The 42612-nt window shown below is 60.1% G+C and carries 37 protein-coding genes (1 of these 37 only partly in view); 7 read left to right on the forward strand and 30 right to left on the reverse strand.

The genetic code is table 11. The annotated features are described in order from the left end of the window. Positions 1-783: the 5' portion of an Hsp33 family molecular chaperone HslO gene (gene hslO / locus ACODRW_RS14480; protein ID WP_107798746.1), read on the reverse strand. 99 nt of this gene lie to the left of the window's left edge; only the first 783 of its 882 coding nucleotides appear in the window; it begins with the start codon at positions 781-783; the stop codon falls past the left edge of the window. Next, positions 780-1376, reverse strand: coding sequence for an Ntn hydrolase family protein (locus ACODRW_RS14485; RefSeq protein ID WP_107798745.1), 597 nt, complete (start codon positions 1374-1376; stop codon positions 780-782). Before ACODRW_RS14485 ends, hslO begins: the two co-directional genes overlap by 4 nt. Before the next feature lie 222 nt (positions 1377-1598). On the opposite strand from ACODRW_RS14485, the gene ACODRW_RS14490 reads away from it, so the two are divergent. Further along, entirely contained in the window at positions 1599-2036 is a 438-nt protein-coding gene (locus tag ACODRW_RS14490; RefSeq protein WP_146176588.1) for a hypothetical protein, read from the forward strand. Here the strand turns inward: ACODRW_RS14490 and ACODRW_RS14495 are convergent. Further along, positions 2005-2421 (reverse strand): OsmC family protein, encoded by a 417-nt coding sequence (locus tag ACODRW_RS14495; protein ID WP_107798743.1) that lies wholly within the window; start codon positions 2419-2421, stop codon positions 2005-2007. The genes ACODRW_RS14490 and ACODRW_RS14495 overlap by 32 nt on opposite strands. Positions 2422-2542: 121 nt before the next feature. Between ACODRW_RS14495 and tsaD the strand changes: the two genes are divergently transcribed. From tsaD to ACODRW_RS14510, 3 genes are all read left to right on the forward strand, one after another. Beyond that, a complete protein-coding gene (gene tsaD, locus ACODRW_RS14500) occupies positions 2543-3568 on the forward strand; it encodes a tRNA (adenosine(37)-N6)-threonylcarbamoyltransferase complex transferase subunit TsaD (protein WP_488906040.1) in 1026 nt (341 codons plus the stop codon). A 55-nt stretch (positions 3569-3623) separates the two neighbouring features. Continuing rightward, positions 3624-5528, forward strand: a complete 1905-nt coding sequence (locus ACODRW_RS14505; RefSeq protein ID WP_488906041.1) for an ATP-binding cassette domain-containing protein — start codon at positions 3624-3626, stop codon at positions 5526-5528. A 208-nt stretch (positions 5529-5736) separates the two neighbouring features. Then, entirely contained in the window at positions 5737-6495 is a 759-nt protein-coding gene (locus tag ACODRW_RS14510; RefSeq protein ID WP_107798740.1) for a substrate-binding periplasmic protein, read from the forward strand. A gap of 48 nt (positions 6496-6543) precedes the next feature. Here the strand turns inward: ACODRW_RS14510 and accD are convergent, their stop codons facing one another. The 15 genes from accD to leuC form a co-directional block, all read right to left on the reverse strand. Then, the gene (gene accD / locus ACODRW_RS14515) at positions 6544-7413 is read right to left on the reverse strand and encodes an acetyl-CoA carboxylase, carboxyltransferase subunit beta (RefSeq protein WP_107798739.1); all 870 of its coding nucleotides are present in this window, start codon (positions 7411-7413) and stop codon (positions 6544-6546) included. A 74-nt stretch (positions 7414-7487) separates the two neighbouring features. Further along, a complete protein-coding gene (gene trpA, locus ACODRW_RS14520) occupies positions 7488-8276 on the reverse strand; it encodes a tryptophan synthase subunit alpha (RefSeq protein ID WP_107798738.1) in 789 nt (262 codons plus the stop codon). 9 nt (positions 8277-8285) lie between these two features. Continuing rightward, positions 8286-9488, reverse strand: coding sequence for a tryptophan synthase subunit beta (trpB, locus tag ACODRW_RS14525; protein ID WP_107798737.1), 1203 nt, complete (start codon positions 9486-9488; stop codon positions 8286-8288). Next, positions 9475-10104: a phosphoribosylanthranilate isomerase gene (locus ACODRW_RS14530; RefSeq protein ID WP_488906042.1), complete on the reverse strand. Its 630-nt coding sequence runs from the start codon at positions 10102-10104 to the stop codon at positions 9475-9477. Before ACODRW_RS14530 ends, trpB begins: the two co-directional genes overlap by 14 nt. A 2-nt stretch (positions 10105-10106) precedes the next feature. Beyond that, a complete protein-coding gene (truA, locus tag ACODRW_RS14535; RefSeq protein WP_107798735.1) occupies positions 10107-10898 on the reverse strand; it encodes a tRNA pseudouridine(38-40) synthase TruA in 792 nt (263 codons plus the stop codon). A 232-nt stretch (positions 10899-11130) separates the two neighbouring features. Next, positions 11131-13659, reverse strand: a complete 2529-nt coding sequence (locus tag ACODRW_RS14540) for a type IV pilus assembly protein FimV (protein WP_488906043.1) — start codon at positions 13657-13659, stop codon at positions 11131-11133. 435 nt (positions 13660-14094) lie between these two features. After that, positions 14095-16386, reverse strand: a complete 2292-nt coding sequence (locus ACODRW_RS14545; protein WP_488906044.1) for a motility hub landmark protein FimV — start codon at positions 16384-16386, stop codon at positions 14095-14097. 218 nt (positions 16387-16604) lie between these two features. Further along, positions 16605-17615: an aspartate-semialdehyde dehydrogenase gene (locus tag ACODRW_RS14550; protein ID WP_488906045.1), complete on the reverse strand. Its 1011-nt coding sequence runs from the start codon at positions 17613-17615 to the stop codon at positions 16605-16607. A gap of 152 nt (positions 17616-17767) precedes the next feature. Then, positions 17768-18880, reverse strand: a complete 1113-nt coding sequence (asd, locus tag ACODRW_RS14555) for an aspartate-semialdehyde dehydrogenase (RefSeq protein WP_227103618.1) — start codon at positions 18878-18880, stop codon at positions 17768-17770. Between the two features lie 180 nt (positions 18881-19060). Beyond that, positions 19061-20125, reverse strand: a complete 1065-nt coding sequence (gene leuB, locus ACODRW_RS14560) for a 3-isopropylmalate dehydrogenase (RefSeq protein ID WP_043592101.1) — start codon at positions 20123-20125, stop codon at positions 19061-19063. A 13-nt stretch (positions 20126-20138) separates the two neighbouring features. Continuing rightward, positions 20139-20450, reverse strand: coding sequence for a hypothetical protein (locus ACODRW_RS14565; RefSeq protein ID WP_488906046.1), 312 nt, complete (start codon positions 20448-20450; stop codon positions 20139-20141). Continuing rightward, entirely contained in the window at positions 20447-21226 is a 780-nt protein-coding gene (locus tag ACODRW_RS14570; protein ID WP_488906047.1) for a class I SAM-dependent methyltransferase, read from the reverse strand. The genes ACODRW_RS14565 and ACODRW_RS14570 overlap by 4 nt, the downstream gene beginning before the upstream one ends. Positions 21227-21239: 13 nt before the next feature. Next, on the reverse strand, positions 21240-21878 hold the full coding sequence (gene leuD / locus ACODRW_RS14575; RefSeq protein ID WP_235089035.1) for a 3-isopropylmalate dehydratase small subunit: 639 nt from the start codon (positions 21876-21878) through the stop codon (positions 21240-21242). Positions 21879-21970: 92 nt separating this feature from the next. Then, positions 21971-22108 (reverse strand): entericidin A/B family lipoprotein, encoded by a 138-nt coding sequence (locus ACODRW_RS14580; protein WP_081544472.1) that lies wholly within the window; start codon positions 22106-22108, stop codon positions 21971-21973. A gap of 19 nt (positions 22109-22127) precedes the next feature. Then, positions 22128-23534, reverse strand: a complete 1407-nt coding sequence (gene leuC / locus ACODRW_RS14585) for a 3-isopropylmalate dehydratase large subunit (protein WP_235089036.1) — start codon at positions 23532-23534, stop codon at positions 22128-22130. A 170-nt stretch (positions 23535-23704) separates the two neighbouring features. Here leuC and ACODRW_RS14590 point away from each other — a divergent pair, with 170 nt between their 5' ends. The 3 genes from ACODRW_RS14590 to ACODRW_RS14600 all read left to right on the forward strand — a co-directional run bounded on the left by ACODRW_RS14590 (position 23705) and on the right by ACODRW_RS14600 (position 26315). Further along, entirely contained in the window at positions 23705-24484 is a 780-nt protein-coding gene (locus tag ACODRW_RS14590) for a helix-turn-helix transcriptional regulator (protein ID WP_107798728.1), read from the forward strand. 117 nt (positions 24485-24601) lie between these two features. Beyond that, entirely contained in the window at positions 24602-25507 is a 906-nt protein-coding gene (locus ACODRW_RS14595) for a hypothetical protein (protein ID WP_488906048.1), read from the forward strand. A 373-nt stretch (positions 25508-25880) separates the two neighbouring features. Further along, on the forward strand, positions 25881-26315 hold the full coding sequence (locus ACODRW_RS14600; RefSeq protein ID WP_488906049.1) for a hypothetical protein: 435 nt from the start codon (positions 25881-25883) through the stop codon (positions 26313-26315). A gap of 81 nt (positions 26316-26396) precedes the next feature. Here the strand turns inward: ACODRW_RS14600 and ACODRW_RS14605 are convergent, their stop codons facing one another. The 12 genes from ACODRW_RS14605 to ACODRW_RS14660 form a co-directional block, all read right to left on the reverse strand. Then, positions 26397-26786: a hypothetical protein gene (locus ACODRW_RS14605; protein WP_488906050.1), complete on the reverse strand. Its 390-nt coding sequence runs from the start codon at positions 26784-26786 to the stop codon at positions 26397-26399. A 119-nt stretch (positions 26787-26905) separates the two neighbouring features. After that, complete coding sequence (locus ACODRW_RS14610) at positions 26906-27313, reverse strand: toxin-antitoxin system YwqK family antitoxin (RefSeq protein ID WP_488906051.1); 408 nt, start codon at positions 27311-27313, stop codon at positions 26906-26908. A 67-nt stretch (positions 27314-27380) separates the two neighbouring features. Further along, a complete protein-coding gene (locus ACODRW_RS14615; RefSeq protein ID WP_488906052.1) occupies positions 27381-27824 on the reverse strand; it encodes a hypothetical protein in 444 nt (147 codons plus the stop codon). 356 nt (positions 27825-28180) lie between these two features. Next, positions 28181-28684 carry a hypothetical protein gene (locus tag ACODRW_RS14620; protein ID WP_488906053.1) on the reverse strand — a complete coding sequence of 168 codons (504 nt, stop codon included), beginning with the start codon at positions 28682-28684 and terminating at the stop codon, positions 28181-28183. Between the two features lie 113 nt (positions 28685-28797). Continuing rightward, positions 28798-29139 carry a hypothetical protein gene (locus ACODRW_RS14625; protein WP_488906054.1) on the reverse strand — a complete coding sequence of 114 codons (342 nt, stop codon included), beginning with the start codon at positions 29137-29139 and terminating at the stop codon, positions 28798-28800. Positions 29140-29336: 197 nt separating this feature from the next. After that, a complete protein-coding gene (locus ACODRW_RS14630; protein ID WP_488906055.1) occupies positions 29337-29648 on the reverse strand; it encodes a hypothetical protein in 312 nt (103 codons plus the stop codon). Between the two features lie 246 nt (positions 29649-29894). After that, the gene (locus ACODRW_RS14635; RefSeq protein ID WP_488906056.1) at positions 29895-30494 is read right to left on the reverse strand and encodes a hypothetical protein; all 600 of its coding nucleotides are present in this window, start codon (positions 30492-30494) and stop codon (positions 29895-29897) included. A 461-nt stretch (positions 30495-30955) separates the two neighbouring features. Then, entirely contained in the window at positions 30956-31435 is a 480-nt protein-coding gene (locus tag ACODRW_RS14640; RefSeq protein ID WP_488906057.1) for a hypothetical protein, read from the reverse strand. 489 nt (positions 31436-31924) lie between these two features. Beyond that, on the reverse strand, positions 31925-32404 hold the full coding sequence (locus ACODRW_RS14645) for a hypothetical protein (RefSeq protein ID WP_488906058.1): 480 nt from the start codon (positions 32402-32404) through the stop codon (positions 31925-31927). A gap of 135 nt (positions 32405-32539) precedes the next feature. Next, the gene (locus tag ACODRW_RS14650; RefSeq protein ID WP_488906059.1) at positions 32540-33157 is read right to left on the reverse strand and encodes a hypothetical protein; all 618 of its coding nucleotides are present in this window, start codon (positions 33155-33157) and stop codon (positions 32540-32542) included. A gap of 659 nt (positions 33158-33816) precedes the next feature. Continuing rightward, complete coding sequence (locus ACODRW_RS14655) at positions 33817-34296, reverse strand: hypothetical protein (protein ID WP_488906060.1); 480 nt, start codon at positions 34294-34296, stop codon at positions 33817-33819. A gap of 9 nt (positions 34297-34305) precedes the next feature. Beyond that, positions 34306-42393 carry a hemagglutinin repeat-containing protein gene (locus tag ACODRW_RS14660; RefSeq protein WP_488906064.1) on the reverse strand — a complete coding sequence of 2696 codons (8088 nt, stop codon included), beginning with the start codon at positions 42391-42393 and terminating at the stop codon, positions 34306-34308. Between the last annotated feature and the right edge of the window lie 219 nt (positions 42394-42612).

A 42612-nucleotide genomic window follows, 5' to 3' on the forward strand; every position in this document is an offset into this window, starting at 1 on the left:
GACGATTTCCACGCTGCCCTGTTCCAGCAACACCTCGCCCACCTCCTGGCCGCCCAACATCTTCAGCATGTCGCCGACGCGTTCGCGGCTGCAATTGCAGGCGAAGCTCACCGTCTCCTGATCGAACACCCGCACCGTTTCCTCGTGGAACAGACGGTGCAGGACGTCCTCGGCCGGCAGGCCCAGCAGTTCGTCCGCCCTCAGCGTGGCGCCCAGCATCTGGATGCGCTCCCAGCCTTCCGGATCGCCATGGCCTTCCGGCAGTTTCTGCAACAGCATACCGGCGGCGGTTTCGTCGCTGGAGGCCAGGATCAGCCGGGTTTCCAACTGCTCGGAACGCAGCATGTAGTTCTCCAGCATCTCGCCTATGCTGTCGCCCTCCAGCGCCACGATGCCCTGCCAGGTTTGCGCCTTGTCCACGCGCGGCTCCAGCGTCACCACAAAACGCCCGTGCCCGCCCAGCAAGGACTGGATGGAAGCGTCGTCGGCAATGCCGTCGTCCCACTTGGCGGTGGCGCGGATGGTGCGGTCGTTATTGCACTCCACCACCGCCAGCTTCAGGGCGCCGGCGCCGTGAAGCTGCAGGATCAGCGCGCCGTCGAACTTGAGGTTGGCGGCCATCAGCTCGGCCGCCGCCATCATTTCGCCGACGATCTTCTTCATGGCCGGCGGGTAGCTGCGGCGGGCCAGCACCTGCTGCCAGGCGCCGTCCAGGCGCACCAAGGCACCGCGCACCGGCGCGCCGTCAAACAAAAATCGTTGCAATCTGTCTTGTGTGCTCATGCTGTGTCTTTCTTTTCCTTGTCCGCCGCCAGCTCTACGGTATAGACCGTCATCGGCATCGAAGAGCTGACGTCGAATTCGCAGCCGGCGCGCACGCCGATTTCGGCGATTTCGCGCGCACTCAGCGCCTGGTCGTACACCGCGTACATCGCGCCCATCGCGAACTTGCGGCCGGAGCCTATCGCCCAGATGCGGGAAAACTCATAGATCTCGCGCATGGGGTAAACCCCGAAAATACCGTGACGGTTGGCGATCACCACCATCATCTGGCTGGATTCGTACGGATCTTCCTCGTCCTCCTCGGGACGCAGGTAGAAACCGTCCTTCAGCTTGGGATGCAGCTTGCGGAAGGTTTCGAAAATGCCCTGGCGGCTGCTCAAGTCTTTTTTCTTCAACTCCTTCAGCGCGCCTTGCAGCACCAGGTCATGCGCGGCCGAGCCGGAGATGGCCAGATAGCTGTCCCCGTGCTGGAAAATCTTGTTGTGGAAACAATCATAGCCGGCCAGCAGCTTCTGGTCGTCGCCAAAAGTGGTCTGGCTGTCTGCGGCGATCGCAATCTGATCGCCCTTTCTTACCGCCACGATGGTAGTCATCCCTGCGCCTTTTTCGTCGATGGCGGCCCCGGGTTCGGCGGCCGCGCAAAACCGCCTATTGTATCGGCTTACGCCCGGCAACCCAAGCTTTGCGCCCGCGGCCGGCTTTGGGGGAGATGGGGACCGCCGGCGCGAATCTCAAGGCCGCAGCGCGGCCGCGACGAGATGACAAAGCGGGTTTTTATCGATACAATGATATTGATTCTCATTTACAAAAAAGCCATGCAATTCCACGCTCAAGACTTTCCCATCGTCTGGCTGGATCGCCGCCGCCCGGATGGACAGCAGCCCACCGACATCTTCGCCACGCTGGACCAGCTGCTGCTCCAGCAACGCCCCTTCGTCTTCATCGCCAAGGAACCGGCCCCCACCGAGCTGGACCTGCACGCGCGCATCATCCGCAAGATGGCGGCGCTGTGGGTCAAGGACAACCGGCTGCAAATCCGCCAGCTGATCCGGGGCACCATCGTGATCGCTCCTCTGACCGACCAACAGCGCTATCTGGACGAGTTCGCGCCGCGCTTCGAAAAATTCTGGGGCTATCCGCTGCGCCACCGCCCGGACTGCGACGCGGCGCTGAACCTGGCGGCGGAACTGCTGGCCGGCCCGCCCGCCGTCGGCCACGCCCTCAGGCGTCGCGCAGTTCGAAATCGTGGCTGATGTCGGCGGTTTTGCCCAGCATGATGGAGGCGGAACAGTATTTCTCCGCCGACAGCCTGATCGCCCGCTCCACCGCGTCCGCCTTCAGTTCGCGCCCGCTCACCACAAAGTGGAAATGAATGCGGGTGAACACCTTGGGCTCCTCCTCGGCGCGCTCGGCCTCGATCTCCACCCAGCAATCGCTGACCTGCTGCCGCGATTTCTTCAGAATGGTGATCACATCGTAGCTGGTGCAGCCGGCGGTGCCCAAGAGCAACAACTCCATGGGCCGCGGCCCCAGATTCCTGCCGCCGCCCTCCGGCGCGCCGTCCATCACCACCGCGTGACCGCTGCCGCTTTCGCCCAGAAAACACACGCCGTCCACCCACTTCAACCTGGCTTTCATCCCCGCCTCTCCTCATAGTAGGAATTCCGAAACGGCCTAGCCTAACATCCGGATTTGGGCGAACAAAGATTCACCGGTAAAATAGAAAGATTGTCCCGCTATATCCGAGCTGCGCCCAAACATGCTGGTACTAGGTATTGAATCTTCCTGCGACGAAACCGGAGTCGCTTTGTACGACACAGACGGCGGCCTGCTGGCCCACCAACTGCACACTCAGATGGCCATGCACGCCGAATACGGCGGCGTGGTCCCCGAGCTGGCCAGCCGCGACCACATCCGCCGCGCCATCCCGCTGACCGAGGCCTGCCTGGCCGAGGCCGGCAAGACCCTGGCCGACCTCGACGCCATCGCCTACACCCAGGGCCCCGGCCTAGGCGGCGCGTTGCTGGTGGGCGCCAGCGTGGCCAACGCGCTGGCCTTCGGCCTGAACATCCCGGTGCTGGGCGTCCATCATCTGGAAGGCCATCTGCTGTCTCCTCTGCTGGCCGAGCCCAAGCCCGAGTTCCCCTTCCTGGCCCTGCTGGTTTCCGGCGGCCACACGCAGCTGATGGCGGTGCGCGGCGTAGGCGACTACCAAATCCTGGGCGAAACCCTGGACGACGCCGCCGGCGAGGCCTTCGACAAGACCGCCAAACTGCTGGGCCTGCCCTATCCCGGCGGCCCGCTGCTGTCGCGGCTGGCCGAGGAAGGCGATCCGGCCCGCTTCACCCTGCCGCGGCCGATGCTGAACTCCGGCGATCTCGACATGAGCTTTTCCGGCCTGAAAACCGCGGTGCTGACGCTGAGCAAGCAGGTGGCGGACGACGACGGCCACATCGACGAGCAAACGCGCAAGGACATCTGCCGCGCCTTCCAGGAAGCCATCGTCGAAGTGCTGACCAAGAAATCGCTGGCCGCGCTCAAGCAGTGCGGCATGAAGCGGCTGGTGGTGGCCGGCGGCGTCGGCGCCAACAAGCAGCTGCGCGCCGCGCTGGACGAGGCCGCGCGCCGGCGCCGCTTCGAAGTCTTCTACCCGCCGCTGGCGCTGTGCACCGACAACGGCGCGATGATCGCCTTCGCCGGCGCGATGCGGCTGAAACACGCCCAAGCCCCCGGCAGTTACTCGATCAAGCCGCGCTGGGATCTCAGCGCGCTACCCCCGGCCTGACCCACACCCATGCGCCGCGCCGGCCGCGAACGCCGGCGCGGCCGTTCGGACTCCTATGATTCAACTCAAAAACCTCAATCTGCGCCGCGGCCTGAAAGAATTGCTGCTAGGCGCCAACCTGACGCTCAACCCCGGCTACAAGACCGGCCTCACCGGCGCCAACGGCGCCGGCAAATCCAGCCTGTTCGCGCTCTTGATGGGCGAACTGCACGCCGACAGCGGCGACGCGTTGCTGCCGCCGCACTGGACCATCGCCCATGTGGCGCAGGAAACGCCGGCGCTGGAACGCTCGGCGCTGGACTACGTGCTGGACGGCGACCATGAGCTGCGCCAGCTGGAACAGGGGCTGCGGGACGCCGAAGAGCGGCACGACGGCAACGCCATCGGCCATCTGCACGGCGAACTGGCGCGCATCGACGCCTACGCCGCGCCGGCGCGCGCCGGCAAGCTGCTGACCGGCCTGGGCTTCGACGTGGACGCCCAGCAACGGCCGGTGGCCAGCTTCTCCGGCGGCTGGCGCATGCGCCTCAACCTGGCCCAGGCGCTGATGTGCCGCTCAGACCTGCTGCTGCTGGACGAACCCACCAACCACCTGGACCTGGAAACCGTGCTGTGGCTGGAAGACTGGCTGCAAGGCTATCCCGGCACCCTGCTGATGATTTCCCACGACCGCGACTTCCTGGACAGCGTCTGCGACCACATCGTCGAAGTCGCCAACCAGGAACTGACGCTGTACACCGGCAACTACAGCCAGTTCGAAGTGATGCGCGCGGAAAAACTGGCGCGCCAGCAAGGCGAATACGAAAAGCAGCAGCGCCAGATCGCCCACCTGGAATCCTTCGTCAACCGCTTCAAGGCCAAGGCGTCCAAGGCGCGCCAGGCGCAAAGCCGGGTCAAGGCGCTGGAAAAGCTGGAGCGCATCGCGCCGGCCCACGTGGCTTCGCCGTTCGACTTCCACTTCGACAGCCCGGACAACCTGCCCAATCCGCTGCTGAAGCTGGAACAGGCCGACGTCGGCTACGGCTCCACCGCCATTCTTAGCGGATTGAATCTATCGGTGGAGGCCGGCGCGCGCATCGGCCTGCTCGGCGTCAACGGCGCCGGCAAATCCACCCTGGTCAAGCTGCTGTCCGGCGACCTCGCGCCGCTGCGCGGCGAAGTCGTCAACGCGCAGACGCTGAAGATAGGCTATTTCGCCCAGCACACGCTGGAGACCCTGCGCGAAGACGAAACGCCGCTGCAGCATATGCAAAGACTGGCGCCCACCACGCGCGAACTGGAGTTGCGCAGCTTCCTGGGCGGCTTCAACTTCCGCGGCGACGCCGCCACCGATCCGGTGGGCCCGATGTCCGGCGGCGAGAAAGCGCGGCTGGCGCTGGCGATGATAGTCTGGCAAAAACCCAATCTGCTGCTGCTGGACGAACCCACCAACCACCTGGACCTGGAAATGCGCCACGCGCTGACCATGGCCTTGCAGGATTTCAGCGGCGCGCTGATCGTGGTGTCCCACGACCGCAGCCTGCTGGAGGCCACCACCGATATTTTCTGGCTGGTCAGCCACGGCAAGGTTCAACCCTTCGACGGCGATCTGGAAGATTACCGCCAATGGCGGCTGACCCTGCTGGCCGACGCCGGCAAGCCCTCCTCCGGAGACGCCCAAGGCCTGAACCGCAAGGAACAGAAACGCCAGGAAGCGGAAGCGCGACAACGGCTGTCCCTGCTGCGCAAACCGCTGCAGAACAAGCTGAACAAGCTGGAAAAGGAACTGGACCAGCTCAGCGCGGCGAAAGCCGAACTGGACGGCTTCATGGCCTCCGCCGACGCCTACGAGGACGCCAACCGGCAACGGCTGGCCGACGCGGTGCGCCGCCAGGGCGAGGTGGCGACCCGTCTGGCCGAAGTGGAGGAAGCCTGGCTGGACGCCCAGACCGAACTGGAGGCCTTGGAACAAGCGGAATGAAGGCGGCGGCGGCCCGGGTTTTCCACAGCAATCGCCGGATAACTGTGTGGATAACCCCGGCCGGACGCCAAAAAAACTTTTGCAATTAGCCACTTGCCTCTTACGCTTATAAAAAAGGCAAATCCGGGGAACTTTCCCACCTTGCCAATGGGCAAATCTGGTGACAGCATGTGGATAAGACCGGCAACTCCATGATTGCAAAAAACAAATGACTGCCGCCCATTTTTTACGCAAGGCCGCGCAACGCCTTCCCCGCCGCCACGCATGCCCGTCGCCCATCCGACGCGTCCTGCTTGCCGGCCTGCTGCTCGCCGGCGCCGCCGCCGCCGAGCCCCCCATCCGGCTCAACACCCATCAGCAAGCTCCGCTTTCCTTCCGCAAGGAGGACGGCAGCGCCGACGGCCTGGCGGTGCAAGTGGTGCAATGCGCGCTCAAACAACTGCAACGCCCCTACTCCATCGCCTTCCTGCCGTGGCCGCGCGCGCAATGGCAGGTGCAGCACCAGCAGGCCGACGCCTTCTTCACCGCCACGCCGTCCGCGGAGCGCGACGGCTACGCGGTGTTGTCCGCCCCCATCCTGCCTTACGAGCGGCGCTGGTATCTGCTGAAGGACAATCCGCAATCCCCGTCCGGCAGCGACTTCAAGCGCCAGGGCCGCACCGCCGCCTTCAACGGCTCCAATATGGACGACTGGCTGCGCGAACACGGTTACCAGCTCACCTCCACCCCGCCCAATAGCGAACAGCTGGTCAAGATGCTTCTGAGCCGCCGCGTCGACGCCATTCTCGGCAACGCCTACGTGGTGGACGCGCTGATCGCCAAGATGGGCGTGCAGGAGCAGCTGCGCAGCGAACTGGCGCAAAGCCTGCCCTTCGGCGTCTACTTCGGCAAAGCCTTTCTCGCCCGCGAATCGCCGCAGTTCCTGACGCAATTCAATCGCGCGGTGCAAACCTGCCGCGCCAAATAAAAAAGCCGCCATCTCTGGCGGCTTTTCAATGCGGCTTGGCTGCGCGGATCAGACCGGAGCCGGCTCCTTCATCAGCAGCGTGGACAGCTCCGCCAGCTTGCGCTTCAGCTCGCGGCGGTCCACCACCATGTCCACCGCGCCCTTGCTCAGCAGGAACTCGGCGCGCTGAAAGCCTTCCGGCAAGGTTTCGCGCACGGTTTGCTCGATCACCCGCGCGCCGGCGAAGCCGATGCGCGCCTTGGGTTCGGCCAGCACCACGTCGCCCAGGAAGGCGAAGGAGGCGGACACGCCGCCCATGGTCGGGTCGGTCAGGATCGAGATGAAGGGCAGCTTGGCGTCGGTCAGCAGCTGCAAGGCCGCGCTGGTCTTGGCCATCTGCATCAGCGAGTTCAAGCCTTCCTGCATCCGCGCGCCGCCGGAAGCGGCCACGCAGATGAAGGGCGCCTTGGCCTCCACCGCGGCGCGCACGCCGCGCACGAAGCGCTCGCCCACCACCGAGCCCATGGAACCGCCGATGAATTTGAATTCAAACGCGGCCACCACCACCGGCATCGATTCGATGCTGCCCTGCATCACCACCAGCGCGTCGTCCTCGCCGGTGTCGCTCTTGGCGGCGGTCAGGCGGTCCGGATATTTCTTGCTGTCCTTGAACTTCAGGATATCCACCGGCTTGACCTCTTCGCCCAACTCGCGACGGCCTTCTTCATCCAGCAGCAGGTTCAGACGTTCGCGCGCGGTCAGCGGATGGTGGTGATTACACTTGGGACACACCTGCAGATTGCTCTCCAGATCGGTGTAATACAACACGGCTTCGCATTCCGGGCACTTGCTCCAAAGCCCCTCCGGTACCGCGGAAGGTTTGTCGGCGCGGTTGTCGCGCTTGATCTTCGGCGGCAGGAGCTTATTCAACCAGCTCATGCTGACTCCTTGATTCTTGTGCCCGCCGCCAAACGGCGGGCACAGTAAAACGGGGGCTGAGCCCCCGCAGTGTTCTATCGGATGGCGGCCTTCAGTTCGGCCACCAGACGGGTTAACCGCTCTTTGGCGGTTTCGGGTGTCGCCGCCTCAATTTCCTGCACCAAACGGCTGCCCACCACCACCGCGTCTGCGGCGGCGGAGATCGCCTTGGCTGTCGCACCGTCGCGAATGCCAAAGCCGACGCCTATCGGTACGGTCAAATATTCTCTAAGGGCAGCAATTTTACGCGCTACGTCGTCAATGTCCAGATGCCCGGCGCCGGTCACCCCCTTCAGAGACACATAATAGACGTATCCGCGCGCCAGTTTGGCGATTTCCGCCACACGTTGCGGCGGCGTGGTGGGCGCGATCAGGAATACCGGATCCAGGCCGTTGGCGGTCAAGGCCGCCGACAGATCGGCGGATTCCTCCGGCGGGCTGTCCACGGTCAGCACCCCGTCGACGCCGGCGGCCTTGGCCGCCGCGGCGAAGTCCTGATAGCCCATGGCGAACACCGGATTCAGATAACCCATCAGCACCACCGGGGTGTGATCGTTGTCGCGGCGGAACGCCGCCACCAGCTCCAGCACCTGGCGCAAACCCACTTTGTGGACCAGAGCGCGCTCGGAGGCGCGCTGGATCACCGGGCCGTCGGCCATCGGATCGGAAAACGGCACCCCCAGTTCGATGATGTCGGCGCCGCCCTCCACCAGGCCGTGCATCAGTTGCACGGTCAGCTGCGGCGACGGGTCGCCGGCGGTGATGAAAGGGATCAGCGCCTTGCCGCCGGCCAGCGCTTCAAAACATTTGGCGATACGTGACATAGCGCCTCCTTACAGAGTGATGCCGGCAAGACCGGCCACAGTGTTGATGTCCTTGTCGCCGCGGCCGGACAGATTGACCAGAATCACCTGGTCCTTGCCCATCTTCGGCGCTTCCTTGACGGCCCAGGCCAGCGCGTGGCTGGATTCCAGCGCCGGGATGATGCCCTCGAAGTGACAACAGTCGTGGAAGGCGCGCAAAGCCTCATCGTCGTTGATCGCCACGTAGTCGGCGCGGCCGATGTCCTTCAGATAGCTGTGCTCCGGCCCCACGCCCGGATAATCCAGGCCGGCGGACACCGAATGGGTTTCCACCACCTGGCCGTTCTCGTCCTGCATCAGATAGCTCTTGGCGCCGTGCAGCACGCCCAGGGGCGCGCCGCCGGAAATCGGCGCCGCGTGCTTGCCGGAATCCAGGCCCAGACCGCCGGCCTCTACGCCCACCATGCGCACGCCGTCCACGCCGATATACGGGTAGAACATGCCGATGGCGTTGGAGCCGCCGCCTACGCAAGCCACCACCACATCCGGCTGGCGGCCGATCACTTCCGGCATCTGCACCTTGGCCTCCTCGCCGATCACCGACACGAAATCGCGCACCAGCATCGGATAGGGATGCGGACCGGCCGCGGTGCCCAGGATGTAGAAGGTGCTGTCGATATTGGTCACCCAGTCTCGCATCGCCTCGTTCAAGGCGTCCTTCAGCGTCTTGGAACCGGACTCCACCGGCACCACGGTGGCGCCCAGCAGCTTCATGCGGAACACATTGGGCGATTGGCGCTTGATGTCCTCCGCGCCCATATACACCACGCACTCCATGCCGTAGCGCGCCGCCACGGTGGCGGAGGCCACGCCGTGCTGGCCGGCGCCGGTTTCGGCGATCACCCGCTTCTTGCCCATGCGCCGCGCCAGCAGCGCCTGGCCGATGGCGTTGTTGATCTTGTGCGCACCGGTATGGTTCAGGTCTTCGCGCTTAAGATAGATCTGCGCGCCGCCCAGTTGCTCGGACCAGCGCTTGGCGTGGTAGACCGGGCTGGGCCGGCCGACGTAGTGCTTGAGCTCGTGGCGGAATTCTTCCCAGAACGACGGGTCGGCCTTGACGCGAGCGTACTCGTTCTTCAGCTCGTCCAGCGCCGCCATCAAAGTTTCGGCGACATAGACGCCGCCATGCGGGCCAAAATGGCCCTGGGCGTCCGGCAGGTCATAACGATCCATGTCTAACTCCTGATATGAACGCCGCCATTCTGGCGGCATCTTTGATTCCCTTGGACGCCTCCACACCGCTGGAGACGTCGACCGCGGCCGGGCGCACCTGCGCCACCGCCGCCACCACATTGTGTTCGTCCAGGCCTCCGGACAGGATCAGCGGCAGAGGCAAGGCCTCCGGCAGCAAGCTCCAGTCGAAGGTGGCGCCGGTGCCGCCGTGCGCGCCTTCGACGAAGGCGTCGCTCAGCACCGCGCGCGCGTCCGGGTAGGCGGCGGCGATCTCGGCCAGGTCCACGCCCGGCTTCACCCGCACCGCTTTCAGATAAGGCCGCTGGAAAGAGCGGCAGAAGGCGGCGTCTTCCTCGCCGTGGAACTGCAAGATGTCGATCGCGCAGGCGGCCAGCACTTCGCGCACGTACTCCGGCTCCGGATTGACAAACAAGGCCACCACGCTGACGAAGGGCGGCAGCGCCGCGATCACCGCGCGCGCCTGCTCGAGGTCGACATGGCGCGGGCTCTTGGCGTAGAACACCAGGCCGATGGCGTCGGCGCCCAGCCGCGCGGCCTCGACGCCGTCTTCCGGCCGGGTAATGCCGCAAATTTTGATTCGGGTCGTGCCGCCCACTCTCATCTCCACAAAGCCAGCCGCGCGGCGTCCGCCTGCGACGGCAAATCGTATGTTTCCGGATAACCCACGCCGGTCAGGTACAAACCGTCCGGCATGAAGGTGGGCGGCGCGAAGGTACGGTCGCGCGCGGCCAGCAAGCCCGCCATCTCATCCGCGCGCAAAGCGCCCTTGCCCACGTAGACCAGCGCGCCGACGATATTGCGCACCATATGATGCAGGAAGGCGTCCGCCAGCAGATCGAAGCGGATCAGGCCGTCTTGCTCGCTGATGTCCAGCCGCTGCAAATCCTTGAGCGGCGATTTGGCCTGGCACTCCGAGGCGCGGAAACTGGAAAAATCATGCCGCCCCAACAGATGCGCCGCCGCCTCTCGCATCGCCGCCACGTCCAGCGCCTGATGAAACCAGCCCATCTTGCCGGCCAGCAGACAGGGCCGCACCGGGCTGGTCAGCAGAAAATAGCTGTAACTGCGGGAAAACGCCGAAAAACGCGCGTGAAAATCCGCCGACACCTCCCGCGCCCACACCACCGCCACCTCAGCCGGCAGCAAGGCGTTGACGCCGCGCACCCAGGCGTTCAGCGGCCGCTCGGCCGGGCTGTCGAAATGCACCACTTGCATGGCCGCATGCACGCCGGCGTCGGTCCTGCCCGCGGCCAGCGTGCCGACGGCCTCCACGCCGGCGATCTGCGCGATCGCCTGATTCAATCTGTCCTGCACCGTATTGCCATGCGGCTGAGTCTGCCAGCCGGCGAACGCCCGACCGTCATACTCGATGCCGAGCGCTATCCTCATGCCCACACCTTCTTCAAACTCCGACGCGGCGCGCCGCGTCGTTTCAGCAATAAAGCACTCACTCTACCTTATCCTGCCCGGTTTGCGCCACGACCAAACGATGACGTTTGCTGCGAACGCACGAGAAAAGCGCCCAACCGCGGCATAAGACGCCGTCGAAGCAAAACGAAAAGAGGCCGGCTCGCGTCAAGCGCGACCGACCTCTTCCATGCGCGCGGGCGCGACCGGCGCTTTAGCGGCCGGCCTCCTTCATCAAGGCGTCCGCGGTTTCTTTGTCGCCCATCTCCAGATACAGCTTGGCCAACTCCATTTTCTCCTCGTCCGGGCTCGCCGCGGCTGCCGGCGCGGGCGTCGGTGCTGCCGCGACGGGCGCGGGTGCCGGTGTGGGCGCTGCCGCGACGGGGGCCGCGGGAGCGGCTACAGGCGCAGGCTCGGCGGCCGCGGGCGGCGGCGCATCCGCCGCTGGCTCGGGCTTGGCCTGGGCGAACAGCGGATGGCCTGGCGCGACGGTCTGGCCGATTTCGCACACCCTCATCCATAAGGTGCTGTCCTTGCCGAACACGCCCTTGGCGGTGGTGGCCTCGGCGATGAACATCTGCTTGTCCTGCTGGGTGGACAAGACTTCCAGCAATTTGTAGCGCAAATCCTGCCGCATCGGCTCGTGAGCCAAGCCTTCGCGCAGAATCTCCAAAGCCTGGTCATCGCGGCCGTAGGCCAGGTAGACGTCGGCTTCGGCCACCCGGTCCACCGAGGATAGGTCGATACCGTCACCCTTCTTCAAGGAGCTCATCAAGGTCGTCAACGGCCCCAACATCGACGCGCCCGCCGCCGTGCCGCTCAAGGCCGGCGCGGCAGGCTCGTCCTTGCCGCCGCCCTTGCGTTTGCGCCGCGCCAGCAGCAAGGCCACCAGGCCCAGCGCCGCCGCGGCCCCGCCCAGCTTCCAGCGCATGGACTCGTCGGACAAGGCCGCGGCCAATTCGTCCGTCCAGCCATTGGCCGCCGCCGTGACCGGCGTAGCCTTGCTGTCGACGGGTTTGGCCGGCGGCGGCTCGTGCTGAGCGGCCGCTTCGACAACCGGAGGCTTCTCCGCGTGTTCCGCCGTCGCCGCCTGCGGCGCGGACGCCGCCGCGACCGGCATGGAACTGACGGCCGCCACCTTGGGTTCCGGCTTGGGTTCCGGCTTGGGTTCCGGCTTGGGTTCCGGCTTGGGTTCCGGCTTGGTCTCGACCTTGGGCTCCGGCGCGGACTCGGGGCCGGGCTCTCTTTCCGCCGGCGCTGGGGCCGGCGCGGCCTTGGCCGCCGCCTGGCGCTGGTAATCCTGGATTTTCTGTTCCAGCGCCTTGGCCCGCTGCTCGGCTTGCTGCAGGGCCTGGTCTTGCCGCTGCAGCATCTGCTGCAAATGCCTCTCCTGCTGCGACGGCGCGGCCGCTTGCCTCGGGGCTTCCGCCGCCGGAGCCGGTTTGGACGCTTCCTTGGCGACAGGCGGATGCGCCGGCGCGAGCGGAGCGGCCGGCTTGGCCGCCGATTTGGCCTCTACGGGTTTGTGCTCCTGCGGTTTGGATTCCGGCGGCTTGTGTTCCTGCCGCGCGGCTTCCGGCGGCTTGCGTTCCGGGGGCTTCTGCGCCGGCGGCTGATGCTCCTGCGGCGCTCGCGCCTGGGGCTTGCTGTCTTGCGGCGCGCTTTTCTCAGCCGCGCGGGCCTCGGGCGAAACCGCCGGCCGCTTAGGCTCCGCAGCGCGGGCGGCGCTCTGGCCGCGCAGTTGCCACTCCGATGGATATTCCAGCGCCACGCCGGCGCGCAGGCGGTTGGCGTCTCCGGCGATGAAGGCCTCGGGATTGCCTTGCAATAGTTGCTGCGCCACCGCGCCCGACTCCCCGCCGCCGCGCACGCGGCTGGCGATGCCGGACAGCGTGTCGCCCTTGAGCACCCGGTACACTTTCAAACCCTGCGTCTTGGCGACGGGGGCCGGCTTGACCGCCGAATGGGGGTCCAGCAACACCGAGTAGTTTTTCTGCGCCTTGAGCTTGCCCGCCGCCACCTCCAGCCGGAAGGCCAGCATCGGCTCGGTCACCGGCTGCTCGGTGCGCAATTGCACATTAAAGCGGCCCTTGGCCACTTTTTCGACGTGGGGCACGATGGAAGCCACCAGGCGCACTTGCTGGGCGTTGGGCTCGCCCTGCGCCGCCACAGCGAACAAGGCCAGCCGCGGCGGGTCCGCCTGATCCAAGGCGCTGCCCTGCAAAGTCAGCTCCAACAGCAAGGGTTCGCCCAGACGGGAACGCAAGCGGGCGTCGCTCAGGCCCAAGGAATCCAGCCGCGGCGAGGCGTCGACGCCAGCCAGCGGCTTCTTGCCCTCCTCCCGCGCCGGCGCGGGCTTGTTGCGCGGGCCGTCTCGCCGATAATCCACTTCGAACTCGCGCACCAGCCGGCCGGCCGGCCAACTCAGATCCACGGCGAAGCGCAGCAGCGGCTCCGGATAACTGGCGGCGCCCTTGACCTGGATTTTCTGAACATTGCCGTCCGGTTTACGGACGATGGAAAACTGCAGGCTGCCGGCGGAACCGCTATAAGTGGACAACAGCGGATAGCGGTTGCGATCCGCCAGGCCCACCAGCACATTGTCGGAGGGCTCCTCGTCCACCACCGGAATTTCCGCTAGGAAAGGCTCGCCATCGGCGGACAACACCCGGATCGGCCCCAAGCCGGCCGTAGCGGCCGCCGCCAGACCAAGACCGGCCAGCAGCGACGCGATTTGACTCATGCGTGTCTTGAAAGACATGAACGAATTTCCCCACCCTCATTCTTCGAAGCCGCCGCGCCGCTTGCCTTGGCCGGCAGCCGGGTCTCGACAGGCCCTTATAACGTTTTAATTATTGCAACGAAACTATACAACAACCACTTAGCGAGGATAAATCGGGCGTCCCCGCCTCATTGCATCCAGGCAATGGCCAAAAAAGCCACACATTTTCCGGTTTTTCGCCTAAAAACCACGCACCGGCGCGAGATCGTCAAGCGGCGGGAGGAGTGACTCCATCCCGCCGCTCATTGCCTTTGAAGCTGCCCCATGTCCGCAGCGCCGCGTCGGACGTTCACGACGAGCGCCGCTTCGCAATCCTCATGCGCCAAGCGGACACCTGCTTTCTCAGCCGTTGTCGCCTTGGCTCGCGAGACCTTGAACCGGCTTTCAGCCTCTATCTCAGGCGCTGATCGTGGCCAGCAAGGCCTCGGCCTCCGCCTTGAGCGGCCCCTGCGCCTCGGCGATCAGATCCTGCAATACTTCTTTGGCGCCGTCGCGGTCTCCCATGTCCAGATATACCTTGGCCAGGTCCAGCTTGGTGGCCAGCGGGTCGTCCAGCACCGACATGCCTTCGGCCTGCGCCGCCGCAGGGGCTTCCGCCTCGGCGGCCGGCGTTTCCGCCAACATGTCCTCGTACAGGGACTCGAAGCCCGCGGGCGGGGCCGCTTGCGGCGCCGGCGCTTCCGCTGCGGCCGGCGCTTCCGCCGCCATGCCTTCCAGATTGAAGTCGAAGTCCAGCAAATTGTTTTCCGCCGGCGCTGGCACCGCGGGCGCGGGCTCCGGCTTGGGTTCGGCCGCGGGCGGCGTCAGTTCCGTGTCCAGATCGAAATTGAGCAGATTGGCTTCCTCCGCCTTCTCCTCCTCGACCTGAGGTTCGGCGAACAGCGCGGCCAAGGGATCGTCCTCGGGCGCGGCCGCTTCCGGCGCGGCGACCGGTTCAGGCGCGGCGGCCGGCTCCGTCGGCGCGGCCTCGGGCTCGCCGAACAATTCCCGGTCCAGATCGATGCCGCCCGGGGGCGACGTCGGCGCGGGCGCGGCTTCGATGTCCTCGCCCTCGCCGTCCGACAAGTACAAAGAGTTGGTCGGGTCTATCGAGCGCCCCATCGCCGCTGCCTTGGCCCAGATCGGACCATGGCCGTCGAAGGTGGCGTGCATTTCCCGCGCCAGTTTTTCAAAGCTGGCGACGTCCGGCCGCGCCGCGTAGATCTCCATCAGCTTCAGCCTGACTTCCTGGCGCGACGGATCTTTGGCCAGCGCGTCCTTGAGGATGTCCTCGGCCTGCACGTCGCGGCCGTAGGCGATGTACACCTCGGCTTCCGCCACCGGGTCGACTTCGGCCGCGTCGATGGCGCCGGCCGCCTGGGTGAAGTTGCTCATGAAGGAATGGCCGCCGCCCACCGACGGCGGCTCCATGCCGGAAGACGCGCCGCGGCTCAGAGCGGCGCTGGTATTGTTGGCGGACAGCGACAAGGGCTTGCCGCCCTTGCGCCGGCGCGCCAGCAGCAGGCCCAGAGCGCCCAACAGGCCCAGGCCGGCCACGCCGCCGCCCACCAGCGGCAGATGGTCTATCACTTTATCCAGCAGCGAAGGTTCCGGCGTCGGAGGCGCCGCCGCCGGCTTGGCCGCGGGCTTGTGCTCCGCCGGGGCGGGCTTGGCCGCGGGCGCCGGGGCCGGCGCGCTGGCGGCGTGCGCGGGAGCGCTGGCCGCCGTCGGCTCGGCCGCGGCCGGAACGGCACTGGGGCTGGAACTGGGCATGGCCGGCAAAGGCTTGCCGGCCTGCAAGGCCTTCAATTGCTCTTCCAGCGCGCTGATGCGCGCCTCCGCGTTTTTCAGCGCCTGCTCGCGCGCCGCCACTTGCTGTTCGAGATCGGTCAGCTTGCCGCCGCCCGGCTCGCTGGGCACCAGCTTCAGCACATCGGAGCCGGCCTTGGCTTCGCCCGCCGGCGCAGCGGGCTGGCCGCCCAGAATGCTGGCCACCTGAGCGGCGCTCAGGGCTTTGATCTTGCGGCTGGTCGGCACTTTCAGCACCGCGCCCAGCTTGAGGCGGCTGACGTCGCCGTCGACAAAGGCGTCGGGGTTGGCCTGGGCCAGCGCGGCCATGGTCTGGTCCAGCGTGGCGCCGCGCGGCCTCACCTTGCCGGCCAGGCCGCGCAGGGTGGAGCCGGACTTCACTTTGAGAATGCCGGGCTGCGGCCGCGCAATGGGCGCGACGTTGCCGCGGTAGCGGCTGGACAGATTGTTGTCTGCGTAGCTGGGCACGTCCTGCACGATGTTGGCGGACGGCGAGGCCATAGAGTAATTGCTGGGGTCCAACAGCACGGTGTACTCGCGCACCGCGCGTCCCGACGAGGTCTTGGCCTCCACCACGAAGCGCAGATAGGGGTCGTTGATGGGGCCGGAAGAACTGATGCGTATCATAGCGCCGCGCGAGCTGGGCGCCACGCTGAAGCGGAGCATATTGAGCACCGTGGCGTAATCGACGTTCAAATCCTGAAACGTATCCGCCCCGGCCAGCCCTATCCTCGCACTCTCCAGTTCCGCCGCCCTTACCCCGGTCAATTCGATATCGGCGCGGAACGGCTCGCCCAGATTGGACCTGACGTTGATTTTCCCCAGCCCTGCCCAGGCGCTGGCGGAGCAGGCCAAAGCCACCGCCAGAACGCCGATTCTGATTTTTGCCTGATGTGTCACTGTCAACCTTCCGGCACGGTTTATCTTGATTTTATTTGCGCTGGCCCAGCGGGCGCAGACGGTAACTGTTGCAATCTTAGGCCCTGCGGCTGTTTTTAGCTAGATTTCATAATGACGCCGTTTACCCGCGATTTCCGCCGCAGCCATGAAACAGGGCGGCACTCTCGCGAATGCCGCCCTCTGTCCGCGCGATACGCGGCTTCAGCCAAACCGCCGGATTAGATCAAGCCATTCTGCTTTAACAGGGTTTCGGCGATATTCACGCAATTGAGCGCGGCGCCGGCCTTCACATTGTCGGCGGCCAGCCAGAAACTCAGCGTCCGGCCCTTGCCGCGCAGGCGGCTGACCCACACCGCCTCGTTGCCGGTAGCTTCCATCGGCGTCACATAGCCGCCCAGCTTGTCCACGGCCACCACTTGCAAGCCTGCCGCAAGCAGACGTTTGCGCGCTTGCTCCATGTCAAATTCATGTTCGAATGCCGCGTTCACCGCCCAGGCGTGGCCAAAGAATACCGGCACGCGCACGCAGGTGGCCTCCACTTGCAACTGCGGCAGATCCAGCAGCCGCGTCAATTCGCACTCCACCGAGCGCTCTTCTTCGGACGTACCGTCCGCGTCCAGCGCGCCGATCTGCGGCAACACGTTGAAAGCGATGCGCTTGTCGTAGACCCGGCTTTCGGTCTCGCGCTGGGAGAACAGCGCCGTGGTCTGATCCGCCAGCTCTTCCATCGCCGCCTGGCCGCTGCCGGACACCGATTGATAGGTAGCCACCGACACGCGCTGCAAGCCCAACGGGCGCAGCGCCGCCAGCGCCAGCGCCAGCGGCGTCACCGTGCAATTGGGCGCGGCGGCCAGCGCGGCTTCGCCTGCGTCCGCCAGCAAGGCGCCGTTGATGGCGGGAATCACCAGCGGGACACTGTCGTCCTCGCGGAAGGCGGAGCTGAAATCCACCACCGCCGCGCCTGCCGCGCGCGCCAACGGCGCGTACTCGCGCGCCAGCTCGCTGCCGGCCGCGAAGATGGCCAGCGCCACGTTTTCAAAGGCGAAACCGTCGATGGGATGCACGTCCAGCTCCAGATTGCCGTAGGCGGCGGTCTCGCCTTCCTTGTCCGCCGCGTCCACGGCAAAGACCCGGCCAACGGGCAATTGGCGCTGGGCCAGCAGTTCCAGTACCGCCTGGCCCACCAGGCCGGTGGCGCCGACTACGGCGAGCTGAATAGAGTTCGACATCGCTTTACTTTCTCAATCAATCATTGCAAACAGAATACCGCGCGCAAAAAAGGGCACCTCAGTGCCCTTTTCAACTAGGCCGCGCGTTTGACGCGCGGCTCGGCAGTAGGTGCTCGCCAAGGCGAGCCCCAGGCTGCCGCCATTCTACCCTGTCAGCGCTCGATCAGGATACGCAACATGCGACGCAGCGGTTCGGCCGCGCCCCACAGCAGTTGGTCGCCCACGGTGAAGGCGGACAGGTATTCGCCGCCCATCGCCATCTTGCGCAGGCGGCCCACCGGCGTGGCCAGCGTGCCGGTCACCGCCGCCGGGGTCAGCTCGGCCATCGAGGCCTCGCGGGTATTGGGCACCACTTTGGCCCAGGGATTGGCGGCGGCCAGCATGGCTTCGATCTCGTCCAGCGGCACATCGCGCTTGAGCTTGATGGTCAAGGCCTGGCTGTGGCAACGCATCGCGCCCACGCGCACGCACAAGCCGTCCACCGGCACCGGGTTGGCGGAGCGGCCCAGGATCTTGTTGGTTTCCACGCCGCCCTTCCATTCTTCCTTGGATTGGCCGTTGCCCAGGTCCTTGTCTATCCAAGGGATCAGGCTGCCGGCCAGCGGCACGCCGAAGTTCTGGCTGGGGAAATCGTCCGCGCGCAGGAAGTCCGACACTTTGCGGTCGATGTCCAGAATGGCGGACGCCGGGTCCGCCAGCAGGCCGGATACCTGGGCATTGATCGCGCCCATGCCAGACAGCAGTTCGCGCATATTCTGCGCGCCGGCGCCGGAGGCGGCCTGATAGGTCATGGAGGTGGCCCACTCCACCAGATCGTTCTGGAACAGGCCGCCCAGCGCCATCAGCATCAGCGACACGGTACAGTTGCCGCCGACGTAGTCCTTGACGCCGCGCGCCAGGCCCTGCTCGATCACCGCTTTATTGACCGGGTCCAGGATAATGATGGCATTGTCTTCCATGCGCAGCGCGGAAGCCGCGTCCACCCAGTAACCGTTCCAGCCGGCGGCGCGCAGCTGCGGATAGACTTCATTGGTGTAATCGCCGCCCTGGCAGGTGACGATCACGTCCATGGTCTTGAGTTCGGCGATGTCCTTCGCGTCTTTCAGCGCCGGGGCGTCGCGGCCGATGTCGGGGGCTTTGCCGCCCACATTGGAGGTGGTGAAGAACACCGGCTCGGCGATCGCCGCAAAATCGTTCTCTTCGCGCATGCGCTGCATCAGCACGGAACCCACCATGCCGCGCCAGCCAACAAAACCTACTCTCACTGGGTCTCTCCTGGTATCTGTCTGTCAAATCGTCGCGCCCGCCAGTGCGGCGGGCGGCTGTAATGTTGTCACCCCATTGTGCAGCGCGATAAAGCGTCAGGCAATGGGGTATTTCGTTTTTATTGTATTCAAATCAGAACAGATGGTTCGCCCGGCGCAAGCCGGGCGGACCACTGCCATTTACAGCGCCGACACCACCGCATCCCCCATCGCCGAGCAGCTGACCTTCTCGCAGCCGGCCTCGTAGATGTCGGCGGTGCGCAGGCCGCGCGCCAGCACGGTTTTCACTGCGTTTTCCACCCGCTGCGCCGCGTCTTCCAGGCCGAAGGTGTAGCGCAGCATCATCGCCGCGGACAGGATGGTGGCCAGCGGATTGGCCAGATTCTGCCCGGCGATGTCCGGCGCCGAGCCGTGCGAGGGCTCGTACAGGCCCTTGTTGTTTTCGTCCAGCGAGGCCGACGGCAACATGCCGATGGAGCCGGTCAGCATCGAGGCCTCGTCCGACAGGATGTCGCCGAAGATATTGCCGGTCACCATCACGTCGAACTGCTTGGGATTGCGCACCAGTTGCATCGCCGCGTTGTCCACGTACATATGGGACAACTCCACCTGCGGATACTCCTTGGCCACGTCTATCATCACCTCTTTCCAGAACTCGGTGGTTTCCAGCACATTGGCCTTGTCCACCGAGCACAAGCGCTTGTCGCGCTTCATCGCGATGCCGAAGGCGACATGGGCGATGCGGCGCACCTCGCCCTCGCTATAGCGCATGGTGTTGTAGGCCTCGCGCTCGCCCAGCTCGTTGACGGCGATGCCGCGCGGCTGGCCAAAGTAAATGTCGCCGGTCAGCTCCCGCACAATCATGATGTCCAGGCCGGACACCACTTCCGGCTTCAGCGTGGAGGCGTTGGCCAGTTCCGGATACAGGATGGCCGGGCGCAGGTTGGCGAACAGGTTCAAATCCTTGCGGATGGCCAGCAGGCCGCGCTCCGGCCGCAGCGGACGCTCCAGCTTGTCGTAGGCCGGGCCGCCCACCGCGCCCAGCAGCACCGCGTCGGATTCGCGGCACAGCTTCTGGGTGAACTCCGGATACGGCTGGCCGAAGGCGTCGTAGCCGGCCCCGCCCAAGGGCGCCTGTTCGGTTTCGATGGGCAGACCGTCCTTGCGCAGCACTTCCAGCACGCGCTGCGCCTGGGCGATGATTTCCGGACCGATGCCGTCACCCGGCAGAATGGCGATTTTCATACTGTTTTCCTTTTCAGTCTTGAGGACCGCGCCGGGTCAGCCGCTCCACCAGCACCCGCTCGCAACATTTGAATACGATATAAGCCGCCATCGCGGCATAGCCGGACGCCAGCAGTTCCAGCAATTGGCGCAACGCGCCGTCCATCGCCGCCTGCCAGCCGGCGTCCAGCCACAGCTTGAAATTCAATTGCAACAACAGGGCCAGATTGACCGTGCCCGCGCCGAACACCAGAAAGCTCAAGCCCAGCAGCGCGAAGGCCCAGCAGGGATGGCGATGCAACCAGGCCATCGCGCCGCGCCGGCCGTCGCCGCGGGCGGCGTTCATGTTCTGGCCCACAACACCATCACGTCGGCGCTGAAACTGCCGTCCGCCTCGATGGCGAAATAATCGCGCACCTCCCGGCCCATGCGCTGCTGCAGCAGGCGGATGGCCGCGGCCATCTCCGGCGGCGTGCGCATGCGCGCGGTCCAGGCGTCGAAGGCCAGCCGCAGCCGCTGGCGGCGCAGGCTGTCCACCGCGAAGCCGGCCTCGGCCAGCATCGCCAGCCATTCTCCGGCGCTGTAATCGCGCACGTGGCTGGAATCCCGCAGCACCTCCACCGCCTGCAGATGCGTGTCCAGCAAGGGCTGCCCCGGCGACATCACGTCTATCAGCGCCAACCGGCCGCCCGGCTTCAGCACGCGCCGCGCCTCGCGCAGCGCCAGGCCCACATCGCCCCAGTGATGGGCGGAATAGCGGCTGAACACCAGATCGAAATCGCCGTCGGCAAAAGGCAGCCGCTCCGCCGCGCCCTGGCGCGTGCTCAGATTGTCCAGGCCGCGCCGGGCCGCTTCCGCCGCCACCACCTCCAACATGGCGGCCGACAGATCGTAAGCCACCACCTCCTGCGCCGCCTCCGCCACCTGAAAGCCGACATGGCCGGCGCCGCAGCCCAGGTCCAGCACCCGCGCCGCGCCATGCTCCGCCGCCGCTTGGCGCAGCTCGGCGAACTCCGCGCCTTCCGCATGCACCTGGCTGCTCAGATAGGCGGCGGCCTGACCGCCGAACTGCTGCTCCACGTGCTGCTTATGCGCGTGGCCGCCCTGCTGTAGCGCGCTCATCGCCGGCCGCCGTTCAGGCGAACAGCCACGGCTGCTCGCCGCGGCGCTTGGCTTCGAAAGCCTTGATTTCGTCCGCGTGCCGCAAGGTCAGGCCAATCTCGTCCAGGCCGCCCAGCAGGCAGTGCTTGCGGTGCTCGGTGATGTCGAAGGAGAACACCTGCCCGGCCGGCGTGCTCACCGTCTGCGCCGCCAGGTCCACGGTCAGCTGATAGCCTTCGGCGGCCGCGCATTCGCGGAACAGCTGATCCACCGCGTCCGCCGCCAGCACGATGGGCAGCAGGCCGTTCTTGTAGCAGTTGTTGAAGAAGATGTCGGCGAAACTGGGCGCGATCACCACGCGGAAGCCCTGGTCGTCCAGCGCCCACGGCGCGTGCTCGCGGCTGGAGCCGCAGCCGAAGTTCTCGCGCGCCAGCAACACCTGCGCGCCCTGATAGCGCGGCAGGTTGAGCACGAAGTCCGGGTTCAGCGGCCGCTTGCTGTTGTCCATGCCCGGCTCGCCGTGATCCAGGTAACGCCATTCGTCGAACAGATTGGGACCGAAGCCCGAGCGCTTGATGGATTTCAAGAACTGCTTGGGAATGATGGCGTCGGTATCCACATTGGCGCGGTCCAAGGGACAGGCCAAACCGGTCAGGGTGGTAAATGCTTTCATCGTCAATGCCGTTTCCGGGCGCTAGCGCCCGCCTTCATTAGAGAGTGCGAGGAGACAACCGCCCCGGCGGACGCCGGGGGCGGGCCGCCGCATCACATTTTGTTGGACACGTCCTTGGCGGCGTTTTCAATCGCCTGCCCGCCCTTGGACACGTCCTGGCCCACGCCCTTCACCGTATTGCAAGCGCTCAGGGTCAGCGCGGCCAGTACCAACAACAGCAGTTTTTGCATGATTCTCTCCTTGGAACGGTTACAACGAACGCACATCGACGAAATGACCGGTGACGGCGGCGGCCGCCGCCATCGCCGGGCTGACCAGATGCGTGCGGCCGCCCTGCCCCTGACGGCCCTCGAAATTGCGGTTGGACGTGGACGCGCAGCGCTCGCCCGGCAACAGCCGGTCCGCGTTCATCGCCAGACACATCGAGCAGCCCGGCTCGCGCCACTCGAAGCCGGCGGCCAGGAACACCTGGTCCAGGCCCTCGGCCTCGGCCTGCGCCTTCACCAGGCCGGAGCCCGGCACCACCAGCACCTGCTTCACATTGGCGGCCTTGTGGCGGCCCTTGGCCACGCTGGCGGCCTCGCGCAAATCCTCGATGCGGCTATTGGTACAGGAGCCGATGAAGACGATGTCCACCGCGATGTCGTGGATGGGGGTGTTGGCCTGCAAACCCATATAGCTGAGCGCGCGCTCGATGCCGCTTTTCTTCACCGGATCGCTTTCCCGCGCCGGGTCCGGCACCGCGCCGTCGATATCCACCACCATCTCCGGCGAAGTGCCCCAGGTCACTTGCGGCAGAATCTCCTCCGCGCGCAGCACCACTTCCGCGTCGAATACGGCGCCCGGATCGGAACGCAAAGTGCGCCAATACGCCACCGCCTGCTCCCACTGCTCGCCTTTAGGCGCAAACGGCCGGCCTTTTACATAATCGATGGTCTTCTGGTCCGCCGCCACCATGCCCGAACGCGCGCCGGCCTCGATCGCCATATTGCACAAGCTCATCCGGCCTTCCATAGATAGGCTCTCGATGGCCTCGCCGGCGAACTCGATCGCATAGCCGGTGCCGCCGGCGGTGCCGATCTTGCCGATGATGGCCAGCGCCACATCCTTGCCGGTGATGCCGCGGCCCAGCTTGCCGTCCACCCGCACCAGCATATTCTTGGATTTCTTGGCCACCAGACACTGCGTGGCCATCACATGCTCCACCTCGGAGGTGCCGATGCCATGCGCCAGCGCGGCGAAAGCGCCGTGGGTGGACGTGTGGCTGTCGCCGCACACCACCGTCATGCCCGGCAGCGTGGCGCCCTGCTCCGGCCCCATCACATGCACAATGCCCTGGCCCTTGTCCTTGAACGGGAAATACGCCAGCGCGCCGAAGGCCTTGATGTTGGCGTCCAGCGTTTCCACCTGCTGGCGCGAGATCGGGTCCTTGATGCCCTCGTCCCAATGATCGGTGGGCGTGTTGTGGTCCGCGGTGGACACCACCGAATCCACGCGCCACAGCGGGCGGCCCGCCAGCTTCAGCCCCTCGAACGCCTGCGGGCTGGTCACCTCATGCACCAGGTGGCGGTCGATGTACAGCAAGGCTGTGCCGTCCGCCTCCTGGCGCACCACGTGGCTGTTCCATAATTTGTCGTACAAGGTCTGTGCGGTCATGGTGTTTGCTCGAATCCGGTTATTCAACTTGAGACTGCCGCCGGCGCCGCGGGTTTCCGCGCGCCGGGCACAAGGCTCTGCTCCGTGGACTTATCTTGGAGCCAAACTTTCCCGGCAACAAGCCAGTTGCTTATACTAGTAGCGATACTAATACCCAGAGCCCTACGCCCATGACCGCCAGCAAAGACAGCGCGCCGCTGGGCCAATTCATCCGCGCCCACCGCGAGCGCCTGAGCCCGGAACAAGCCGGCCTGCCGCCCGGCCAGCGCCGCCGCGCCAAAGGCCTGCGCCGCGAAGAAGTGGCCGCGCTGTGCGACATCAGCACCACCTGGCTGACCTGGATAGAACAAGGCCGCACCCAATCCGTGTCCGCGCCCACCCTGGCCCGGCTAGCCGAGGCGCTGCGCCTGACCGCCGCCGAGCGCGACTACCTGTTCAATCTGGCAGGCCTCAAAGACCCGGAGCCGGAATGGCGCGGCCCGTCCGAACAGGCCAAGGCGCTGTTAAAGCAGGCCACCGCCCATATCGATTCCCCCGCCTACGTACTGGACGCCGAATGGCGCGCCGTGGCCTGGAACCCGCCGGCCCAAAGGCTGTTCCGCGACTGGCTGGGCCGGCCGGACGCCAGCCGCAGCCTGCTGGACTTCATCTTCCTGGCCCCGGAAGCGCGCAGCTTCATCGACCAATGGGCGGAGCGCGCCGGCCGCATCGTCGCAGAACTGCGCGCCGATCTCAGCCCGCGGCTGAATCAGCCCGCCATGGCCGCGATGATTGCGGCGCTGGAAGCGAAAAGCCCGGAATTTCGCCAATACTGGCAACAGCAGGACGTGCAGGGCCGCGAAGGCGGCAGCCGCGTGTTCCACCACCCCAGCGCCGGCCGCATCGAGCACCAGCAAATCACCCTCAAACTGGCCCAGGCGCCGGAGTACAAGCTGGTGATGCTGCTCTGAGCGCATGCCGGGGACATGGCCATTTCTTTATATTGAACGCTCCCGGGTTTGGGCACACTGCGCCGCACCAACAAAAAGGCGGCGCTAAACGCCGCCCATCCCGCCTCAGGAGCGCTTATGAAAATTTCAGACCTATTGCTCAGCTGCATTCACCCGCGCGGTTCCGCGGACCCGGACACTCCGCCGCAAACCGCGCTGGCCGGCGAACTCAAACGCGCGCAGAACAGCGACGCCAACGCCGCCCTGCTGCGCGCCGCGCCCAGCCCAAGCGCCGCTCGCTCCCGCGCCCACGACAGCGCGCTGAACCAAGCCAGACGCCGCTTCGCCACCGCCGCGCCGGCCGGCGTGGACCCGGCGTTCAAACCCGCCCAGCAACGCTTCGCCCACTGGCTTAACCAGCAACCGCTCAATACCTGGCGCCAACTGCTGCACAATCACCAAGCCCGCGAAGTGCACGCCTTCATCGACGCCCACACCGAAGACATGGCGCGCCGCGACCTGGCCAGGATGCCCGGCGCGGACGCCAAGGCCCTGATCCAGGCTTACCGCGAAGCCATGATCGCCGCCGCCGCCCAACTCTACCCGCAACAAGCCGAGCGCTTTCGCCAGGGCGGCGTCAGCACCCTCAGCCAGCAACTGGAGCAACTCAGCCAGCAGGCAGGGCTGGATTGCAGCAACAAACGCCCGCTGCAACAGCAGGCGCTTCAGGAGTTGATACGCGCCACGGCGGACCAAATAGCCGACGCGCTGGAGCAGACCAAACCGCAGTTGCTGCGCAAAGCGCTGGAACAGGCCAGCAACGCCTACCAGGCGCACCCGGCCGCCACCCGCCGGCAAGCCGCCTGCCAGGCCGCCGCCCAAACCTTATCCGGCGAACGCGAAGCCAGCGACCAAAGCACGCTGGGGCTGTCGCTGCGCCGCGCCGGCGGCGCCCGTCTCAGCCGCCGTCATTACGACTCCATCCGCCTGAGCCGGGAAACCTTCGCCCAGCGCCGGATCACCCTGGGCAAGCGCGCCGGCTAAGCCCGTCCTAAAGCCCCGCCCAGCATCTGCCGTATCGCCGGCGGCTGGGACCGGGGCGGCTTGGCCGCAAGCCCAAGCCCAAAACTCGGCGGCCGCGTGCCCTTGACCCGCCCCGCCCGCGCCGCCACAATCGCCTGCGTGCCGACCCACATCCGGCACTGGGACTGGAACCCCATGTTTCTTCGAGAACAGGCATTGCCCGCAACAGGCAATGCCGATGAGACGCGCGCGCCAGTACGGCGGGGGCGGATCATAGGTGCGGCCAACGCCGTACCGGTTTCTTGAAGAGCCGGAGTTCCAGCCTGTGATCTCGCTCCCGCCACCCGACTGGAACCGGAAAACGGGCCACTTAGCATCTTCAAGGAGATAGCAAATGTCTCATGAACTTCCCCCGCGCCGTCATTACCGTCCCAAGCCTCACGAAACCCAGGCCACGCAGCTGCCCTTCGTCCGCCACCTGCCGCAACGCGGCCAGCCCCACCATTGGCAGATGCCGCCCGCCGACGACTACGTGGACGCATGCGCCTACGGCCGCGAATGTGCCGCCCACTTGGCCCAGTACCTGAAAGACAATCTGGACCGCCACAACAAGGGCCTGCTCGGCAAGATCGCCTACGACATCGACTTCCGCGACCCTCACCACGCCCGCGGCTATTGGGTGGGTTTCTTCAACTACGCGGAGCAGTTGATGGTACTGGGCGCGCTGCGCTGCGACGTCTTCCAGCACGTGGACAGCGTGCACGCGATGCAACGCGCGCAAGTCGCCAAAACCGAGCTGGAAGGCAAGACGCCCAGCCGCAATAGCTAAGGCGTAAAAAAGCGGCGCGCCGGATTGGCGCGCCGCTTTCAAATTCCCGCCCATTTAAAAACATCAATCCCAGCAATTCAATCAGCCTAACTTTGTTAAAAACACTTCTCTAATCAACTCCACATCCTCCCTCAGCCCATCCGCCTCTTCATGGTAGGTTTCAAAAAACTGCTCATCCACACCCATATAAATATCCTTGAGCTCATGCAACACATCCCGATCAAATGGATCATCTACTGTAAATCCATCACTTATACTTCTCACCCGCTTAAACAATGCAGTATAAATAGCCACCCTTCTGAACTGCGACCCAAGTTTACACGGCCTCTCTAATTCATCATAAGCATACGCAAACTGCTGACCAAGGTCGTAGCCAAAACTAGCACCTCTTGAAAACTCAGAGTCAACTGTCTTTAACACTGCTGCATAAGTACGATAACACTCAAAATCCACCTTTTTTTCTGGAATCACGGCTTCTCATTGCAAAATTAATCATTCCTGCAGCGCCCCAATAGGTAGCACCACCCTAGGACACACTCCCTCACCCCACCACTTACCTACAACATGCTAGCTCACACCACATATCTAACTTAGAGCCGGCCCTCGCTCCACATATGCCGACGAATCTCCAGCAATTCATAACCTTCTGCTGATGGGTTCAAGCCATACTCGCTAATTAAGCCCCCCTTCACATCCCACTCTTTTCTTTCGATCAAAATTCCACACTCATAGCTACAAGCGATCTTCACCCCGCTATGCTCAAACCACTCAACGCAGCATCCATGCAAATAATTCCTGCGATACGACTCTTCTTTAAACGGCTTGCCAGAGGAATACCAGATCTTGACCGTCCCATCTAGCAGACCATCCACATACATAGCCTCGCTGATTAAGACATCCTTTATCTCTTCGTATGCAACACCACTAAAAGGCGCCCCAGCATAAATGCAAATTCGCTCAACCGAATAGTCCAACTCACCCTCATCAACCCTCAACATTTACCCCACCTCTCCGAACCTTATCCGCTTACAAAACAACAAGACCTGAACAACTCGCAGAAACAATTCACACTCGCTCAACACAATCAAAAGGCGACCTACCTGATTTTTTAAAATCTGAATATATTTTTTTACTCAGCAACTTCAGGCTCTGGGCTGCACGAACACCCAGATCCGGGTGCTGTTTCAACACTTCCTCTTCAAGCAAACCAAACTCACCCGGCACTTCATAAGCATGGCTCAATATATCATGGCACAAAAAAAATCTATTCTGCATTACTCTTTTAAAGTTCCAAAAAACACCGGCACACTCTTCCTTTGCCGCCACTGAAATCAAATCATACATATGGGTCGCATCATCCGGGTGAACATGAAATGACACAAATAATACTTGATCAATTCCTTTCACATACGGCCCAGAGAAAAACCACCCCCTCACGGTTATTGCCTCAAGCAGACGCTTAAAAACCTGCGACGCTCTTTCCTCTTCCAGATAACTGAACCCATCCATTCTAAAGCCCTCCTTTTTGAATTTGTGGGACATAAGATTTTAGAGCATTCGGCTCATGCAAGCGCCAAGTCCCAGGATCGCGCATCGACGACACCTGTGCCACTAGCACTTTAGAAATAAACAGCTCAAAAAACACTTACCATCCGCAAAAAATTAATAATGAGCAAACCAAGGCCCTCCTTAACATTCACCCCCACTACACCACAAAAAAAATGAGCACCCAATGATTAAAATAAAAGCTTTGCACACCCGGCAACGCATATCACTTTCATCACTTGCAAAAACACCAAGACCCCTCCTAAAGCCGCCATGAAAATTATCACGTCTGCAGCCAGGCCCAGCAATAAATTCACAAACTACTTTGCACTCTGAAACAAAGACAAACCGCTAAGACTTTTCTCGGGCAACCCTCTTACACAAACCCAGCAAAGCCTTCCTGAAAATCCAACCCCAAATTCAACACAATCAGACACGGCAATCCACTCCGTCGTATCAACATCAGCCCAAGCAATCATTATCTTATTTAAATCATAGAAAACCCGGACCTCAGCCCTCTCATCCAAAAGCATCTCTTCATGCCACCAATCAACGGAAAAGCATGGCACTCCAACCTCTTCTCGCAATGAAGTACTCAGCTCAGGAACTCCACGCTCAAAACAATCAAAAATCACCAAAGAAAAGCTGGCCACCACCCCACTTTTTCGATCAACCCCTATTTCAATTAATGAACTCTTAAAATTACCCAACCTCCAATAAACACAATTACAATTCTCTCCATCAGTCAAATAAAATTTAAATGGAAGATAATCTCCAAATTCAGCGACCACCTTCTCGCCTCGTTTCAATCCTATTATTTTCAACAGTTCACACTCTTCTGCCAAGGCGTAAAAAGTAGCGAATCACATTCAAATCCTCACGGACTATTTTTATGTAAATAATCTTCAGCCACTCAAAATCCAGATCATGCACACAGCTACCTTTTAAGTTTTGGAAGAAAGAACTCCTTTCCTGTTTCTCTATCTACAAACACATCCACACCATCATCTTGTCGCAAAAACACCAAATTTGATGGAGCATCAACGCCAGCCACAAACTTGCCATTAGCACTCAAAGAGTCTGCATAACGCCATCCTTCTGGCGCCATGACTTTTGCTTTAACAGCCGGAGGCACAAAGCAAACTGCAACGGGTTGCCTTGGATCATCATCCCAATCCGCGCAACCGAACCCTAACCAGTCACAAGAAACCATCGGCCCATGCATTTGATCAACAACCACAAGATCCACAGCGGCTCCATCATCGCCCGCCCATTCCACTTAGAGTTTCTACATAACTACGCGTCTCATGAGGACTCACAAAGTGAACGCATACCAGTTCACCATCCGAGCGGAGTGTTTTATTTGGGAGCATCCGCATAAAATGCACAACTCCCCCAAACACCTTCTCAACAATCGATCGACAACGAATAACTGCCGATATTCCTTCAATTAATACTGCCATCAATCACTCCATTTTATTTAGAACGTTGCACCCTATGCCATTGAGTAAACGCCCTCTCGTCAGGTTCATTGCCCAAAGCCTCATAAAACTGAATTCTATCCGCCATTAACAAAGACTCTTCCCTGCAAAAAAATTCACCTGTTTGAACGGATAAATCATATTTCGCGCAAAACACTGGGTCAGTAAATTTTCTACAATACCCATTTACCAGATCAAGCGCGTCTCCCTCAGAACATCCATAGTCCTCCTGCAACTGAAGAACAACCCGCTCAAGCAAGAAAATTTCGTCCTCACTTGCTGATGGCAATAACAATTTCGTCTTCACTTTCCCTCCCAAGAGACCTATCAAACAAAACCACTACCTCTCACTCAATTACAACAGTTAGAACACCACTTTCTGGCCATGCCTTCACCCACCCCTTGCCAGCATCACCTAATATTTCCCCACATTTCTCAAACTCAAGCACAATAAAAACTCAACATCAGGAGCAAGCCATGAAGATCATTCCTGCTTCCTAAAAATTGGTACCTACCCCCTCATCAGCAACATGCTCCTTTTAATTAAGAGCCGCTAACAATACTGACGAACAAAAAAATCATTAATCTCTACATTGCTCAGCATATTTTTAACTTCAAAGTCCACCATATCGGAAATACAAACAACGCCCCTCAACTCAGCGGGCAGATCATCAATGGAGGAACTCACTGTCGGTGCTAGAAATTTAAAATAATCCCCCATCTCAACTTCGCCTTGGTAGCCAACGGGAAAATCCTCCCCCTGAAAACCACCCTCAACCGCATGATAAAGATAGAATCCATGCTTAATTGAAACACTCAAATCTGAGCCTTCCGGAACCCTGCCAAATGACTGCAATAGGTTCGCCTCCACCTGAGCCCTATCAGCCAACCCTCTATTATTGTACTTAGAATAAAAAACCAACTCATAATTTGCTTCAGGGTGATGAAAGTCGTGCTGAAATTTCTCCGACTCTCCCCAAACCAACTCATTCAGTTCATCCAAGCGACTTTCTACATTATCTAGCTGCAACAAGCTTCTGGGCAAATCCCCAAATCCATTATTAACCATCATACCTATTCGACCATTCTTATCCATGCAAAACCAGGTAAATATTGAACCAAATCCAGGCCGCCAATCAACATTCAGAACCATTGAACCCACCTCCTTTTAGTAAAACTGTGCCAGCTACAACATGTAGAAAATGACCATTCCTTAACACAAATCTCCAAAATCGCCCACAAGTGACCTACCTAGCTGAAATAAATATCTTCTGGCCGCCCTCATTGCGAACAAGCATTTCTGCTACAGATATTTCTACCATCTGCACTTGATATCGCTTGTTGCGGCTAAGCCAATGCCAAGTTCATTACCCCTTCAGTATCAGCACCAGCCCCCAATACTCCAGCAGCCACATGGAGAGAGTCTTCAACAACTGAGAAGCTGTACGCTCAGAGCAACGAATTCTACTAGTACATGCATGCTATGAAAAACACCCGACTCATCAAAACGGAGCAGGAGAACATGACACTAGGGCTCAATAGTTATGGCGCAAAAAAGGCGCACCAAGTTGGCGCGCCGCTTTCATGGCCATAGAAGGCCGCAAACTTCAGCCTCTAATAATCGATATAGCCCCAATTATCCTCGTCTATCGGCGCAGCCAGCTTTTCCATTGGATAATTGCACAGACCTTCCAACACTATCGGCAAATCATGGGCAATCGCCTCGTACTCGTCCCGTGGCAAATGATAGGCCGCATGATAACGCTCCAAGTCAAAATGCTCCAATACCGCCAAGGCCCACGGGTGAAAGTTGACCGGCACGTGATCCCACTCCAAGGCTTTTTTGGCAACCCCCAACCATGCGACGGGAAGATTCACATTTACCTTACAGTAAAACTCCCAAGACTCATTCATGCCCCACCAAAAAATATCGCTAATACGCTCAGGCGTATAGCTTGCACGCTCCGCCAGACGCCAGTCCGAATCAAACAACCTCTTATAAAACACCAACAAATCAAAATATACCACTTTTCTTTGAGGAAAAAGGTATATCTCATCTCCGAGCAAATCATCTAAGCACGACATTGGAAACATAGCACCTCCTTCAAGAATCGACCTTCACTCCCTTCATGACGCCCCAAAACACCACACCGCCAATTTGAAAAATAGCAAGCCAACTTAACGAACACCTATTTAACATCTATCTTTTGTAAACAACAATCCCACCTCCTATCAATCCGACAAGAACCCCATATTATTTTGAATAAATACAGACATAGAGCCCAACTACCAAAACATCAAATAGGCAATTATTAACTAACCTTATACAAGCAAAAATAATTGATGCACATGCACCATCCAAAAACAGAGCAAGCCACTCACCCTAATCAAGCACATCCACAAGCACGTCAACATCAACCCTCTTCCATTCGCCCACTGACTTCGCCAATGATCTACTCGTCACAGAAAAAATTCATTTTATAAATTTGTTAAAATGTGCTGAGGCTTCTCTTCTGATCAAATAACGTCTTCAGCACCTAGATGCTCTACACACTCACCAGATAAAATGTTCTTACCCCCACATCAATAATCAATACACCCCCAAATACTCTCATCTATCGGCACAGTCAGCTTTTCCTCTGGATAATTGCGCAAACTTTCCAACACTATCGGCAAATCACGGGCAATCGCCTCGTATTCGCCCCGAGGCAAATGATAGGCCGCATGATAACGCTCCAGGTCAAAATGCTCCAATATCGCCAAGGCCCACGGGTAAAAATTGATCGGCACGTGGTCCCACTCCAAGGCTTTTTTGGCGGTAGCCAGCCATATAACAGGGAGGTTTTCATTGATCTTGCAATATGACTCCCATGCCTCATTAATAACCCACCACAACCTATCACTTCTTTCTTCAGCGCTTGACTGACTCCAGACTGCTATCGCTCTTGGATAGTCATACAAATCAATAAAATACTGTAAAAACTCAATATAAAGTGATTTCCTACCAGGAAAATTATAAACCTGATCAATCAATACATCACTAAGCCTTACCTCTGGAAACATAAGCCCCCCATCATTGCAATCACCGCAAACACCTCACACACCTCACACACCGACACTACCCAACTAAATTACATACCCTTTATTTCCGCCAAATCAAATGAAACTACTCTTATCAGAATTAACCATGTAACACCATCACTCCCCCGGCCACTTCCACTCTCGACTTTCCCTAATTCTCTTTTTCTCTTCTTTAGCCCCCTCCAGCCAATCTTCATTGATTGCTTCTTTGAAAACGGAGATTCTGGTCACATATTGATCAGGACACATATCCACATTAGCCAAAAAATTGGTCATAACAGACACCCCGCCTACATTGGAGTCTGGCACATGTGACTCGTCAGCCGAATCGTAGTACAACTCACAATGATCAACTATTTTCTGCACACCCTCGCCCAATCCACAGTCAAACCATTTTCCTTTATAGCAAACCGCTTCAGCGACAGGATTAACTCCCTCCTCCCCACAAACACCAGGCAGCCTTGCCTCCACGCAGCTAATTACACCTTGCTCAACAGCCACAAACAAAAGAATATCTAGGCTTTCATAGTCACCAAATGATTCCTCCACATAAAAAACATAAGAGTCTGATTTCTCCAGCCTTAACACAGGACCATGCTCAAACTGAAATCTATCACCCCCACCCAATCGATATCGCTCAAGACTCCTTTCAAAAACATCAACCGGAGTGCTCAACTTAATTCCAGCCAAAGATTGAAATGAAATAACTGGCGCATCCCAAGTAAACCGTTTCAAAAACCCTCTCCACCATCAAGCCTACCCCTGTGAAATATTGACGACTACAACCAGTCGCCCCTCATAGCCAAGCAAGCTCTACCTAATTTATTAAAATCTGCGCGCCATATTGAAACCCAAGCTGGAACGATCCACACATGACATAATACAGTCAACCTAAATCCAACCCAAAATGATTTCGCACAAAATAACCTCACCTAGCGACCATGCCATCTTTTATTTTTAAGCAAAACAAAAGCCGCATAGTTTACTTTCAATCTCGCCAACAAATGTTTCCATACATAAGCCAACACCTTGCCTCTAACCCTAGCTATTTATTGGAAAAATCAGCTAAAACCTTCCCATGCTTCGCCAACAACTCCACCACGAACTCCCGGTCAAATTTCATTAAAAAGTACGCAGCACCACCAACTCTCCAATGATGTCTCTCCGGATGTTTCACGATCTTTTCCAAATGATTCTTCAATTATTTTATTACTCACTTTACACCCTCATTTTTAACCCTTTCCGCCAGACCCATCTAGTAGCCGGCAGGAACACATGGGCACCAGCCTCCTGAGGCATCTCTCTCATCATATCACTAGCCAAATCAAAGCTAAGCTGTAAAAAAGCGGCGTACCGGATTGGCGTCCCTCTTTCACGACCAGAAACTTCAGCCTCTAATAATCGATATAACCCCAATTATCCTCGTCTATCGGCGCAGTCAGCTTTTTCGCCGGATAATTGCGCAGACCTTCCAGCACTATCGGCAAATCACGGGCAATCGCCTCGTACTCGTCCCGTGGTAAATGATAGGCCGCATGATAACGCTCCAGGTCAAAATGCTCCAATATCGCCAAGGCCCACGGGTGAAAGTTGACCGGCACGTGATCCCACTCCAAGGCTTTTTTGGCGATAGACAACCATGCAATCGGAAGATTCGCGTTAACTTGGCAGTAGACATCCCAAGCCTCGTTCATCACCCACCAAAATATATGACTAATGTGCTCTGATGTATAACCATGTCGTTCTGCAAGCCTCCACTCAGAATCAAAAATATCATCGCAAAACTTAACTGCCGCAAGATATACAGCCTCTCTTTCAGAAAAGCCATAGACGCCTTCACCCAACAAATCATTCAAACTCGACGCAGGAAACACTTTACCTCCTTATTTTTTCTTTACAGGACTATAAGACAAATCTGGCGCAACCGGCCACTTCCCCTTATTTCGCTCGGCCCCGGAAGGGGTAACTGTCACCACTCCACCATCCTTGTAAACTGCGACATTACCATTCCCATGGTACAACCGTACCTCCACGTTGGGGAAAAACTCCACAAACTGCTCCCTAATAACTTTAGAACAGCTTTCACAAGGAGGCCTTTCTGTAAACAAATTAATATTTCCTCGCACACCAGCATCATTTCGGTACTTCTGAGCAAAAGCCTCCAATATTTTAAACTCAGTGTCCGACTCCCTTGGCACCCCTTTAAAAGGACCTGCATATGGGGTTAGAATTCTTTCGCCCGGAGGAGGTAGACTAACAAACCCATCTCGCTGCCCTTCTGGACTGTTTCCTATTCTAGAGTGCGCCTTCACTTCCACACTCTCTTTACCATAAACATTAATTTCGGCCACACCTGCATTTCCAGCTGGGATCCCTTTTTCATTCATTATGGGATACTGTTTTCTGATCTGATCCACCCCAGCCTTCAACGACGACCAAGTTTCCGCATGATAGCTTTCCCCATCTCGGTTGGCATTCAGCTTGGTTTGCGTTTTTGCTGGCACTGGCGATGCGGACAGGTAGTCCGGCTTTTCCTTTGCCGGCCCTACTTTTACCAGCGTCCCGCCGCCAACCGGCCTGCCCTGCGGCTTGGGGGCGACGCCATTGGTGGAAAACAGCAGGCCCGATGCGATTGCCCTTTGCATCAAGCTGGTTTGAGACTCGTTAATCGCCCCGCTTGTCACCGCCACGTGTTCCGCCGCACCCAACAATTTGTTCAGCTGATCCAGACGGTTATCCAACTGAATCACTTCCGGAGAGGCGGTCTTGCCGCTTTTATACAAGTCCAATTGTTGCTTGAACGTTGCTGTATATTCCTCCTGCAACTGCAACACAACCTGTTTTTGCTCCGCCTTGGAAACATGCGCAAAATCGCCGGTCACCAACCCAACATAGCGAGCAAATTGCTCCTGGTTCATCCTGCCATTAAGCTGCGGCAACTGAGCATAAGCATCCGCCATCTGAGGCAGATACTGTAGATTCAATGCATCGTTCTTATAGTCCGCGGTTCCACGATAATCCAGACGAACACCGCTACTCCCTTGCAGGTCTTTCAAAATAGCTTCCGCCTGCGGGTCATTGCGGTAGCTAATGTACATCTCGCTATTTTGGAAGGCCAGTTGCTCCAACAGGCGAGCCTCCCATTGTTTGGCGCTTAGTCCCTCTTTCCCCGCCAACTGTTTTGCTTTTTCCTTCACCAGCTTGGTCTGACTGGGGTGCAGCTGCCTATTGAACTTCTCCCCATCCAGCGCCACCGCGCCTCCCGACAATGCCGCGCCAGCATCGCCGCCGCTCAATCCGCCCACTACCGCACCGGTGGCGACGGCCGCCCATTGCTGAATGGCTTTGCGTTGCGGCTCGTCCAACTGGGTATTGCTCTGCAGATAATCAGCCACTTGGCTGCCTATCCACTCATTGGCCCCGGCGGCCGCCATGCCCGCCAACATATTGCCCCCGCCCGCCTTAGCCTGCAGCGCCCCCATCAACGCATGCAACGCCATTTTTTCCGGACTACCGTCCTTCCAGCCCATTTCCTTAGACAAGTCGCCCACGGCGCGGAAACCGACTTCCCCCAAGACGCGGCTGAACTCTTGCTGCTCCGCAACTTTCTTGGCGTCGAAGATACGCTCCAATTGCCCACCTGCGCTTGCGGCGTCGCGACTCAAACCGACCGTACTGTCCTGTCCGCTGCTCTGATCTTGCTTGACGGTAATGCTGCCGCCGGCTATCGCGCTGTTCGTGGTACTGGATTTGGACTCCTGCTGCGGAACGCCCAAACCTGGCATCACCATGCCGCCCTTTGGCGCGCCGCCCATGCCATCCCCGCCGGAGCTGAAACTGGCGCTGAAGCTGACGGCGGAGTATTCCGCGGAATTTTCCAGCCCGGCAAAGCCCAGGCTATTAGTAAGCAGCGTGTTTTTGGCGGCGTCCGCCGTGCTCGTGATCACCGCGCCATTCAACTGGGAATGCCCGCCCACGGCGACATCAAAACCACCCTTTCCGGCAAACAAACCAGTCTGCTCCTGCACGCTGCGCCAATCGCTCTTGGTTTGACTGAAGCTCAGACTGCCGTCCACTCCGCTATCGTTGCCATAGGCATAACGCCCTTCAATCTGACCGGACCAGCTCTTTTGCCGGTATTGATCCCGATCTTGCTCGCTGGTCAATGTAAGATTTCTGCCCACCTCAAATTGGATGCTGTCGCCGCGCACGGTTGTCCCCGTCAGACTAACGTCGCGACCGGTTTTGACTTGCACTTTGCCGGTGGCGTCCAGCGTGGTTTCCTCATGCGTCAGACTGCTGATCTTGGTGCTGCTCTGGCTCATTGCCGCAGAGCCGTAAGCGCCAATCCCGCCTTTGCCGCCGCCTTTGCCTACGCTGCCGCCAATGTAGACCCCCGCCTCCAGATCCAGCTTGCGATAGGTGCTTTCCTGGCTGCTGATGGCCTCCTGGCTATGGGTAATCAGGTCTCGAGCGGCGTTCAACGCAATTGCGTTGGCAGTCAAAGCCGTTCCGGTCAGCGTGATGTCTCCGTTTTCTCCGCTCCCATCGCCCCGCGCCCGAATATCTATTTCGCCACCAGCCGCAGCTTGCGCTTTCTTCACCACATCAACGTGGGAGATGCTCTCGCTTTCTTCATGGCTATAGCCATAGCCGATGGAAACCCTGCCTTTCAAACCGCCGCCCTTGTCCGTGCTTTGACTGACGGACTGCATCATGGTGGACAAGTCTTTGGCGGCGTAAGCCGCTTTGGCGGCATAAAGCGCTTTAAGCCTAGGGTCGCTGACTTGCGAGCCGCGGTCCGCGGTGCTCATCAGATTGGCCGCTGCCTGGCTGACCGTGCTTTTGGCTCCGATACGCAAACCGCTGGATTCGGTGTAACTAAGCGTGCGGCTGTCCAATGCATCCACCACCGCGACTCCGCTTACATCTCGACCATCAATCTGAATATCTTTGGCCGCTTGCAACTGAGTGCCGATCAGGTCGATTTTGCCTCCGGCCTGAATCAGCAGACTGCCGGCGTTACTGCCAACAACCCCTTGTACATGAGTGGCATTGTTCTGCAGTTCTTCCAGCCCTTTAGTACGGCTGCCCACGGTAACGCCGAACGAACCGCCTCCGCTGCTGCCGAACATGCCGCTGGTTTTTTCTATATGAATATGTTCGGAGCGCGCCCGGTCTATGGCACTGTCCAGCGTAATATCACGTCCCGCAATCAAAGCCACATCGTTGTTAGCGACAATCTGCGCACCTACGGCCCGAATGTCGCGTACGCCTTTCGCCACGATGGCATCGGCGGATAACAGTGTCTGCTGCGCCGTGGTGCTGTCGTGTGAGCTAATATCGGTGACGGTTTTTTTCTTAAACGCGCCCCCGGAACTACGCACGGTCTTGTGGTAGTCGCTATGTCTATTGTCCGCAGTACCCAGCTCTATATCACGCCCAGCCAACAAAACCGATTGACCGTCACTGATGATGTTGGCCGCCTGAGTTGCAATATCGCGGCCTGCATTAAGGGTCAAACCGCTGGCGCCAGACAGCGCGCTGCCGTGCTGGCTAAGGTCGTAGTTGTTGTGGATATCGCCATTGGTGTAGTAGTTGTCGCTGCGGCTTTGGGTAGCCACCGCCCCCAGGCGAATATCCTGACCTACATTCAGCGTCAAACCGCCATGGCTGCCTAGGCTGGCGCCGTTCAGTACGGCGGCGTCGCCGGCTTGCAATTGCAGATTGCCCTGGCTGGTCAGGCCAGCCACGGTAAGGCTGTCTGTTTGCCAGCTGTGACCATAGCCCTTGGAACCCATCTGCACATTGAGACGATCTTGCCGGCTGTTGGCTTCGCTTTGTACGGTCAACTGCTTGCCGGCCAGCGCCAGCAGGCCGCCGCCGGCCTGGGCCTGGGAGCCGTTGAGGGCTAGATTACCGCCGGCTTGCAGCAGCATATCGCCGCCGGCCTGCAGCTGGGTGGCATGGCGGATCTGGTCCAGCGTCGAGTACGCGCCCCAACCCCAGCCATTCCAACTGCCCTGGCCTTGCTTGCTGTCCAATGTGGATTGCAGGGTCAGCTCATTGCCGGCCACGGCGAGCAGCTTGCCGCCTGCTTTGACGTCCGCGCCGCTAAGCGTGAGGTCGTGCCCGGCGTTAAAGCCCAAGCTGCCACCCACTTGCAGCGTGCTGCCGACATGGTCGACCTGCTGGTAACTGTACTGGCTGCGGCCGGTGTTGGCCGCATAGCTGTAACGATTTTCGCGGCTGGCGATGTCCAGATCGCGGCCGGCCTGCAGTTGCGCGTCGCCGCTGACCCGCAGCTGCGCGGCTTGCAGCTTGAGATCATTGCCGGCCTGCAGCTGCAAGCTGCCCGCCTGGATCACGCTGCCGGCCTGGCTGTGTTGTTTGTCGTCGCTAACGCTCAGATTGTGGCGAGCGCCAAGGCCCAGATCGCCGCCGGCCAGCACTTTGCCGCCTTCGATGCGGATATCGCCCGCCTGCGCCAACAGACTGTTGTCCGCCTTCAGGGTGCCGCTATTGATCAGCGAGCCATCGGCCAGCAGCTCCATATGGCTGCTGGCCAGCACCGCGCCCTGGCCGCGCAGCGATTGCTCCTGCGCCTTGGCCAGGTACACCACCGGCACCAGCACGTCGTGACCGTCGACATTCTGCTTGACCAGCCACACCATATCCGCGGTAAGGCGAGACATCTGCTCCGCGGACAGCGCCACGCCCGGCGTCAATTGGAATTGCTTGGCGTATTCCGCGCCCTGGCTCATCAATTGCTGGTATTGCTGCGTCGCGTTGGCGTTGCCGCCGATGAAGCGCTTGCCGGTCAGTTCCGTCACCGCGCGGCTGACCAGTTGCTGCTCGTAGAAACCGTCGCCCAGGCGCTTTTCCACACGGCTGGGGTCGTAGCCCAATTGTTTGAGCAGATAATCCGACGAAATGAAATTGCCGTATTGGGTAAAGCGCGGATCGGTTTCCACCAAATAAGGCTGCGCCGGCGCCGGGCGGGTCTGGAACAGGCCGTTATTGGGCAAGCTATAGCCGTCCGCCACCGGGTTGGCCGCCTTGGTGCCGGCGGACTCCAACAATACTTGCTGCGGCAGCACCGCGGCTTTGACTCCATCCCACTGCGCGCCGGCCAGGCCGCCCACCGCTGATTTTTGCAGATCCGCCGCCGCTTGCGCGCCAGTCAGCTGCCCGGCCAAGGTTTGCGCGGAGGCGACGGCATCCAGCGGCTTGCCGCCCAGATTCTTGCCCTCGCTGGCCATGTCGCCATCGGCTTGCGCCAAAGCCTTGCCCGCTGCGGTGTTTACCGCCGTCGCTTTGGACTGGCTGTCGCCGGTAGTTAGAGAGATATCGAGCTGAGAAGCCTTGCCGTTGGAAATGGTGGGGGCTTGTAGTGTGAGTTTTTTGCCGGTGCTAATTACTGCATCAAGCGACCCTACTTTCTCAACCACTGTTTTTATAGGCAACGACACATCATGAGTACCAAAACAGAATCGCCCGGGCTGGCACTCATTAGCCACAGTAGAAACAATCGATGTCACTACTGTCTTATTTAAATTCTGCCCAATGTTTTTTATTACCCCACCACTTTCAAAAAAATCGCCACCAACCAAAATATCACCATACTCATTAACCCCTTCTACAACATTGAAACGAGCATCACCTCCAACGTAGAAGCCACCACGTCCCTTCCCCTCAACAGCGACATCTACCATCTCATTAATTTTAGTGACTCTAGCAAACTCCCCAGGGTTGGCCAAGGGTAAATTTGGAGAGATGCTTGACAAATCCACAACCCGCCCCCTTCCCTCCCGACTAAAGACACTTAACTCAACTCCATCTCCTACATAGTGCTGGTAGTCATTATTAGGAGGTAGACGAGATTCCATTTCTCCAGTTGTCATCGCTCTAGCATCCGCCAACATATTACTAGCCCAGATCTGACCATTTACAGGGAAAAGATGCTTATTTGGATCAAACCCCACCAAGTAAACATACCTGTCATTTTTTTTACTTATGTAATAATATTGTTCCGTTTTCACCTCAACAATTCTTCCACCAGCGTTAGGAAATTCAACCTTACGCTCCACAGTTAACAAATTATGCTGAACATCATCTTTTACAACTCTATAATTTAGTAGATAATATGGGTCCGGACCACAGGACCTATCACAATTCTGATAAAAAACCTTCCTACTTACATCCACCCCATTTTTGAAATAAAATTCACCAACATACGGCCTAATTATTGGAGAACACAACCCACGTCCATCATGACCACAATTATCAGTAACACCAACAAGCATCACAGGATATTTATATAGACTCCGCCGCTCTACTTTTTCAAGACTATTTGTCTTTAACGCAATGGCAGCAGATTCATTCCTCAATCCACTTGCATCAACAAATAAATTCCCATCAGTTTGTAAGGTTGCCACATGGTTAATCACCTGCCCTGCGGCCGCTCCGGCCTTGCCTATGCGCATATCACCCTGGCTATACAACCAGCTGCCATCGTGATTATTTAGGGTTTGTCCGATATCCAACGCCATATTGCCGGCAGAGGCGATCAGCCCCTGGTTGCCGCCGTTGTCCAGGCTGGCGGCCTGGATGGAGATATCGCCGCCGGTGATGGAGTGGGTGTTCAGCACGCTGGCGGCGTTCAGTTGCAAACTGCCGGCGCTGAGCTTGCCGCTATTGCTGAGCGCCTGGCTCAGTGCAGCGCTGAGTTTGCCGCCTGCGTTGACCTCGCCGCTATTGGTCCAGCTGACGCCGTTCAAAACCAAATCGCCGCCGGCCTGCAACTGGCCGCTGTTGATCAGATTTCCGCCGCTGCTGATGCTGAGCTTGCCATTGGCTTGCAGCTTGCTGCCCGCCGCGTGGATGAAGTCGCTGACCAAGGTCAGGCTCAAATCCTTGCCAGCCAGGAAGGAACCGGAATTGCCCAGGCTCACGGTGTCGATGCCCAGGCTGCCCACGCTCAGCAGGCTGCCGCCGGCATTGTCCAGTCCTTGCGCCTTGATCCGCCAATCGCCGTTACCGGCGATCTGGCCGCCGTTGTTCAATTGCCCGCTGAGGGTCACACGGCTGTCGCCGCTGCCCAGCGCCAACAGCTTGCCGCCCTGGTTGAGCAGACTACCGCTGCCCAAGGTCAAAGTGTGGCCGGCCTGGATCAGGCCGCCGGCGTTGTCCACGCTGGCGCTGTCCAACTTCAAAGCGCCGTTGCTGCCCAAAGCCCCCTGGCGATTGTCCAGCGCTCCGCTCGCGCTGAGCTGCAGATCGCCCTGACTGCTGAGCGTGCCGCCGGCATTCAGCAAGCCTGCCGCCGTCACCTGCAATTGACCGTTGGACAGCACCTTGCCCTGCAGACTATTGTCCAGCTGGCCGCTTAACTCCAGCTTGGCCACGCCGTCTCCTGCCTGGCTGAGCAGACCTTGCTGGTTGTTCAGCTCGGCGGCTTTCAGTTGCAGTTGCCCGGCCTGAATTTTGCCGCCCTGGTTCTGCGCCACTTGCGCCACTTGCACGCCCAGCTTGGCCGCGCTTTGCAAAGTACCCTGGCGGTTGTCCAAGGCCGCGGCGTTCACCTCCAGACCGCCATTGCCGGCCAACAAACCCTGTGCGGAGTTGTCGAGCGTCCCGCTGATGTTGACCTTGCCGTCGCCGCTTCCCAACACCTTGATGCTGCCGCCCTGATTACCCAGGCCAGCCGCGTGCATTTGCAAGGATTCGGCTTGCACCGTGCCGCCTTGGTTGCTCAAGGCCGCGCCCAGCTGCAGTTGCAGCCCTTGTCCGCTGACCAAGGCGCCGCCCTGATTGTCCAGACCTTGGGCTAATTGCAATGATTGCGCGCCCAGGCTGCTCAACGAGCCCTGCTGGTTGTTCAAGGATTGAGCCGCAAGCGTCAGGCCGCCGTTGCTGAACAGCGTACCTTGCTGATTGTCGAGACGCTGGCGCACCTGCCATTGCGCCATGGTCTGTCCCAGGTGGCGGATTTCGCCGCCCTTGTTGCTGAGCGTGCCCGCCTTCAGATTCAGGTCTTTGGCGACAATGTGGCCGCCGTCGTTGTTCAAGCCGGCTTGCCTCTCCAGCTTCAACTGGCCGGCCGACTGCAGCGTGCCGCCGTGGTTGTCGATGTCGGCGGCCTTGATGTCCAGCCCGGCATTGCCGGCGATCTTGCCCTGATTGTTCAG

It is taken from the genome of Chromobacterium sp. FG89 (genome assembly GCF_057808735.1).

What these genes read in the sequence shown, in the direction of transcription:
- ACODRW_RS14485 (WP_107798745.1), bottom strand. Translation starts at nt 1,376, where the DNA reads ATGACTACCATCGTGGCGGTAAGAAAGGGCGATCAGATTGCGATCGCC.
- ACODRW_RS14490 (WP_146176588.1), top strand. Translation starts at nt 1,599, where the DNA reads ATGCAATTCCACGCTCAAGACTTTCCCATCGTCTGGCTGGATCGCCGC.
- ACODRW_RS14495 (WP_107798743.1), bottom strand. Translation starts at nt 2,421, where the DNA reads ATGAAAGCCAGGTTGAAGTGGGTGGACGGCGTGTGTTTTCTGGGCGAA.
- tsaD (WP_488906040.1), top strand. Translation starts at nt 2,543, where the DNA reads ATGCTGGTACTAGGTATTGAATCTTCCTGCGACGAAACCGGAGTCGCT.
- ACODRW_RS14505 (WP_488906041.1), top strand. Translation starts at nt 3,624, where the DNA reads ATGATTCAACTCAAAAACCTCAATCTGCGCCGCGGCCTGAAAGAATTG.
- ACODRW_RS14510 (WP_107798740.1), top strand. Translation starts at nt 5,737, where the DNA reads ATGACTGCCGCCCATTTTTTACGCAAGGCCGCGCAACGCCTTCCCCGC.
- accD (WP_107798739.1), bottom strand. Translation starts at nt 7,413, where the DNA reads ATGAGCTGGTTGAATAAGCTCCTGCCGCCGAAGATCAAGCGCGACAAC.
- trpA (WP_107798738.1), bottom strand. Translation starts at nt 8,276, where the DNA reads ATGTCACGTATCGCCAAATGTTTTGAAGCGCTGGCCGGCGGCAAGGCG.
- trpB (WP_107798737.1), bottom strand. Translation starts at nt 9,488, where the DNA reads ATGGATCGTTATGACCTGCCGGACGCCCAGGGCCATTTTGGCCCGCAT.
- truA (WP_107798735.1), bottom strand. Translation starts at nt 10,898, where the DNA reads ATGAGGATAGCGCTCGGCATCGAGTATGACGGTCGGGCGTTCGCCGGC.
- ACODRW_RS14540 (WP_488906043.1), bottom strand. Translation starts at nt 13,659, where the DNA reads ATGAGTCAAATCGCGTCGCTGCTGGCCGGTCTTGGTCTGGCGGCGGCC.
- ACODRW_RS14550 (WP_488906045.1), bottom strand. Translation starts at nt 17,615, where the DNA reads ATGTCGAACTCTATTCAGCTCGCCGTAGTCGGCGCCACCGGCCTGGTG.
- leuB (WP_043592101.1), bottom strand. Translation starts at nt 20,125, where the DNA reads ATGAAAATCGCCATTCTGCCGGGTGACGGCATCGGTCCGGAAATCATC.
- ACODRW_RS14565 (WP_488906046.1), bottom strand. Translation starts at nt 20,450, where the DNA reads ATGAACGCCGCCCGCGGCGACGGCCGGCGCGGCGCGATGGCCTGGTTG.
- ACODRW_RS14570 (WP_488906047.1), bottom strand. Translation starts at nt 21,226, where the DNA reads ATGAGCGCGCTACAGCAGGGCGGCCACGCGCATAAGCAGCACGTGGAG.
- leuD (WP_235089035.1), bottom strand. Translation starts at nt 21,878, where the DNA reads ATGAAAGCATTTACCACCCTGACCGGTTTGGCCTGTCCCTTGGACCGC.
- ACODRW_RS14580 (WP_081544472.1), bottom strand. Translation starts at nt 22,108, where the DNA reads ATGCAAAAACTGCTGTTGTTGGTACTGGCCGCGCTGACCCTGAGCGCT.
- leuC (WP_235089036.1), bottom strand. Translation starts at nt 23,534, where the DNA reads ATGACCGCACAGACCTTGTACGACAAATTATGGAACAGCCACGTGGTG.
- ACODRW_RS14590 (WP_107798728.1), top strand. Translation starts at nt 23,705, where the DNA reads ATGACCGCCAGCAAAGACAGCGCGCCGCTGGGCCAATTCATCCGCGCC.
- ACODRW_RS14595 (WP_488906048.1), top strand. Translation starts at nt 24,602, where the DNA reads ATGAAAATTTCAGACCTATTGCTCAGCTGCATTCACCCGCGCGGTTCC.
- ACODRW_RS14600 (WP_488906049.1), top strand. Translation starts at nt 25,881, where the DNA reads ATGTCTCATGAACTTCCCCCGCGCCGTCATTACCGTCCCAAGCCTCAC.
- ACODRW_RS14610 (WP_488906051.1), bottom strand. Translation starts at nt 27,313, where the DNA reads ATGTTGAGGGTTGATGAGGGTGAGTTGGACTATTCGGTTGAGCGAATT.
- ACODRW_RS14615 (WP_488906052.1), bottom strand. Translation starts at nt 27,824, where the DNA reads ATGGATGGGTTCAGTTATCTGGAAGAGGAAAGAGCGTCGCAGGTTTTT.
- ACODRW_RS14635 (WP_488906056.1), bottom strand. Translation starts at nt 30,494, where the DNA reads ATGGTTCTGAATGTTGATTGGCGGCCTGGATTTGGTTCAATATTTACC.
- ACODRW_RS14640 (WP_488906057.1), bottom strand. Translation starts at nt 31,435, where the DNA reads ATGTTTCCAATGTCGTGCTTAGATGATTTGCTCGGAGATGAGATATAC.
- ACODRW_RS14645 (WP_488906058.1), bottom strand. Translation starts at nt 32,404, where the DNA reads ATGTTTCCAGAGGTAAGGCTTAGTGATGTATTGATTGATCAGGTTTAT.
- ACODRW_RS14660 (WP_488906064.1), bottom strand. Translation starts at nt 42,393, where the DNA reads ATGGCGCAATGGCAGGTGCGCCAGCGTCTCGACAATCAGCAAGGTACG.